Below are 57671 nucleotides of genomic sequence, written 5' to 3'. Positions count from 1 at the left end.
TAACTGAAAATAAATCACCAGGTACATAGGTCATACTTATCAATCGGCCATCGCACGGCATATGAATGCGATGGTAATCTTTTGGGCTCAGATATAAACAGGCAAAATGGCCGTCCATAAACTGATTAGCGAGTTCGGCCTTACCTGCAAGCAGGGCTAAGGTGGTGTAATCATGGCCCTTGGCTTGCAGGATTTGATTGTTACGAATCGGGCCAAATTGGCTAATTGCACCATCTACAGGGCAAATAAAATCTGCATTGGCAATTGGTCTAGCATTGCTCTTTAATGGACGTGTAAAAAATGCATTAAAGCTTTTGTAGCTATGGATGTCAGGATTTTCTGCTTCCTGCATGTTGACTTGATAACGCTTCACAAACCATTGAATGACTTTGGTCGTGAGTGCCCCCCATTGTTGATTGGCCAGGATGCCAGCAAGGATAGTGATGGCTTGCTTGGGAGCAATATATTGTAAAAGGATTGCGAGGTTCAATGCGTTCTTTCAAGGCTAATGTAGCGTTTTTGTTGATGTGTACAATGATTTGAATGTGATTATATCGTTTTTTACCGTAATCAATGCATGCGCTTTGGCTCTTCTGCTATTGCCAATGTCTCATTTTCGTCGCAAGTCCTTATTACGCATCACAGGCGCTTCAATGTTATCGCGTGTGTAGGACGGCGATCTGGCTTGTTAAGGACGATGGTTTGGGCTGTTTCGTCGCTACATTCCTCGCAAAAAAGCCGCTGGTCACTGTGAGTGAAGTTTGGCCCTCTAGCCTTTTTGTTGGGTTCAAAAAGAGTGGACAATGAAGACCTATAAAAAAAGCACAGTGCCGAAGCCTCTGTGCTTTTTAAACAACCAAACTCACTTATTAAATAGCCAAACTCATTTAGTTTTTTGACTTATCAATGATTTTGTTGGCGGCAATTGAAGGCATCATGGCGCGTAATTTTGCACCGGTGATTTCAATTGGGTGTGCAGCGTTATTGCGACGACGTGCAGTCATAGAAGGGTAGTTTGTTGCGCCTTCTGCGATAAACATTTTTGCATATTCGCCAGATTGAATGCGTTTTAATGCATTGCGCATGGCTTCACGTGATTGTTCGTTAATCACTTCAGGGCCAGTCACATATTCGCCATATTCTGCATTGTTTGAGATAGAGTAGTTCATGTCGGCAATGCCGCCTTCGAACATTAAATCAACGATGAGTTTTAATTCATGGAGACACTCAAAATAAGCCATTTCCGGTGCGTAGCCAGCTTCTACCAATGTTTCGAACCCCATTTTAACTAACTCAACAGCACCGCCACACAATACCGCTTGCTCACCGAATAAATCAGTTTCTGTTTCATCTTTAAAAGTGGTTTCGATAATGCCAGTGCGACCGCCGCCAACACCCATAGCGTATGAAAGTGCTAGCTCTTTTGCTTTACCAGATGCATCTTGGAAAACAGCAATTAAATCAGGAATGCCGCTACCGCGAACGAATTCTGATCGAACGGTATGACCAGGTGCTTTAGGCGCAATCATAATCACATCTAAATCGGCGCGTGGTACCACTTGGTTGTAATGGATGGCAAAACCGTGCGCAAATGCTAATGTGCCGCCTTGTTTAAGGTTAGGCGCAATAACACTTTCGTAAAGACCTTTTTGGAATTCATCGGGCGTTAAAATCATTACAACATCAGCAGCTTTAATTGCATCAGCTGTTTCAGCAACTTTTAAGCCTTCGTATTCTGCTTTTTTCCATGAAGTAGAACCTTTACGCAAACCAACAGTAACATCTACACCAGAGTCTTTAAGGTTTAACGCATGCGCATGACCTTGTGAACCATAACCAATAATGGCTACTTTTTTGCTTTTAATAATGCTGAGGTTAGCGTCTTTGTCGTAATAAACTTTCATTTCTTTTCCTTGTAATTGCGAATACTTATTTTGTTATATAGTGTTAATGCTACGGTGTATAACTTATAGCTTTAAAATTCTGTCACCACGTCCAATACCAGACGCGCCTGTGCGTACTGTCTCTAAAATTGCGCTTTTGTCTAAGCTTTCAATAAAGGCATCTAGCTTATGGCCAGAGCCAGTTAGTTCAATCGTGAAGCTGCCGTCTGTCACATCAATAATGCGGCCACGGAAAATGTCACACATGCGCTTCATTTCTTCTCGATGGGGATTGGATGCTTTGACTTTAATCAGCATCAGTTCACGTTCAATATGCTTGCCATCGTTTAAATCCAGCACTTTAACCACGTCAATTAATTTATTTAATTGCTTGATAATTTGTTCTATGATGGCATCGTTACCGCTGGTGACAATGGTCATGCGTGAAAGCGTAGCATCTTCTGTGGTGGCTACGGTGAGTGATTCAATGTTGTACCCACGCGCTGAGAATAGACCAGCAACGCGTGATAATGCACCAGGTTCGTTTTCCATTAAAATTGAAATGATATGCCGCATTATGAGTTCTTTCCTGTAATCATTTCAGACAAGCCTTTTCCATTAGGCACCATAGGGAAGACGTTTTCAGCTTGATCGGTAATAAAGTCCATAAACACCATGCGATCTTTTAATTTTGGGCTAAACGCTTCTTTTAATGCATCCTCGACATCCCCAGGATGGGTAACGCGCATGCCAACATGGCCATAAGCTTCCGCTAATTTTATAAAGTCAGGTAATGCATTCATATAAGATTCTGAATAGCGGTTCTCATAGAAAAACTCTTGCCATTGTCTGACCATGCCCATATAACGATTATTTAAGGTAATCACTTTGATGGGTAAGTTGTACTGCTTGCAGGTAGAAAGCTCTTGGATACACATTTGGATAGATGCTTCACCGGTTACACAGGCAACCTGTGCGTCTGGATACGCTAATTGCACGCCCATTGCATAGGGTAAACCAACGCCCATGGTGCCCAATCCACCTGAGTTAATCCAACGACGTGGCTTGTCAAAGGGGTAATATTGCGCTGCCCACATTTGATGTTGGCCAACGTCTGATGTGATAAAGGCATCCCCTTTGGTGACATCATATAAAGACTTGATGACCTGTTGCGGCTTGATCAGGTTGTCATCCAATGCAAAATCTGAATAGCGTTTGCTACGCCACTCTTCAATTTGTCGCTTCCAATCGGCAAGTGCGGCGGTGTTTTGTGCAGGCTTTTCTTCACTAATCAGCGCGTTTAAATCACTGAGTACAGATTTCACATCGCCCACAATTGGTACATCAATTTTGACACGTTTTGAGATGGATGATGGATCGATATCAATATGAATGATGGTGCGAGGGCGGCTTAAGAAATGCTCAGGATTGCCAATCACGCGGTCATCAAAGCGTGCGCCAACAGCAAGTAATACATCACATTCTTGCATCGCCATATTGGCTTCGTAAGTGCCGTGCATACCCAACATGCCCAAGGATTGCTTGTCGGTGGCAGGGTAGCCGCCTAAGCCCATTAATGTGCTGGTGGTTGGTAAGCCCATGGATTGAACAAATTGCGTTAATTCGGCTGATGCATTACCTAATACGACGCCGCCGCCAGTATAAATCATTGGGCGCTTGGCTTCCGCAATAAGCTTGAGTGCTTTTTTAATTTGGCCTGAATGCCCTTTGGTAATTGGGTTGTATGAACGCATTTCCACTTTTTGTGGGTATTCAAATCGATTTAAAGTAGCCGTGATGTCTTTAGGAATATCAACAAGCACAGGACCTGGGCGACCCGTTGATGCGACATGAAAGGCTTTCTTCATCACTGGGGCGATATCGTTAATATCTTTAATCAAAAAGTTATGTTTGACACAAGGGCGCGTGATGCCAACGGTGTCGCACTCTTGAAAAGCGTCCTCACCAATGGCATAAGTTGGTACCTGGCCGCTAATAACAACCATTGGCACAGAATCCATATAAGCAGTCGCAATGCCTGTGACAGCATTTGTTGCGCCAGGCCCTGATGTAACTAAGGCGACGCCTACTAAACCAGTGGATCTTGCATAGGCATCTGCTGCATGTAATGCGGCTTGCTCGTGGCGCACTAAGATATGTTCGAATTTATCTTGCTGATAAATAGCATCATAAATATTAAGTACTGCGCCTCCCGGATAGCCAAATACAAATTTGACGTTTTCCGCATGTAGACACTTAATCAGAATTTCTGCCCCAGTAAATTCAGGCGTCATTTGTGGTTGATTATCAGGCGTAGCTTGATTCATAAATTTTATCGGTTTAGCTTGTTTATACGAACCTTACACAATAACTGTTTGGACATATTTGGTCAAGATGTAGGCGCTTTAAAGCCCAATATTTGCTTTTAAATAAATGCCATTATGATTGATGAGCAGGTCCGAAATGTTACGAGCAAGATGGGTATTGTTTTGTGACAATAAGGATGGATAAGACTTTCACTTTAAGGAGGGTTAAAAATAACACTTTACTTTATTAATAAGAATCATTAGCATTAACAAATTAAGGAATGTAATGATAATGGAGTCTTTTGGCGATGAAGCTGCAATGTGTGGACAATTTGATCCAGATTTGCCAACAGCTAACCATGTGTTAACGGCGCTTGCTTGTGTTGCATCACAGTATGCATTAAATCCATCTTTACATTTGGCTAAGCTAGCGTTGCGTTTATCCACAAATTTATTGGCGCCAGAATATGGGTATGTCCGTTCTACTGAAGAGGTGGCCTATCGTTTAATTGCGCAATGGGAGTGTATTGTAGAAAAATATATGGCTATACATGCCAGTGTTATTCCACAGCACCAATTATTACAATAATAAACTTGAATGAGGAAAGTGAAATGTCGAGATTAACTGGGCCAAGAGTCAAAATAATGCGCGCATTGGGTGTTGATTTACCTGGGCTATCTCGCAAAACCATCGAAACTAGGCCTTTTCCACCTGGGCAACATGGCAATAAAGCTTCACGCAAAAGACTTTCTGATTATGGTGTTAAGTTAAATGAAAAGCAAAAAATACGATTTAATTATGGGTTAACAGAAACGCAAATGCGCCGCATGATTGTCGATGCGCGTAAAGGTAAAGCGCCTACGGGCGAACGATTAATAGAACTGTTAGAAAGACGCTTAGATAACGTTGTTTTTCGTGCTGGGTTTGCGCCTACAGTAATAGCAGCTAGGCAGTTGGTGAATCATGGCCACTTATTGCTCAATGGCCAAAAAGTCAATATTGCTTCTATTCGATTAAAAGTAGGAGATGAAGTCACCATTAAACCTAAAAGCAAGCAAATACCAGTTGTGGCTGAAGCATTAAAGCAACCTGCATTAGATAGACCAGAATGGTTGATTTGGGATGAGGGCGCACAAAAAATAACAGTAGCGCATTATCCGGGTGCGGATGATGCCCCATTTCCCGTCGATTTACAGTTGGTTGTAGAGTTTTACGCAAATCGTGTTTAACGCTAGCACTAGCTAGCTAAGAATTTAAGATGACCCCTAACACATCTTAAATGTTGTAAATGCATAGCAATGTGCATCTCCTTAGATCGTGAACGATCTTTTTGGTCGCAGTTGATGAAACTTGACGTAAGACGACCATTTTTTTGAAATAGAGAGAGTGAAGGTTGGAGCAGCAGGTTGAGCACCAATTTTTTATTAAAGTAACCAGTTGGGTTTATTCCTTGCAACAAAATTCAGCGTTGCCGATGCCAGCGTCATTGCACTGTTCTATCTAGCAACGTCTAATCCCCATCATCTGCAATGGCCTCAATTTGGCATGTGTTATCTGGAACAATCGGGGCTTTATCATGATCGTTTTGTGCTCAATCATGCAACTGAGTTAACTATTGGTAATACCTGTATGGTTAATGCGGATAATACGGTTATGATGTCAGTGGGTTTACAGTAATTAGACTAGCAAGCAATATAGAGAGTTAGCGTCAATATCCATTAAATTGCCAAATAGCATTGTCTGGCTATAGCTTTCAACCGATAAAAGACAATGATTGACGCTAAGATTGATTGGTCATTTATACGCGTTTGATTTGCCGCATGAGTCGATCAAATGATTGTTTTGAGTTTGACATGGCTAATTTTACATGCTGCGCATCGTTGAGCAAGTTGCACAGGCCTGTGAAAGAGGCTTCGTCTAGTCTAAGGCTCAATGAACCTATCATCAGTTCGTAGGTATTGTGCGTTTCGCAGTAAATAATGCGACTGATATTGTTGCCTGCTAAGGTTATGTTGCTGCATTGTTGGTGATTCATTGATTATCCTTTTCTATTGACGCGCTTGATGCTCGTATTCATTCATTATTCGAGTCCAATGTACACACATTCTGCGAGATACTGTGCAAATCAGCTCAGATTCGGCATATTCTGGTGTCATGAGTTTTTCGGCTAGCCGTAAAGCCAGTTTGGCAAAGTCTTGCGATGGTTTTTTGTTGTAGATAGTGGATACATAAAGTAAGGAAGCCATGACAGAAGCCGCATCTGGATGTTCGGGGTCATGCTCTTCGCTTAGCAGTGTCGTGCCGCTTGATGCATACGAATTGGTGAGGTTCATTTTTCCCTTTCTGTGGCTATGCCACACTTTCAATTTTGGTTTGCATGACGATTTTGGCGGCTGCTTTGCGCAGCATTTCATTCACCACAATAAAACTATTTGCTTCAAATTTAAGTGTAGTGCCGCCAACTTCAATTTCTACGGTATCTGAAGATTTGTGATACAACACTTTACAAGAGGTGTTGCTAGGCAACCGTGTTTGGCTAACGATATTAAGATGTTTCATATGCTACTCCAGAACAATGAAATTAACTAAATGATAATCATTCTCATTCAATGTGTCAAGCAACCATTGCAAAAATGATTGGTGTGTTAGCAGCTAGGCATAATGGACATATTCATCAAAAATGAATACTTAATATTAGTGGCGGTAATCCGCTCTTTAGTGATGCTTAATAGAGGGTATCTGATGAGAAAGCACGTCCATCAGAAATTGCGGTGAGTGGTATTGATGAGCCATTGCAGCATGTTACTCATCAAGATGTGGTGCAACTTTTAATACTTCTTCAATCGTGGTTAGTCCGGCAGCTACTTTTTCCAAACCATTGAGCATTAATGGTTGCATACCTTCCTGATAAGCCAGTTTTTTAATTTCTGCTAAATCGGTATGAGGTGTAATTTGTTTACGTAAGGTTGGTGTGATAGTCAGCATTTCATAGATACCGCTCCGTCCTTTATAGCCGGTATGACGGCATTCGAGACAGCCGACTGCTTTCATTGCAGTAGTCGGTTTAGTGGCTTTAAATGGATGGGTCACTGATGACCATTCAGCATCGGAAATTTCCGTTGGTGCTTTACATGCAGGGCACAAGGTGCGTACCAAGCGTTGGCCCATAATTCCTAAAACAGTAGAGTGAATGAGGTAAGAGGGCACGCCTAAGTCTAGTAGGCGGGTAATGGCAGATGGCGCATCATTGGTATGCAGTGTAGACAGGACTAAATGACCTGTTAAAGCAGCTTGAATTGCCATATCCGCCGTTTCACTATCACGAATCTCGCCTACCATAATAATATCTGGGTCTTGCCGCATTAAGGTGCGAATGCCTTGTGCAAAACTCAGCCCGATGTTGGTTGTTACTTGCATTTGGTTAAACGCAGGTTCAATCATCTCAATGGGGTCTTCTACTGTACTGACATTCACCTCCGAGGTAGCCAGATGTTTTAAGGTGGAATAGAGTGTTGTTGTTTTGCCAGAGCCTGTGGGGCCTGTTACCAAAATAATGCCATTAGGGTGTTTGGTCCAATCCTCCCACAGCGCAGCTTGTTTTTGAGAGAAACCTAATGTTACAAAATCTTGCAAAATGACCTCTGGCGTAAATACACGCATCACCAACTTCTCACCAAACGCAGTGGGCATTGTCGATAAGCGTAATTCAATTTCGTGGCCTTCAGTATTAATGGTTTTGATGCGACCATCTTGTGGACGGCGTTTTTCAACCATATCCATACGACCTAACAGCTTAATTCTGCTGGTGATGGCGTTCATGATATTAGCGGGTAACTGATACACTTGATGTAATACGCCATCAATTCTAAAGCGCATCACGCCGTTGGCTCTGCGAGGCTCTAGATGAATATCGCTGGCACGTTGTTCAAAAGCATATTTGAACAGCCAATCTACAATATTAACGACATGTTGTTCATTCGCATCTAAGTTTTTATCTTTGCCTAATTCAACTAATTGTTCAAAGTTTTGTACGCCAAGAATTTGTCCTGTTTTAGATAAGTTGGCTTTGTTGATAGAGGACGCTAAGTTATAGACTTCCGGTAGATAACGATTAATCTCAAGCGGATTAGCTACCACAAGTCGAATTTTCATACCCAAAATACGTTCTAGCTCTGGCATCCAATCCGCATGATAAGGATCTGCAGTAGCCACTACTGCCTTATCTCCTTGGATAGAAATTGGCATGATTTTTAAGCGCTGTGCATAAGCCTTAGACACCATCTGTGCAGCTGAGCTAAAGTCAAGTTTTAATGGATCGATATGATAAAATTCATGTCCAGATTCTGTTGCCAGCCATCTTGATAAAAAGTCAGCATTCATCGTTTTGCCGCTTATTGCATCTTGCCATTTTTGTTCTGCGACAATAATAATAGGGTGTAAATTCGAGCTATCTAATTTACGATCTTTGTAAAGCGTTTCAGCTTTTGCTTTACTTACTTTTCCAGCATTAACTAACATGCGAAGAAATTCGCCCAAGCCAAGCTGGTTTTTATTAACTGAAGCGTTCATTTTTGCCATAAGTGCGTGTGACCTAACTAAGCAGTGCAATCAATGTCGTCTAGCGCAATCCTATTGGATTCGCATCGACAAATCAATGGCTTGTATATTTTTTGTTAATGCCCCAATTGAAATACGATCGACTCCGGTTTCTGCAATTTGGTGCACATTATGCAGTGTGACATTGCCCGATGCTTCTAATAATGCTTTGCCTTGGTTGATATGAACGGCAGTACGCATATCCGCTAGGCTAAAGTTATCAAGTAACACGCTGCTTGCGCCCGCAGATAGTGCTTCATTGAGTTCGGTTAGGTTTTCCACTTCAATTTGGATACTTGCTTGCGTATTTAACGCAAACGCTTGTTTCAATGCTGCGGTGATACTACCTGCGGCAGCAATATGATTTTCTTTAATTAAAATGCCATCATAAAGACCAATCCGTTGATTAAACCCTCCGCCAACTGTCACCGCATATTTTTGTGCTAAGCGCAAACCAGGCACTGTTTTTCGGGTATCTAATATTTGTGCTTTCGTCCCTTGAACACGCGCTACATATTGGTTGGTTTGCGTGGCAATCGCCGATAATGTTTGTAGAAAGTTAAGCGCACAACGCTCCGCAGTCAATAAAGCACGTGCGTTGCCTCTTATTTCACATAAATGCTGATTGGGGCTGATTTGCTCACCTTCTTCAATCCACCAATGTATATGAATGTTTGCATCTATTTGGGTAAAACAGGCATTCACCCAGTCAATACCACAAATAATTGCTTTTTCACGGGCAATAATTGTTGCTTTGGTCTCGATTATGGGGACAAGAGATGCGGTTAAATCGCCTGTACCAATATCTTCAGTTAATGCACGTTGAACCAATTCAGTGACTAGCATACTAAATTGGTCGCTACCGCGAAGATAGTGTTTTGTCGTTAGAGATGCGTTCATATTTACATTATAATGCAGCTTATAAAAACTAGGTCCTTACTATATGAAACTGTTATACACACCGAATAGTCCCTATGCCCGTAAAGTGCGTATTGTTGCAATCGAAAAACATATTGAACTGACATTACAAACGGTCGTTCTGGGTGATCCAGATTCGCCGCTGACACAATATAATCCGCTAGGCAAAGTACCGACTATCGTGTTGGATGATGAGACGCCTTTATATGATTCGCGCGTGATTGTTGAATATCTTTCAGCTCGCACTCCTGTGAACCACTTGCTACCAAGCGAGCATAAACTAAAAATTGAAGTCTTACGTTGGGAGGCGCTGGCGGATGGTGTGTGCGATGCTGCTGTTGCCATTATGCTTGAACAGCGCAAGCCTGAAAATCAGCAGTCAGAATTGGTGTTAAAAAAACAGCTACTAAAAGTAGAAAATGGCTTGGCTGTTTTAAATACAGATTTAAGCAAAAAGAAATGGTGCGTTAATGAGACCTTTAGCTTAGCCGATATTGCAGTTGGCTGTTTATTGGGCTACATTGATTTACGTTTAACCGCATTAAATTGGCAAGACCAATACCCGAATTTAGCCAAACATTTTACCATTCTGAGTAAACGACCAAGCTTTAAGGATACAGAGCCAAGCCGTGATTAATGGCGTTGGTGCCTATTTTAAACGGCACTAGTAATAATACCGCCACCTAAACAGACATTGCTTTCATAAACAACGGCAGATTGCCCAGGCGTAATCGCCCATTGTTTTTGGCCAAATCGAATATCCACTTCTTCTGCATTAATCGCATCAATTTCACACGGCGCATCAGGCTGGCGATAACGGGTTTTGGCTGCATACACCCAGTTTGTTTTTGGCGCCTCACCGCTAATCCAATGCAACTGACCTGCTTTTAAACCATCGTTAAGCAATAACGGATGGTCATGCCCCTGTACCACAATGAGCTCATTGGCCGCCATGTCTTTTGCTGCAACAAACCAAGGTTCGCCATTGCTATCGCGGCTCCCACCAATTTTCAACCCTTGACGTTGACCTAATGTGTAATACATCAAGCCATCATGTTGACCGATTGTTTTGCCTTCAGGCGTTTTGATGTCACCTGGTTTTTTAGGCAAATAACGTTGTAAGAATTCTTGGAATGGGCGCTCGCCAATAAAGCAAATACCAGTTGAATCTTTTTTCTCGGCATTAGCTAATCCGATTTTACGTGCCATTTCACGTACTTCACGCTTTAAGTATTTTCCTAATGGAAATAATGTTTTGCTTAATTGTGCTTGGTTTAAACGGTGCAAAAAATAACTTTGGTCTTTACTGCCATCATCTGCTTTTAACAGTTGATAATGACCTGCTTTTAAAGGATTTTCACGTACTTGTGCATAATGCCCTGTTGCGATTAAATCTGCGCCTAGCGCCATGGCATGATCTAAAAAGGCCTTAAATTTTATTTCTGCATTACATAGAATATCAGGGTTAGGCGTGCGACCCGCTTCATATTCTGCCAAGAAGTTGGCAAATACACGGTCTTTGTATTCTTGACTAAAATTGACTGCTTCAATTTCAATATCCAGTTTGTCTGCAACGGCAACGGCATCTATCAAATCTTGCTTACTGGAACAATACTCATCATCGTCATCATCTTCCCAATTTTTCATGAATAGACCCGTGACTTCATAACCTTGTTGCTTTAATAACATCGCAGTGACTGATGAATCGACGCCGCCAGATAGTCCGACAATTACTTTTTTACTCATATTTGTTGCTCATCAATAAAATGTTTTATAAGTGGGTGATGGTTGCTAATGGATAGCGCTTGCCCGCAAGATAATCTTCAAAACAGGTCAGCACTTGATCACTACGCATTAAATGTTGCCGTTGCCGTATCTCCTCAATGCCCATCCATACGGCTCTAATAATCCCATCATCTAAGGCCTGCTCAGGATAATGGTTGCTGACTGAGCCAATAAAAGCAAAACGAAGATAGGTTGTCTTGTTGTGATTGTGCTTCCAATGATAAATGCCCAATAGCGCTTCTGGCATAAAATCATAAGCTGTTTCTTCTAGGGTTTCTCGTATCACCGCATCAATAATCGTTTCGCCATCTTCTAAATGGCCAGCAGGTTGATTAAAACGGTTGCCACGACTAGTCGACTCTTCTACTAGTAAAAACTGACCATTTTTTTCAACAATTGCAGCGACAGTTGTGTTTGGTTTCCAAATTTCTTTCTTCACATTACTTTTCTTAAAAGACACTTTTATCATTTTACGCTAAGCTGTCCACTACGGATAGCTAAGCGTCAATCCACTTTAAATAATGAATGTTTTGGTAAACTGAAGGTAGACAATATAAAGTAACGATATGACAGCAAAAAACAATAGACAAATGGTGATTTTGGCTTCGAGAAGCCCGCGCCGAATAGAATTACTCAAACAGGTTGGCATTGATTGTATTGTGTTGCCTGCTGATATCGATGAGTCGGTGAGACAAGGTGAGTTGCCGATTCAGTATGTAAAGCGTTTAGCCAAGGAGAAGGCACTGGCTACGGCAGCTAATATGAAAAAGGAGTACTCTCATCTGATCGTATTATCAGCAGATACGACAGTGAGTGTAGGAGATGAGATATTAGGTAAGCCAGAACATGACCAGGATGCACTAAGGATGCTAACGCTATTATCAGGTAAACAGCATGCGGTGCATACAGCGGTAGCTGCTTTTTATGGTGATAAAGTGCATGTCGTGTTGAATACGACAAAAGTTAGCATGGCGCGACTCACAGCAGAAACTATCAATACTTACATTGCGTCTGGAGAGCATCGAGATAAAGCGGGTAGCTACGGCATACAAGGCAAGGCGGCAGCTTGGATAGAAAGTATTGAAGGTAGCTATTCTGGTGTGATGGGATTGCCTTTATTCGAGACGGTCCAACTGATTAATAAAGTGGCTGCGGCATCATTGAAAACGATTAAAAATTAAAGAAGAGTAAAAAATTGGGACAAGAGATATTAATTAATGTGACGCCGCAAGAAACGCGCGTGGCTGTTTTAGAGCATGGCGTTGCTCAGGAATTGCATATAGAGCGTAGCTCTTCATTAGGTATTGTTGGCAATATTTACTTTGGAAAAGTGTGCCGCGTATTACCAGGTATGCAATCGGCTTTTGTGGAAATTGGTCTGCAGCGGGCTGCTTTTTTGCATGCGGCCGATATTAAAGAGTGTCAAAGTGATCAGGAAACGCAAGGAAGGCCAATTCAAGAAGTGTTACGTGAAGGCCAGCTTATTATTGTCCAAGTGATTAAAGAGCCGATTGGCACCAAGGGTGCGCGACTAACCACAGAGGTGAGTATTGCTGGGCGTTTTTTGGTGTTTCTGCCGCATCAGGCGCATATCGGTGTTTCTCAACGTATTGAAGATGAAGACGAACGAGAACTGCTGCGCAATCGTTTATTAGGATTGCTGCCAGAAGACAGAAAAGGTGGTTTTATCATTCGCACCATGTCTGAAAGTGCGACAGATGAAGAGTTATTGGCAGACGTGGCTTATCTTGAAAAAGTATGGTCAAAGATTCAAGAAGATAGCAAAGTGGCGACAGAACGCTCTTTGATTTTTTATGATTTAAGCCTGCCAAGACGTGTGCTTCGCGATATTGTGAATAAAGAGACTGTGAGCATTCGTGTCGATTCAAAGGAGACCTTCACTTTGATGAAAGAGTTTGCCGAGTTGTATGTTGTTAATGCAGTTAAACTGCTTAGCCATTATCAAGGTAAACGACCAATTTTTGACTTTTATAACATTGAAAAAGAGTTTGAGCTTGCTTTTCTACGCAAGGTCGGCCTGAAATCGGGAGGCTATTTGATTTTTGATCAAACAGAAGCCTTAACAACTGTTGATGTGAATACTGGCAGTTTTGTAAGCGGAAAAAGCTTATCGGATACCATTTTCAAAACCAATTTAGAGGCGGCTCAAGGCATTGCGCAACAATTACGATTGCGTAACTTAGGCGGTATTATCATCATTGATTTTATTGATATGGATGAAGATGAACAGCGTGCAAAAGTGCTCGAAGAGCTGAATCGTGCATTGAGTATTGATCGTGCCAGAACAAATGTGAATGGCTTTACTCAGCTCGGCTTAGTTGAAATGACGCGCAAACGGACACGTGAAAGTTTGGCACATTTGTTGTGTGAACCATGTGAAGTGTGTTCAGGTCGTGGAGAGTATAAAACAGCGCAAACGATTGCTTATGAGATTATGCGTGAGCTATTGCGTGAATCTAGGCAGTTTGAAGCAAACGAGTTTAAAGTGATTGCTTCGCCCAGTGTGATTAGTTTGCTACAAGATGAAGAGTCGCAAAGTTTGGCAAATTTATCTGACTTTATTGATACCCGCATTGTGCTGCAAGTGGATACTCAGTATCCACGTGAAGTTTTTGATGTGGTATGGAGCTAGCGCGGCATTTTGTAACACCGCTTAGCTTCTATTTAAAATGCAGCAGCTATATTTCTAGCCAGTGTATCGATGACGGATACATTCAGCATTTGCAGTAGGATAATGGCAATCATGGGTGAAAAATCGATGCCGCCCAAAAGTGGAACAAATTGCTGAATAGGTCTTAATATCGGACGTGTTAAATGATGTAACACTGGTGCAATAGGCGTGTGCGGATTGACCCAGCTTAAAATAACATGCAAGATGAGTGCGTAAAAGAAAATATCAAATAAGGTACTAACCACCCCCAACAAACTCAATCCCAACAATCCTGGCAAAATAGGCACATTTGCCACGGCAAAAGGAAATCCTCGTAATCCAAGTATTGCTAGATGCAACAGCAATTGGGTAATAAAGGCAAGTAATAGTGTAGATAAATCATTTTTCTTCCAGCTAGGAATAAAACGACGTGCGGGTTTAACTGCAAAGTCGGTTAATGCAATGACAATTTGACCAACTGGATTATAAAATGAGACCTTAAGTGCTTGCATAATAAAGCGCAGTAAAAACATTAAAGTAAGTAACCCTAGCAATGTGCTCAGTAAAAATTGGGTAGCGCTTTGTATCATGTGAGTTAACCTTCGTCTATTTGCATTGATATCATTATTTTAACGTGCATGGTCTTATTTATTAAATAGCGCGTTTGTATTGCCACTATCAACAGCCACTTTGCTAAGTTCATCGCCAAGGGATATGGCGCGGGCATAAGCACTGGTAGTAGCTTTTTTGATGGCTTCTTTTACTTCAGATTGTTCTAAACTGAGCAGTCCTTGTTCGGTAGTGCCACCTTTAGAGGTGACTTGTTCTCGTAACCTTGCTACTGACGTTTGGCTAGTTGCAGCAAGCAGGCTAGCTCCTTTAAAGGTGGCGATGCTCAGTTGTTTTGCTTCTGCCTCTGTTAAGTCAAGTGAATGCGCAGCAGCCGCTAACGCTTCTATCAAATAAAAAACATAAGCCGGACCACTACCTGAAATTGCCGTAACAGCATCTAGCTTTGTTTCATTATCAAACCATATTGTTTCTCCTGCTGCTTTTAATACTTGGTCTGCTGCGGCTATCTGTGCAATCGAAACAGTTGGGCTTGCATAGAGTCCTGTAATGCCAGCTTGGATTTGCGCTGGTGTATTGGGCATAGCGCGAACAATAGTTGGATAATGATTAAGCCATATACTTAAATCCGCTACTCTCACACCAGCTGCAATAGAGATAATTAACTGGGTTTTTAGCCAGGGCGATAGTGTTGCTGCTAAAGCAGCTAGCTGTTGTGGCTTAACAGCTAACACAACAGTGTCACAGACCGCAGTTTCTGCTAGTTCGCAAGTGGCTTTTACACCAAATTGCTGCTCTAGGTCGTCACGTTTTTGCTTATCTAATTCAACAACAGTGATGTCACACATAGAAAACTGTTTTGACTTAAGCCCAGCAATTAACGCTTGTGCCATATTGCCGCCACCAATAAATGCTAATTTCATATTCATTTACTCTTCATTGTTTTTCACAGATGTTCTAGCACCAAAAATGGCAGAACCGACACGTACCATAGTAGCACCTTCTTCAATCGCTACCATATAATCATCAGACATACCAATCGACAAGGTGTCAACCGCAAAGCCATGTTCTTGTAATGCTAAGAAAGCAGCTTTCACTAGTTGAAATTGCTCACGTTGTTTTGCAACATCATGCGTAGGCGCAGGGATTGCCATTACACCTCTCAGTGTTAAGTTTGGCAGATCGGTAATTGCCTTTGCTAGGGCGATCAATTCTTGTGTTTGAATACCGCTTTTGCTCGCCTCATTGCTGCTGTTAAGTTGAATGCAAACGTTAAGTGGCGGCAAAGTATCACCACGCGCATTGGATAAGCGCTGTGCAATTTTAAGACGGTCAACTGATTGTACCCAGCTAAAGTGTTGTGCGATTAGCTGTGTCTTGTTGCTTTGAATAGGACCAATAAAATGCCATTCTATATTGCAATCGGTGAGCAGATTTTGTTTGATCATCGCTTCCTGCAGGTAATTTTCACCGAAAGCCGCTTGCCCAGCGTGATAAGCCTCTTTTACTCGGTCGGCAGTTTGTGCTTTACTGACGGCGACTAAAAATACTGTGTCTTGTAGACTAGAATTGATTTTCGCGAGCAGAATATTTGCTTGAACAGCTTGCAAGGAGTCGGAAATTATGGTCATAATTCAATGATATTGAAGAATATACTTTATGTTGAATCTTAAGCGATAAATTATAACAGGAGTTGAAAGTGGATATTTCAGATTTACTGGCCTTTTCAGTCAAAAACAATGCTTCAGATTTGCACTTGTCGGCAGGCATTCCACCCATTATTCGGGTACACGGTGATATTCGTAAAATCAATGTTCCAGCTTTGGAGCATAGTGAAGTACATAATATGGTGTACGACATCATGAACGATGGTCAGCGTAAGCGCTATGAAGAAACAATGGAATGTGATTTTTCATTCGAAATTCCAAATCTAGCGCGTTTCCGTGTCAACGCTTTTAATCATGATCGTGGTGCTGGTGCTGTATTTCGAACCATTCCATCAAAAATTCTCACTTTAGAAGAGCTTAGGTGCCCGCCCATTTTTAAAAATATCGTCGATGTGCCCCGTGGCATTGTATTGGTGACAGGGCCCACTGGTTCAGGTAAGTCGACTACTTTAGCCGCAATGGTGGATTACATTAATGAAAATCAAATGGACCATATTTTAACCATTGAAGACCCAATTTAATTTGTTCATCAGTCGAAAAAGAGTCTTATTAACCAGCGTGAGGTTGGACCTCACACCTTATCTTTCCAAAATGCACTGCGCTCAGCCCTGCGTGAAGATCCAGATGTTATTTTGGTTGGTGAGTTGCGCGATCTTGAAACGATACGTCTGGCATTGACCGCAGCTGAAACGGGTCATTTGGTTTTTGGTACTTTACACACCAGTTCAGCCGCTAAAACGATTGATCGTATTGTTGATGTATTCCCGGCAGCAGAGAAAGAAATGGTGCGCTCTATGCTATCGGAATCGCTAAGAGCGGTGATTTCACAAACGCTTTGTAAAACCAAAGATGAAAAGGGTCGCGTTGCTGCACATGAAATTATGATTGGTACCCCAGCTATTCGTAATTTGATTCGTGAAAATAAAGTGGCGCAAATGTACTCTTCGATTCAAACAGGCCAAAATTTAGGGATGCAGACATTAGATCAAAGCTTACAAGAGCTCGTCAGAAGAAATGTGATTTCTGCGCAAGAGGCACGATCAAAAGCGGCTAATAAAGAATCTATTGTTGATTAAAAATGGAGTTATCGATGGAAAAAGGACAGGCAGAAGAGTTTGTATTTGATTTGCTCAGGTTGGCACTTGAACGCAATGCATCCGATATGTTTATTACAGCAGGCTTCCCACCAGCGCTTAAGATTGACGGCAAGCTAACGCCTATTCAATCAGAACGCTTAACTGCGCTCCAAGCGCGAGAAATATGCCGCTCAATTATGAAAGATAAGCAGGCTGCAGAGTTTGACCGAACGAATGAATGTAATTTTGCTATCAGCATTCCCGACGTAACGCGGTTTCGTGTCAACGCGTTTATTCAACGTGGTTCTGTTGGCCTGGTATTTAGGCCTATTACCTCTAAAATTCCAACCATAGACGAACTAGAGTTGCCCAGCGTGCTAAAAAAGATTGCTATGAGTAAGCGTGGCTTGGTGATTTTTGTGGGTGGTACTGGCTCGGGTAAATCAACATCGCTCGCGGCAATGGTTGGTCATCGCAACCAGCACGACCATGGCCATATTATTACCATTGAAGACCCAGTTGAATTTATGCATACGCATAAAAACTGCCTAGTGACACAACGAGAGGTGGGTGTGGATACAGATAGTTGGGAAATTGCATTGAAAAACACATTGCGACAAGCGCCCGATGTGATTCTCATTGGTGAGATTAGGGATAGAGAGACGATGGATTATGCCATTGCTTTCTCGGAAACTGGACATTTGTGTATGTCAACATTACATGCGAACAGTACTAACCAAGCCATCGATCGTATTATTAACTTTTTTCCTGAGGAGCGAAGAGCACAATTGCTGATGGATTTATCTTTAAATCTACGTGCTTTTGTTTCGCAGCGCTTATTACCAAAAAGCGATGGAACTGGGCGTGTGGCTGCAATTGAGATTATGATTAACTCACCTTTGATCTCAGATTTAATCTTTAAAGTGGATTTACATGCAATTAAAGCAGTGATTGCACGTTCTCAAGAATTGGGTATGCAAACCTTTGATCAAGCCTTGTTTGATTTACATGAAGCAGGAAAAGTAACCTATGAAGATGCATTACGAAATGCAGACTCTGCAAATGATTTGCGATTGCGCTTTAAATTAGAAAGTAAACTTGCCAAAGATAAAGACGTATTTTCTAAATTAGATCATCTTGGTGTGCTTTAATCTTGATGTACTGTAATCTTGGCATGCTGTAATCATGGTTTACTGGAATCTTGGTCTACTGTAAAAGTGTCAAAGTAAAAAGCCGATATCAATCGGCTTTTTTACAACCATATAGGACTATTTTCTATATCATCAAAACGCAATTATTTGACCTTGCCACCAGATAACGTATTTTGCAGTTTTTTGAGTGTTTCCCATTGATTACTGCCAGCCAGTTTAGCTTGTTTGGCCCAAGTGCCAGGGTTGGCAATACGATAGCGCGGCCCACCTTTATCTAAAATGGCACGCATTTGTGGTACTGTGGCATCAGCAACTTGCGCAAAAGTATTCAGTCCGTTATCTTTAAAAAGTGCGCTAATTTTAGGACCAATACCCTCAATGACTGTTAAGTCATCAGCATGTTTAATGGAAATGCCCGCAGCCTTGGCTGCTGCTAAATCAATCACAACTGTTGCGGTTGACTTTGGTTTTGCGGTAGTGGATTTTGGTGTAATTTTTTTGGGCGCTATCGTTTGCTTGGTGTTCTCTTTAGGGGTGTTCGCAGTGTTAACCGACGTGTCTGCAGCCTTTTCTATTGCTTGTGTTGTTTGTTGATTGTTTTTACAACAACGTTTAGATAGCCAATAATATAGCAACCAACCAATCAATGCAGCGACGATTAACCATAAAACAGTACATCCGAAAGATCCCATGATTGTCTCCTAATGGATAAAATGACTTTTTGATATGCGCTTAATTGAACAATACACGCAATACTAAACAATCACTATTACTCTCTTTTCATCAAGCGTCAAGTGTGAGTGTTGTATCAAGGCGACAACTCTGGCCGCTATTGCACGTTGCTTTGATAAGTGCTTTGATAAGTCACTTCCCCATTCAGTAAGGTATACATCACTTTTCCAGTAAGCTCCATATTGATAAAGGGGGTGTTTTTGCCCTGGCTCATGAGCATATTTGGGGTGACCTGCCACGCAGCCTCAGGATCGAAGATAGCGATATCCGCATGCGCACCAACACTAAGATTCCCACTTTGAATCCCTAATATTGCGGCTGGTTCACTTGTTATTTTAGCAACGGCTTTTGACAGAGGTGCTTTACTATTGGCTGACCACTTTAAGGTTAAAGGTAATAGTAATTCTAAGCCTGTTGCGCCAGCCTCAGCCAATGCAAAAGGCAGTAATTTTGCGTCTTCATCAACAGGCGCGTGGTCTGAACAAATGGCATCAATAGTGCCATCTACAACACCCAAACACAGTGCATCTTTATCACGCTGAGTACGTAGTGGTGGTTTTAAATGGGCATTGGTGTTGAAGTAACCAATATCATGCTCAGTAAGGTGTAAATGATGAATACTGACGTCAGCAGTAATAGACACGCCATTCTTTTTGGCAGCTCTTATCAGCGCAACACCTTCTGCCGTTGAAATTCGGCAAAAATGGATTTTTGCTTTCGTTTCTTGTGCAATCCGCAAGACAGCGGCTACTCGTAATGCTTCCGCTGCGCTGGGTATTCCCTTTAAACCAAGTCGCCCAGCAACCTCGCCATCATGCGCAACGCCGTCTTTGGCGAGGAAAGGTTCTTCGGGACGTAAAAATACCGTATAACCAAAAGTGGCAGCATACTCTAAAGCGCGCCAAAGAATCTGCGTGTCAACGATTGGGTGGTCTGCTTGTGTAAATCCAGCACAGCCCGCTTCGGTCAGTTCGCACATTTCTGTTAATGTCTTGCCTTCTAATTTTTGTGTCAATGCGCCAAGTGGGTAGATGCGTGCTAAATTGTAGCGCCATGCACGAAGTTTGAGCATTTCAACTAATCCCGGCTCATCAAGCACAGGGTCGGTATCAGGCGGGCAAGATAGGCTAGTTACGCCACCAGCGGCTGCAGCGCGTAATTCACTTGCTAACGTTGCTTTGTACTCATCGCCAGGTTCACGTAATCGTGCGCAGAGATCAACAAAGCCTGGCGCGACAATTAAGCCGCTGGCATCAATGGTTTGATTGACAGAAAATGTGGGTGGCGCTTTACCTATACCAACAATTTGTCCCGCAGCAATATAAAGGTCTTGTTTGGCATCAATGTTATTTTTAGGGTCTATGATACGACCATTTTTGATTAATATGTTCATGCTGAACCCCCTGCAAGAATTGCCATTACAGCCATTCGGATGGCGATGCCGTAGGTGACCTGCGGCAAAATGACTGCCTGGTTGCCATCGGCAACACGCGAATCAATTTCTACCCCTCTGTTCATAGGGCCCGGGTGCATGACGATAGCATCTGGTTTTGCAAACGCAAGTTTTTCTGGCGTTAAGCCAAATGTCTTAAAAAACTCCTGTGAGCTTGGCAACATCGCACCACTCATCCGCTCGTTTTGCAAGCGCAACATCATCACAACATCAACATCTTTCAGTCCAGCTTTCATATCATGAAAAACATGCACACCCATTTTTTCGACTTCATTCGGGATTAAGGTTTTAGGTGCTATTACACGTATTTCTGGAACGCCTAATGTTGTCAGTGCGTGTATTTCGCTACGTGCTACCCGAGAATGTAGTACATCACCCACAATCGCAATGCGCAAATTATGCATATCAGGCTTGTATTTGCGAATGGTAAAAACGTCAAGCAGGCCTTGTGTTGGATGCGAATGTCGTCCATCACCTGCATTAACAACGCTGATATTATCTGGCACATGTTGTGCAATTAAATGTGCCGCCCCACTTTGATTGTGACGCACGACAAACATATCAGTGTGCATGGCAATCAGGTTATTGATGGTATCTAGAATGGCCTCGCCTTTTGATTGTGATGAAGTGTTCACATTTAGATTAATCACATCGGCCGATAGTCGTTTAGCCGCAATTTCAAAAGTGGTGCGTGTGCGAGTGCTATTTTCAAAGAAGATATTACAAACAGTCTTACCACGTAGTAGAGGGACTTTTTTAACATCACGCTCAGCAACACTCACAAATGATTCTGCGGTATCTAAAATTTGCAGTAATACCTTTTTGGGCAAACCCTCTATGCTTAGCAAGTGCTTGAGTTTGCCATCATTGGTTAGTTGCGGGTTATACATGGTCAGCATCCTGATTTATTTCTAAAACAAGGTTAAGTTTGCCTTGCGTTGTTTGTGAAAGCTGAAAGCGTTGATCAGATGAAATCGGAATATGCGCACCAACAATTTGTGGTTGGATAGGTAGCTCGGCGCCACCGCGGTTAATCAATACGGCTAGCGTAACACTGGCTGGACGGCCAAAATCAAATAGTTCATTAATAGCGGCCCTAGTGGTGCGGCCAGTATAAAAAATATCATCAATCAAAATGATATGTTTGCCTTGAACATCAAATGGTATATTGGCCGCTTGAGATTGCGTTTTTAAGCCACGCTTCGCAAAGTCATCTCGGTATAATGCGGCATCTAGTGTGCCGTTTGGTACTGCATGGTTTAATTCAGCAAGTATTCTTTCCATTAACCAAACACCGCCACTATGGATGCCCACAATAGCAGTTTCAGGCTGTATCATCGCGATAATTTTTGAGGTAATGTCGCTTAGTAATGTTTCTGGATTGGGTAGTTGCATTGCTTATGTTTTTTGTACATTATCGAAGTAAGATTGTAATATGACTTTTGCTGCCACAGCATCAATTATTGTTTTTTGTTCACGGACGTCAACGCCTGCCTCGGACAACTGCTGCGAGGCCTCGGCAGAGCTTAAGCGTTCGTCTATCATCATCACAGGTAAATTAAAGCGACCTTCCAGCCGCTGTGCAAATTTTTTCGCTAACTGCGTTAATTGGTGATCTGTACCATCTAGATAGGTTGGCAAGCCAACGATTAGCAAACTGGGCTGCCACTCATCAATGAGTTTTTTAATCTCGTTAAAGCGTATTTCATTCGTCTCTGAGCAGATAGTGCTATGTGCGTGTGCAGTTTTTAACATCGTTTCACCCACGGCAACGCCAATGCGCTTTTCACCAAAATCAAATGCGAGCACAGTTCCAGTCACATCTGGATAACTACGATCCAGTATCGGCAAGTGACTTTGATTAAGCATTAGGCATGCCCCGCAATATCGGAGAGATTACTTAAGTTGAGACCCATTATGCCCATGCCCAAATGAAAGCGATTCGCTGGCGGCTCATCAAAGATAATGTTGTGAATGGTTTGTTGCTCTGACGCTTCAAGGCTTAACCATGCATTGAGGCCCATTTCTTGTTCTAATTGTCCGGCAGACCAACCAGCGTAGCCCAGCGCAATCATCATTTTTTCAGGTGCGTCGTTGTTGGCGGCTGCTTCTAAAATATCTTTTGAAGTGGTCAACGACAATGATTCGTTAATCGTAATGGTGGCATCATACTCTTGATGAGGGGTATGCAACACAAAACCACGTTCTTGCTGAACCGGGCCCCCTTCGTAAATAGGATGCTTAAGCAATGGCCCTGGTTTGGCGCTTAATTGAATTTGTGCAAATAAGTCGGCTACCGTGTGATGGGAAGGACGGTTAATCACGATGCCCATTGCGCCATCTTCGTTATGCGTGCAAATGTAGGTAATTGTTTGAGAAAAACGCGGGTCAGTCATGCTAGGCATTGCAATGAGAAACTGACCTGTAAGATTTAAATTTTTCAATTCAATTAGTTTAACACATTTTGAATAAAACAAAACTGAATAAACCAAGCTCAATCATGAAGTTAACAGTTTAAATGCTTACTCATCCGATTCCAGATAACCGGTAATTTCTAAACCAAAGCCATCCATGCTAGGCATTTTACGCGGGGTTGCCATGAGCTTCATTTTTTTAACACCTAAATCTAATAAAATTTGCGAGCCGATTCCATAGGTTCTTAACTCTTGATTATAGCGAGTAGGTTTGTCAGCGTTCTGAATGCGAGTAATTAAATCGGTGTCTGACTCACTATGATAAAGCAACACCATCACACCGCAGGCTGAATGAGCAATGGTTTGCATGGCTTTTAGTGTGTTCCAACTGTGTGATGTACTGGTGCTATCTAGCAAGTCAAATACAGATAATGGCTCATGCACGCGCACCAATGTTTCTTTTTCCGCACTTGGCTGACCGTTGACAATGGCTAAATGCGTTTCTTTGGAAATTTTATCGCGATAAGCAACCAGATGCATTGTGCCATAAGGTGTGCTGATGTCACGTTCTACAGCGCGTTCGATTAAGGTTTCATGTTCACTTCGGTAGTGAATTAAATCAGCAATCGTACCAATCTTAATTTCATGCTGAGCAGCAATCTCAACCAAATCTGGCAAGCGTGCCATTTCACCATCATCTTTTAAAATTTCACAGATTACGCTATAAGGGGCTAAACCAGCTAAGGCGGCCAAATCTGAACCAGCTTCAGTGTGACCTGCTCGTACCAAAACACCGCCATTCATTGCCTTAAGCGGAAAGACATGGCCGGGACTGACAATGCTTTTTGCATTCGCATGTTTGCCAACTGCCGCTTGAATAGTTTTGGCTCGATCGGCAGCTGAAATGCCAGTCGTCACGCCTTCGGCTGCTTCAATTGAAACCGTAAAGTTTGTGCCCAGGCGCGTACCATTGTTGTCGACCATAGGTGGTAAATTTAATTGCTCACATCGGGCTTCATCTAAGGTTAAACAAATTAATCCACGACCATGCTTTGCCATAAAATTGATATTGGATGCCGTCGCAAACTCTGCCGCAATCACAAAATCACCTTCATTTTCACGATTTTCATCATCAACTAGAATGACCATTTTTCCTGCGCTAATATCGGCAATAATTTCTGAAATAGGACTAATTTTTCTGTGTGGCATTTAATTGCTTTCGGTTTCCCACTGCTGCATTCTTTCAACGTAGCGCGCAATTTGGTCAATTTCTAGATTGACTTGGCTACCAATATTGAGTGCGCCGAGCGTGGTTTTGGCTAGAGTATGTGGAATGATGTTAATCGTAAACACATCTTTTTCAATCGTATTGATGGTTAAGCTCACTCCATTAACGCAAATTGAGCCTTTACGTGCGATATACTTTGAGATGGCATGTGGTGCGTTGATTGCCAATAACCAACAATCATTGACTGCCTCAAATCTAACCACTTCACCAACACCATCAACGTGGCCACTCACTAAGTGACCACCAAGCCTGTCGCTAAGCCGCATGGCTTTTTCTAAATTAGCTGGCCCCTTTTTATTGAGGCCGATGGTTACGCTCAGCGTTTCTTTTGAGACGTCTGCTACAAAATGTGTTTGACTAACATGGGTGACGGTTAAGCACACGCCATTAACGGCAATGCTATCCCCTAATTTGACATCGCTTAAGTCAAGTTGATGGGCTTCAATACTGATTTGAATATCGCCATTTGAATATGTGGTTGGTTGTATTTCACCAACCGCTTGAATAATTCCAGTAAACATCCTGCCATTTTACCGTTCTCATTCTATTTTATCCATGCATTAAAAGCCGTCAGCCTTAATTTTTTTTAAAACGCTTGAAATCTTCAAGCCATATGCTGTTAAGATTTCGCAATGTCATTTTTTCGACCACTTTTTTCAACAGTAAGTCTGCCATATGAATGGTTTATTGGTTTTCGTTATACGCGCGCCAAACGTAAAAATCATTTTATTTCTTTCATCTCTTTGACCAGTATGATTGGCATTGCTTTAGGTGTTGCTGCACTCATTATTGTGTTGTCGGTAATGAATGGTTTTCAAGCGGAATTACGCAATCGCATCCTTGGCGTGGCCTCACATATTGAGATTACCGAAAATTCCAATAAACTGAGTCGCTGGCAGTCGTTAGCCAAGCAAGTAGCAGCACAACCCAATGTACAAGCAAGTGCGCCTTATATCATGGCACAAGGTATGTTGAGTTATGGGCAAGCAGTACAAGGAGCCTTAATACGCGGTGTATTGCCCGAGCAGGAAGATAACGTCGCAGATTTAGGTAAAAGTATGCAAGTTGGACAGCTGTCAGACTTGGTGCCAGGTGAGTTTAATATTATCTTGGGCGCCGATTTAGCTTACAACTTGGGGGTGAGTGTCGGTGATAAAGTAGTGCTAATGGCGCCGCAAGGGCAGTTTACACCGACTGGCGTCATTCCGCGCCTGAAGCAATTTAATGTTGTGGGATTGTTCCAAATTGGGATGTATGAGTATGACGCGGGTTTGGCGTTGATTGACATTCAAGATGCTGCCAAGCTTTATCGTATGGGCGATCAGATTTCAGGTTTGCGCTTAAAAATTAACGATTTATTTGATGCGCCTGCGATGGCGATAGAGCTAAACAGACACTTATTGCCACTAGGATCGTATTACATCACTGACTGGACGCGGCAACATGCAAACTTTTTTAAAGCGATACAATTAGAAAAGCGAGTCATGTTTATTATTCTGACGTTAATTGTTGCCGTAGCTGCGTTTAATATTGTCTCTACTTTGGTCATGGCTGTAACCGATAAGCGTGCTGACATTGCAATTATGCGCACGTTAGGCGCCAGTCCAGCCAGCATTATGCAAATTTTTATTATTCAAGGTGCGCTGATTGGTGTTATCGGCACGTTTTTTGGTGCTATCTTAGGTATTGCGATTGCATTGCATATTGATACGATTATTCCGTTTATAGAAAACTTGTTTCAAGTACAGTTTTTAGCAAAAGATGTGTATTACATTAGCGAGCTACCTTCAAAATTAGAATGGCGTGACACTGTGACCATTATCATGACTTCTGTAGTATTAAGTTTCATTGCCACACTGTACCCTAGTTATAAAGCATCCAAGATTAACCCAGCAGAGGCTTTGCGTTATGAATAGCATTGTTTCCTGTCAAGGGCTTAAAAAAACATATGCAGGACTAGATGTCGCTGTATTAAATGGTATTGATTTAACCCTTAACAAAGGTGAGCAAATTGCTATTGTTGGTGCTTCTGGTTCTGGAAAAAGCACTTTGTTGCATCTGCTGGGCGGCTTGGATAGACCAACGGCTGGTGAGGTGGCGTTGCTTGGTAATCCGTTACATACCCTATCTGAGGCAAGAAAAGGTCAAATCCGTAATGACTCTTTAGGATTTGTCTACCAGTTTCATCACTTATTACCCGAGTTTACGGCAATAGAAAATGTCGCGTTACCTTTACTGATAGGGCGCATGCCGCGCAAGCAAGCTTTGTTACAGGCGCAGCAACTATTAGCAAAAGTCGGGTTATCGCATCGTTTAGAGCATATGCCAGGTGAACTATCAGGCGGAGAGCGTCAACGCGCAGCCTTAGCACGGGCTTTAGTGACAGAGCCTGCTTGTATATTAGCGGATGAGCCGACAGGCAATTTAGATAGAGTCACGGCAAACCAAGTATTTGATTTGTTGATTGAAATTAATGCGGTATTGAATACAAGTTTAATTGTGGTTACCCATGATTTATCATTGGCAAGTAAAATGCAACGGCAATATCGATTAGAAGATGGTTATTTACAACCATTGATTTAACGCTTCTTAGTCAGTTTTTGTAGCAAACGCATTAAGATTGAGCGCTGGTCAGCTCTTTTATGACGCGACTCAATATTTAAGAAGCAATAATTAAAAAGCAATAATAAGAACGAATAATAAGAACAAAAAATAACGATGCTCATATTCATTGTTGCAGCTTTTGTGGCTGGTGTTTGGTTATTGCAGCAGCAACCAAGTTTGCCTGCAATGTCTTGGGTTCTGGTTCCAGCCTGTCTGCTTATCGTCATTGCATATAAGTTTGAAAGTCAGCAATGGCATATCAAACGCATACTGATTGTGTTGACAGTAGCTTGGCTTGGCTTTTTTTACGCGGCTGGCTTTGCCACGCTCAGATTAAGTGACGCCTTGCCAAGGTCGTGGGAGCAGCAAGATATTGAGATAATTGGGGTGGTTGCTTCCCTATCAGAGGTCACTCATCGCGGTGAGCAGTTTCGTTTTGACGTCGAGCAGGTCATTACGCCTAACGCACAAGTCCCCAAACACATAGCGCTGACTGATTACCAACGTCACCTTTGGCATCAATTGGCAGAGGAGGCCGATCAATTACCTTTATTAACACCTTCAATATTTAGTGCGGGGCAACGGTGGCGATTAACCGTGAGATTGAAACGTCCGCACACCACTTATAACCCGCATGGCTTTGATTTTGAAGCATGGGCACTCGCTCAACATATTCGCGCTATGGGTTATATACGCAATCAGAATAGACGAGAGAAATTAGCCGATTTTGTATGGCGACCACACTATATGATTGAATACTGCCGTGAAAAAATCGGCAATCGCATCACCCAATCATTAACACATCAACCCTATGCAGGTGTCATTCGCGCCTTGGTGATTGGCGACCATAGCCAGATTCATGCACAAGATTGGCAGGTGTTTTTGCGCACTGGTGTTAATCATTTGATGAGCATTTCTGGATTGCACATCAGCATGTTGGCAGGTTTAGCATTTGGTCTTAAGTTCTTTATCTGGCGACGATTTCCTTATTTAGCAGTGAGATTGCCAACCAAAAAAGCAGCTACTATTGCTGGCGTATTAGCCGCCTTAAGCTATGCTTGTTTGGCTGGTCTATCTGTCCCAACCCAGCGAGCGTTATATATGTTAGCCACTTTTGCCCTTGCACTTTTGCTAAGCAAGCGGGTATCAATAGCACGTATATTGACGATTGCATTGCTGGTAGTGGTATTGCTAGATCCTTGGGCGGTTATTGCACCAGGTTTTTGGTTATCTTTTTGTGCTGTTGCTGTGATTGCTTATGCCACTGTTAATCGCTTGCAATTAAGGCATTGGCTTATTGAAGCGGCTAATACCCAATGGTCAGTCACACTGGGGCTATTGCCACTCCTCATCCTGATGTTTGGACAAGCATCCATGGTTTCGCCGCTTGCTAATGCATTCGCCATTCCGGCCATTAGTTTATTGATTGTACCATTATCAATTGTTGGTGCTTTATTACCGTTCGATTTTATATTACAAGCTGCTCAATGGATACTTGCAGTTTGTATGCAAGCGCTAGTTTGGTTAGCGAGCTTTCCATTTTCAACATGGCAACAAGCATCTGCGCCAATATGGGCCATTGGCTTGGCAATTATTGGTGCATTATGGTTATTGCTACCGCGTGGCTTTCCTCAGCGATGGTTAGGTTTAATATTGATGACACCCATGATATTTGTTGCACCAGACAAACTGTTTGAGGGGCAAATGCAAGTCACTGTATTAGATGTTGGGCAAGGATTATCGGTTGTCATCAAAACCGCAACCCACACCATGGTTTATGAAACAGGTGACCGATATAGTGCAGATAACGATGCAGGTAACAAAGTGATTATCCCCTATCTACGTAGCCAAGGGATTAACCAACTCGATGCATTAGTCATTAGTCACGATGATAAAGATCACAGTGGAGGTGCTGCATCAGTATTGGCGCAAATACCAACTAAATGGCTAGCTAGTTCCTACACACTGCCAAGAATAACAAACACGATGCCAACACAATATACATGCCATAGCGGGCAGAAATGGGTATGGGATAATGTGATGTTTGAAATGATACACCCTATGTTAGACGCGGATGAAGCGCTTACCCTTTCAGACAATAACAGCAGTTGTGTGATGAAGGTTACTAGTCGCTATGGCTCAGTATTACTCACCGGCGATATTGAAAAAGAAGCGGAAGCGATTTTGCTACAAAATTACAAAAATAAGCTAAAAAGTGATGTCATCATCGCGCCACACCACGGCAGTAAAACATCTTCAACAAGCACTTTTATTAAAGCAGTTGGCGCTGAGTATGTTGTTTTTACCGTTGGGTATTTAAATCGGTTTAAACACCCAAAGTCTGATGTGGTTGATCGATATCGAAACAAAGCAGTAACAAGCTATCGATCAGATTATCATGGTGCAATCGTGTTTGATTTTAAAGAGGTAGGCAATTTACAAGTCAATGCCTGGCGATTCAGTCATAGAAAGTATTGGCATGATCAATATTTATGAAGTCTAAACTTGCCCAACGGTACGCATCTAAGCTAAAGTAACGAAAGTTTGTTTTGATGGATTTAATTAAGGAGCTACCACTGTGTGGGAAATTATTATAGCCGCAGGTTGGCCAATTTGGCCGTTGATTTTTGCTTCAATTATTGCACTGGCGATTATTGTTGAGCGTTTTTGGGCGCTACGTAGTGAAATTGTCGCGCCAAGCAATTTACTGCCAGAAGTGAAAAAATGGATGGGACAAGGCGTTATAAATAAAGATAGTCTAGCCAAATTAGAAAGTCACTCACTATTAGGTAAGATATTTGCTAGTGCCCTAGCAAATGAAAAAAATTCAAGAGAAATCACAAAAGAGTCAATAGAAGAAACAGGCCGCGCAGTGGCTCACCAATTAGAAAAATATCTATCAACACTGGGTACAATTGCAACGGTAGCACCGTTGCTCGGTTTGTTGGGTACCGTGATTGGTATGGTGGAACTGTTTGGTGCTTTTACCAACTCTGGACATGATGTCGCACAGTTTGCTCGTGGTATTTCAGTTGCTTTGTACAATACGGCCGCTGGTATTGTTGTGGCGGTACCAGCGATGATTACTTACCGTTTTTTCCGCTCAAAAGTAGATGCATTGTTGTTGGATATGGAACAACAGGCAATCAAATTAGTTGAGATTCTGCACGGCGAACGCTAAGCCGATTAGATTAGTTTAAAGGAATGTGCCAATGAATTTTCAACGTGGAAAAGCAAGCGAAGAACTTGAAATTAACTTTATTCCGTTAATTGATGTGTTGCTAGTCATTATTATCTTTCTGATTGTGAATGCTACTTTTTCACGTACCAGTGAGCTGCAAATTAATTTGCCAACAGCGGAGGCGAGTGCACCACAAGATAAACCATTGATTATTACCGTGGATATTGATGCGACTGGCAAATACATGATTGACTCAAAAGAGTCCGGAGACACCGTGGAAGCGATTGCTAGCGGCTTGCAATCGGCGGTTGGTGATGGTAAAGACCCAACAATTGTGATTAATGCGGATGCTAAATCGACTCATCAATCTGTGGTGAATGTGATGGAGGCGGCGCGTATTGCAAACTACACCCACATCACTTTTGCAACACGATCAGGACCTAGCGATTAATTACTGTCATTCTTTTGTTCAGTTTCCACAAGCTTAATTATGTCGAAACGCTCGCGTAACAAAAACGCATCACCTCAAATCCACAATACTAAAGCGCTGTTTTTACGCATATTTTCTTATGCTTGGCGCTATAAGTATGTTTTTGCTATCACGATGATAGCGACCGCCGTTTTGTCGTTTAGCAATACTGCTTTTTTGGCGATGATCAAAAAAGTGACTGACGAAGGCTTTATGCGCCAGTCAGCAGAGCAAGTGTTTATTCTCCCCCTCATGTTATTCGGATTAATGGCAGTGCGTGGCATTGCTGGTTTTGTTTCTATGTACAGCATGCGCTGGATAGCACGGCACGTGGTCGAAACGTTAAGGAGACAAGCGTTTAGTCGGTTGATGCACATGCCTGTCAGTTTTTTTGATATGCAATCGACTGGCATTATGGTGTCTAAATTAACCTATGATGCAGAAAGGCTGTCTAGTGTAGCAACGCGGACAGCAATGAACGTGTTAAGGGATATTTTGACTGTGGTAGGCTTGGTTGGCTATATGCTTTATCTTGATTGGCGCCTCACCTTGATTTTTGCCATCGTTGCACCGCTTATGGTGCTTTATCTACGAAAAACCACGCCAAAACTACGCGCAAATGCAAAAAAAGTGCAGCTGGCTGTTGGCGAAATGACCAAGGTGTCTGAAGAGTCGATTTCTGGTCAGCGCATTGTTAAAATTTTTGGTGCGCAAGATTATGAAGACCAGCGCTTCTCAAAAGTAGTGATTGCCAACCGCGATTTAGAATTGCGTTCAGCGCGTATTGCAGGGCTCAATAGTTTTGTGATTGAGGTATTAGCGGCGTTAGCGCTTGCATTGGTGGTTTACTACGCATTGGGCCGTTTTACGGTAGGGGAGTTTGCAGCTTTTATTGGCGCACTATTGATGCTTATTTCACCCATCAAACATATTACAGCGGCTAATGAAGACTTTCAAATTGGTTTAGCAGCAGCGCAAAGTGTGTTTGATGTGATTGATGCACCAGTTGAAGTAGATGAAGGTCAACATCAGTTGCAACCTGTTAATAATGGCAGTATTGAATTTAAAAACGTGAGTTTGCGCTATGAAAATGCAAAGCGATTAGCGTTAGATGATTTAAGTTTTACCGTTAAACAAGGTGAAAAAGTGGCGTTGGTTGGTCGATCTGGTGGTGGTAAAACATCGCTAGTCAATTTATTGCCGCGTTTCTATGAGTTGCAACAAGGGCTTATTCTGCTAGATGGCATTGATATTCGCGCATTGTCGTTAAAAGATTTACGTGCCCAATTTTCGCTGGTGAGTCAGGATATTATTTTATTTAATGACACGATTTTTAATAACATCGCCTACGGTGTATTAAGAGACACCAGTGAAGCAGAAGTGATTGAAGCCGCAAAAGCAGCTAACGCATGGGATTTTATCCAGCAGCTACCTAATGGCTTGCAGAATGAAATTGGCGATAGAGGTGTGCGCCTTTCAGGTGGCCAACGTCAAAGGATAGCCATTGCGCGTGCCATCTTAAAAAATGCGCCAATTCTCTTATTAGATGAAGCAACATCTGCATTGGACACTGAATCAGAGCAACACGTACAAGCGGCTTTAGATGTTTTAATGCAAAACCGAACCAGCTTAGTCATTGCACATCGATTGAGCACCATAGAAAATGCCGATAGAATTTTAGTGATGGATAAAGGCAAAATTGTAGAGTTTGGTACACACAAAGCTTTATTAAAAGCGCAAGGCTATTACACCAAGTTATACCAAAAAGAGTTTAGTGAGTAAGTGGCTGATTCGACATGCAAGATTTTATCTTACGCGCTTGGCACCATAAAAATTTTTTTTTCTATTTGGTTTTAATCCCCATTTCTTACTTGTTTTCTGCCATTGTTGCGTTGCGACATTGGGCATACAAAGTGGGTCTATTGCCATCAATACGCTTACCAGTGCCGGTGATTATCGTTGGCAATATTAATATGGGCGGTAGTGGTAAAACGCCAGTGGTGATATGGCTGGTGCAACAATTAATTAAACAAGGCTATACACCTGGGGTGATTAGTCGCGGTTATGGGGGCAATCAGCTACAACCAACAGCGGTCAATCAAGCCAGCTTAGCTCACCAAGTGGGTGATGAACCGTTGCTCATTGCAAGACGTGCCAATTGTCCTGTTTGGATTGGTAAAAATAGAGTGGCTGCAGGGCAAGCGTTGCTTGAAGCGCATCCAGCATGCGATGTCATCATTAGCGATGATGGTCTACAACATTATCATCTACAGCGCACAATAGAAATTGCAGTGGTCGATGATGAAAGTATAGGCCATCAATATATCTTGCCGGCTGGCCCTTTGCGCGAACCGCAGCAACGGCTCAATCAAGTTGACGCAGTGATTAATCACAGCCAACAGCCGATTCAACATGCCTATCAAATGCAATTATGCGGTCAAACATTTTATAATCTGGCTGATACAACCAAAACAGTGACAGCCGACTTTTTTAGCAACAAACAATTAAAAGCCATCGCTGGCATTGGTAAGCCAGCACGTTTTTTTAATACCCTAAGTGATTTAGGTTTAACGGTAGAAGGCTTAAGCTTTGACGATCACCATCAGTTTAGCCAGCAAGATTTGGCGGCCATTCACTGTGAAGCACTGCTAATGACGGAAAAAGACGCCGTCAAATGTCAGTCTTTTGCACAATCACATTACTGGGTGTTGCCAATAGAAGCTAAAATAGACAAGACGTTGTTACCGATGCTGTTAGCAAAATTAAAAACAGCGTCACACTAAGCATACAAGAAAGAGGTGCCCATTATGGATGCAAAATTATTGGCAATATTAGTCTGTCCCGTTACTAAAGGACCATTAATCTACAAAAAAGCGCAGAATGAATTAATCTCCAAATCGGCACGATTGGCGTATCCAGTGCGCGATGGAATACCCGTTTTGCTAGAAGAAGAAGCACGTAAACTAGGACCGGATGAGAAAGTAGAATAGTGTCTTTTAAAGTTGTTATTCCAGCCCGCTACGCCAGCACGCGCCTACCAGGTAAGCCACTATTAGATATTGGTGGCAAGCCCATGGTAATAAGAGTGGCAGAACAAGCCAGCAAAAGCGGAGCAACCAGTGTCATCATCGCCACCGATTTTGAAAAAATATTAGAAGTCGCGCAAGCGCACAATATAGAAGCGGTATTAACCCGTGTCGATCATCTTTCTGGCACAGATAGGATTGCTGAAGTCGCGCAAACCCTCCATTGGCATGACGACGATATTGTGGTGAATGTGCAGGGTGATGAACCATTAATTGATCCGCAGCTCATCCAACAAGTCGCATTAACGCTCGCTCACAGCAAAGATGCCGTGATGGCAACTGCCTGTCATGCCATCCATGATGAAGCCGCAATGCTCAATCCCAATATTGTTAAAGTCGTGTTAGATACCAACGGTAATGCGTTATATTTTAGCCGCTCACCCATCCCCTATCCGCGAGACGATGTGCATAAACAGCAGATAAAAGCCCATCGACACATTGGCATTTATGCCTACCGTGTGGGTTTCCTAAAACAATATGCGCATTTAGAAGCGACAGCACTAGAACAGATAGAAAGTCTAGAGCAATTAAGAGTGCTCTATCACGGCTATAAAATAGCCGTCAGCACCACCAGCAACGCGCCTGCCAATGGTGTTGATACCCAAGCAGATTTAGATGCTGTGCGCCTTATTTTTTCGAGTTAATTGGATAATATACTTTATAAACAGCAACGCTAAAACTTATACGCGTTGCTATCAGATTGATTCGTGTTTTATTTGACAATTAAACCGCTTCGTCGCCTGTTTCACTAGTTCTAATACGTAAAGCTTGCTCTACGCTAGTTACAAAAATCTTACCATCGCCAATTTTGCCGGTATGGGCGGCTTTTACAATGGCATCGATTGCAGATTCTAAAATATTGTCGGCAACAACCAACTCTAGTTTTACTTTAGGTAAGAAGTCGATGGTATATTCCGCACCACGGTATAGCTCTGTATGACCTTTTTGGCGACCAAAGCCTTTGACTTCGGTAACAGTTAATCCGTTGATGCCAATTTCAGATAGTGCTTCACGCACTTCTTCTAGCTTAAATGGCTTAATGATGGCCTCGATTTTTTTCATTTACCTCTCCTGAATACTGGATTAAATTGTACTACTAATTAAAGTTTAATTTACAAGTAATTGGATATCTTCTATCTTTACCAAATCCACGTTGCGTAATTCTCACGCCAATGGGTGCTTGACGGCGTTTATATTCATTTTTATCAATCAATTTTATTACACATTTAACATCCGCTTCGCGGTAACCAAGCTTGATAATATCGTCAGGGCTTAAGTCGTCTTCCACATAAGCTTGCATAATAGCGTCGAGTATTTCGTAAGATGGTAAGCTGTCTTGGTCAGTTTGATTGTCCCGCAATTCCGCACTGGGTGGTCGCGTGATAATACGTTCTGGAATAATGGTTGAAAGGCTATTGCGATAGTTCGCCAATCGATAAACCAAGGTTTTAGGCACATCTTTTAACAATGCAAAGCCACCTGCCATATCACCATATAATGTGGTGTATCCAACCGCTGTTTCGGATTTATTGCCAGTGGTGAGTACAATACTGCCATACTTATTGGATAGCGCCATCAACAGCATGCCACGAATGCGGGCTTGCAAATTTTCTTCAGTGGCATCTTCTTCTCTGCCCTTAAACTCTGCTGAAAGTGCTTGTTTAAAGCTTTCAAATAAAGATTTTATTGGGATTAAACTGTAATCGACATCCACCAGTTTCGCCATTGCTATTGCATCATCTACACTGATGCTGGCAGTATATTGCGATGACATCATCAATACTTTCACCCGATCTTTTCCTAAGGCATCGACTGCAATAGCTAAAGTAAGTGCTGAATCAATACCGCCTGACAGGCCAAGCACAACACTGGGGAATCCATTTTTATTCACATAGTCGGCTAATCCAAGCTTTAGGGCGTTGTAGACCATCGCTTCTAAGCTTAAGGCTGGGATGATCGGACGCGCGACGGGTTGCTTATCTGCGATGACAACATAATCAAGCGTCTCTACAAATGCAGGTAGTTGATGCGTTACTTTACCTTGTGCATTCAAAACAAAAGAAGCACCATCAAATACCAGTTCATCTTGACCGCCAACAAGGTTGGCATAAATCAGTGGCAATCCAGTTTCTTTAACACGCTCGATTAATACTTGATAGCGTGTTTCTAGTTTATCCATATGATAGGGCGAGGCATTGAGTGAGAGTAGAAATTCTGCACCAGCATCTTTTGCCTTTTTTGCAGGTGCAGGCTCCCAGCCATCGGCACAAATCAGAATGCCAAATTTGATGCCGGCCAGCTCAAATACCAATGATTTGGTATCTGGTTCAAAGTAACGATCTTCATCAAATACGCTATAATTGGGCAATATTTGCTTATGATAAGTGGCCTTGATTTTGCCATCTTGAAGTAGGCTGGCGGCATTGAATAGTTGCTTATTTTCATTATGCGGGTGGCCCACCAGCACGGTGATATCTGGGGTAGACTTTGCTATACGATTAATCGCTTTCTGATTAGCAATCATAAAGTCCTGCCGGAATAATAAATCTTCTGGTGGATAGCCACATAATCCAAGTTCTGGCGTAATGATTAAATCCGCACCTTGTTGTTTGGCTTGTTTTGATAACGCGATAATTTTATTTGCATTACCAGTCATATCTCCAACAATCGCGTTGAATTGTGCGATAGCGATTTTCATGAATTAATAGGTTCCACCAGCGTTTTTAATCAGATTAACAATCGCTGGGTTTCCCTGCTTAAGCGCATACACATAAGCAGTAAGTCCATATTTATTACGTGCTTTTAAACTCACTTTATTGTCTAACAGCATTTGGACTAGTGCGAGTGAATTGCTATCTATGGCTAATGCTAGCATGGGCGTGCTTTGCGCATCTTTATGATTAACATCGGCACCATTGTTGATAAGCACGCTAGCCGCATCAACGGCTGATTGGTTAATGGCCCAAGCCAGCGCAGTCCATTCTGATTGGTCTTCTAGCTTAATATTGGCGCCACTTTTTAACAGATATTGTACGATTTCGGTGTTGTTTTTGCGTGCCGCATACATTAAGGCAGAGACGCCAAAAGCGTCTTGCATATCAATATTTGCACCTTGCTCTATCAGGGTAGCAACCGTTGCTAAGTCGGCAGCATTGGTTGCATACATCAGCACGGTTTTACCATCGTCATTTTTTTCATTTGGATCTACGCCATGGCTAATCAACAGCGCTAACGCCGCACTGTTGCCTGAAGTGGCGGCCATACTAAAAGCTGTCCAGCCGCTCTCATCCCGTATGGTTAAGTCAGCACCATTGGCTAATAACACTTTCATGGTTGTTATATGATCTTTTTTTGCAGCAAACATTAAGGGCGTCCAGCCATCAGTATCTTGCGCATTCAAATTGGCGCCTTTATTGATCAATAATTGGGCGATAATCGGCTGATCTTTCCTGGATGCATACATGAGCGCAGTAATATTGTCTTTGTCGGCCGTGTTTGGGCTCATGCCGCTAGCTAATAAGCTATTAACCGTCGCTATATCGCCACTGGCTGAGGCGGTTAATAAATAGGGTATGTCTTCAGCGAAAGCTGAGTGGCTCAATAAGCCAAAGCATAATAAGATGGTAAATGCGTATTTTTTCAATGCTTATCTTTCTTTAAGCTGCATGGCTTGAATAACCGCCTCACCGAGACCGGCTGGAGAATTTGCAACCACTGCACCTGCCCGCTCAAGAGCAATAATTTTGTCTTCAGCACGACCAGACCCACCGGAAATAATAGCGCCTGCATGGCCCATGCGTTTCCCTTTTGGTGCGGTTAAGCCTGCGATATAAGCCGCAACAGGTTTGGTAATATAATGTTTAATATAATCTGCGGCGGCTTCTTCATCACTGCCACCAATCTCACCAACCATAATAATGGCCTCAGTTTCAGGATCAGCTTCAAATAAAGCCAAGCACTCAATAAAATTGAGTCCTTTTACGGGATCGCCACCAATGCCAACACAGGTGGTTTGACCTAGACCCAATGCAGTAGTTTGTTGCACGGCTTCATAGGTTAATGTGCCAGAGCGAGAAACAACACCCACCTTCCCCTTTAGATGAATGCTGCCCGGCATGATGCCAATTTTGCATTCATCTGGTGTAATAATGCCTGGACAATTAGGGCCGATTAATTGAGTTCCATTAGCATCTAATGCCGCTCTTACCTTAATCATGTCTAGCACAGGGATGCCTTCGGTGATGCAAACGACTAACTCAATGCCTGCATCACTGGCTTCTAAAATAGAGTCTGCTGCAAAGGGTGGTGGTACGTATATGACGCTGGCATTGGCTTGTGTCTCACGAACGGCTTCACGTACTGTGTTGAATACCGGTAAGCCAAGGTGGCTTTGACCACCTTTACGTGGCGTGATGCCACCAACCATATTAGTGCCATAAGCAATCGCTTGCTCAGAATGAAATGTACCTTGCTTGCCCGTAAAGCCTTGGCACAACACTCTGGTGTTTTTATTGACCAAAATACTCATGCGACCGCCTTCACGGCTTGCACTGCCGCATCTGTTAAATTTTCAGCTGAGATAATATTCAAACCACTTTCTCGTAACATTTGTTTACCTAATTCCACATTTGTACCTTCTAACCGCACAATAACTGGAATGTTCATTTCTACTTCTTTTACCGCGGTGATAATACCAGTTGCAATAATATCGCAACGCATAATGCCACCAAAAATATTGACTAAAATCGCTTTCACATGCTGATCAGCTAAAATAATTTTAAACGCTTTGGTGACCGTTTCTGCTGTGGCACCGCCACCCACATCTAAAAAGTTTGCTGGCATGCCGCCATGTAGTTTGATTAAATCCATGGTGGCCATTGCAAGACCAGCGCCGTTTACCATGCAGCCAATATTGCCATTGAGTGCAATATAATTAAGGCCAGAATGATGGGCTTCGGCTTCTTTTGCATCATCTTGCGACCAATCACGCAAGCCAGCTAAGGTTTTTTGACGGTATAAAGCGTTGTCATCCACAGTCATTTTGCAGTCGAGTGCAACAAGGTGTCCGTCCGTTGTTACCACGAGTGGATTAATTTCGAGTAATGCTAAGTCATTTTCAATAAATAATTTGTATAAGCCTTTTGCTAGTTTGGTAAATTCATTAATCTGATCGCCTGATAACGCTAATGCAAATGCAAGATTACGTGCTTGAAAGTCAACCAAACCATTTAATGGATCACACACTTCTTGCAGTATTTTTTCGGGTTGATTGGCGGCAATTTCTTCGATATCCATGCCGCCTGCAGAAGAAGCAACCATGACGACACGGTCCAACGCGCGATCTACCAACATAGATAAGTAAAGTTCACGTGCAATTGGTAGTGTTTGTTCAACCAGTACCCGATGAACAGCTTGACCATCTGGTGCGTTTTGATAGGTAATCAAGTTTTTGCCTAGTAGGGCTCCTGCAGTTGCTTGCGCTTCTTGTGCCGATGTCACCAATTTAACGCCACCAGCTTTGCCACGACCTCCCGCATGCACTTGTGCTTTAACGACCCAAGCATTACCTGCGATTTCTTTTGTTGCGGCCGCCGCGGCTTCTTCTGATTGCACTGTTTCACCAATGGGTGTCGCGATGCCATATTGTTGCAGTAGTTGCTTTGATTGATATTCGTGTAAATTCATGATGGGTGCAATTTTTTGATTGTTTATACTAATCTGTATTTTCTCGCAAAAGTGCGTTTGAGGCTAGTGAAAAGCATCTAAACAAAAAGCCATAGTATGTAAACTATGGCTTTGGTGTGGCTTTTGATTAAGGAGACTTTTACAAATCTTGCTCCCAAGCGTTGCCATAATGGGTATCACCATTTTTATATAAAAACATTTGGAACATACTGGTGAACCACATATAGGCTGAAGCAAGGCTATAACCAATACCGCCAATAATCGTAAACCAAGCAAAATGTGGGCTAAGTTTGGTCAGCCACCAAGACAACACGTCAACAATCAAAAAAGCAAAAGGAATGATAATGACAATTAATTTTCTACGTGTTGGAATATTCACAGCGAAACTAAAAATAAACGCCATAAAAAAGAAAATAAAACTGATACCAAATAAATGTATGTGTGAAACACGCGTTAAACCGCTAATGCTTGCCCCCTGATCGGTAGCAGCAACATCTTGTACTTCTTGATAGTTGGTGAAGTTGGGTATGCCAGGAATTTGGCTATGACACATGGTACAGTGTTTTGCAAAAACGGCTTTATAGTGGGTTTCCCACTGTGCTTCAGGCGCTCCACTTTCTGCCCATTTAATAATATCTTGACGTACTTCTATCGGTGCTTTGTCTTGCATGGATCCATTTAATTTAGTCGCTAAAGTGCTACCAGAGCGGTCGCCATAATAGCTGTAGACAATGTCATTGATCGATAATCCTAATTTGCCATCTGCCATACCGTGCGTTAGCATAATTTGTAAGCCTGCCATGCAAAGGCCAATGCCAATAACCAGTAAATAACCCGCAAATAGCGCTTTAATTGGCGCAGGCATATTGGGTAGATTTAACCAAGTCATATTGGATGGTGTGTGCTTCATCTTTCTGCCTTATGTAAAATAGTAAGAAATAATAGCATTCATTCAGATAATCAACCAAACAAATAAGGGATGAAAAGCACCTTAGTTTATGCCGACAAAGCATGCATTGCGCAAGCTGTTATAATTGTTTTTTATTTTTAATTAGCAGATTATTTCATGCGTTTAGTCGTTCAAGGTCGCGCAATCAGCGTGGCCCATCTTACCCATATTCATCGTTTAATTGGCGGCAATACACAGTTTATGCAAATTGGTGAATTTGCTTACTATCTACCCATACATACATCAGAGATTGATGCGGTTAAATCGTTTTGTGTTGAGCAGCAGATTGATTGTGCTATGGTGCCAAATAACCAAGTATTAAGCAGGTTTGGACTATGTGTCATGGATATGGATTCAACTTTAATAGCCATTGAATGTATTGATGAAATTGCCGATATGATGGGTATCAAGCCACAAATAGCTGAGATTACCGAAGCAGCGATGCGCGGCGAATTAGATTTTGCCGAAAGCTTAAAAAAACGCGTAGCCTTACTCAAAGGATTGGATGAAAGTGCTTTGCAACGTGTGATTGATGAGCGTTTTAAGCTTAACCCTGGCGTATTAGATTGGATAAAAGCTTGCAAAGCACATCACATCAAAACCATGGTTGTTTCTGGTGGTTTTACTTTCTTTGCCAACCACTTAAAAAAATTACTTGGGTTGGATTATGCCGTGTCTAACGTCTTAGAAATTGTTGGTGGTAAGCTGACGGGAAAGATTGTTGGCGATATTGTGGATGCCCAACGTAAAGCGCATGAGTTAGTTAAGCTGCGCGATCAATTAGGCTTAACAGCATCCCAAACGATAGCAATTGGTGACGGTGCGAATGACTTGAAAATGATGGCTGTAGCAGGTGTGGGTATTGCTTACCATGCTAAGCCAGTAGTACAAGAGCAAGCGACATACGCAATTAATTATGTTGGGTTGGAAGGTGTTGCTTCATTACTAACAGGTTAAAGCGTTTGAGCAACGCCTGGCTACAATCAAATATGCCAGCACATTTTAAACCGTTTCACCATTTAAGTAGGCAAGCTCTATCTCGGTAAAGCCAGCTTTACGTCTAGCTTCCATATTAAATGGCGGGCGCAATGTTGGTGCTTTATATTGTTGGCATAGGTGTTCAAAAGTAGTAATTGGGTCTAGGTCACGTTGTTGACATAAGTAGTTAAACCAGTAATTGCCAATGGCGACATGGCCAATTTCATCTCGCAAAATAATATCCAAAATATTCGCGGCTTGTATATCGCCTGCTTGGGCGATTTTGTTACGAATAGCTGGGGTAGCATCTAAACCCCGTGCTTCCAAAGTGCGTGGCACGAGTGCCATCCGTGCTAATACGTCCTCTTGTGTGCGCTCTACCATTTCCCATAGCGCGTTATGACCGGAAAAATCTCCATATGCATAACCTAGTGTGTTGAGATGGCAGTTTAACAGTGAAAAGTGATGCGCCTCTTCTGCAGCTACCTTTAACCAATCGCAATAGTATTGTGTGGGCATATTGGCAAAGCGCCATACTGCATCTAAGGCTAAATTAATGGCATTAAACTCAATATGGCACAGTGCATGAATAAGGGCAGCACGGCCTTCTTGTGAACGCATGGAGCGTTTTTTTACAGAAAGAGGATGTACTAATTCTGGTTTATTTGGGCGTCCAGGAATAGGCCTGTTGTTAGCGACTTCGTTACTGGTTTTCCACCCAGTATCCAGCGAAACTTGATTGTTCGTGAATGCTTTTTGCAGGTCAAATACGCCATTTACTTTACGCTGTGGATTATCGGACATCAGCCAATTAAGGGCGCACTGACGCAGCTCCACCGCATCTAATAAACAGCTATTCACCAGAAGAAACCAACAGGTAGGCCATGCTTGCCGCTTGATTAGTCACGAGCGGCAATGATAATTGATCACTAACAACAGTAGAAGCCGATAATGCCCTATGCAATGCGCTTTTTATACCGATTGTTGTGATGAGTAACAAGTCAATTGTCATTCATGATGCCTTTTAATAATAAAATCTATTTGTAGGTATATTGTCTAAATTATTACAAATTTGATTGGTATTAATTGGTGTCTTCTCTTTTAAAGCTGATAGGAATGCTACATCGGTTTTTAGCGCTTCGATGATGTGATCAATCGCCTTACTATAGACTTTTTTACTATACAAATCGGGATTGATATTCACAGGACCAACGACCCGCGCTTCTTTCGTGATACTGGTAATCACTTGCTCCTGCGCACCATAAACACTGGCTGTTAATTTTGCATAATAAATAGCAGATTGTGGATTGTAAAATAGATGTGGTTGAAGCAACATGACTAGGTTGGCATCTTTGGCTGCGTCGGTACGACATTCACTAACATTGCTAAAAAGTGATGTTAACGAAGACATTGCTACTGCTTCAACTAAAGGTCCTTGCATTTGCCAAATGGTTACATAGGGAAAAAACAAAATAGTTGGGTGTTTGTAATGAACGCCTGCAATATGCACAGCAAGCTGTTTGTCTGAAGGTACTTGCGCATGCGCTGATAGGCTTAAGGACATTGAGGCTAATAGCCACATGCTTAATTTAACGATTAGTTTTAACATTTTTTTCCTCTACAATCTTATTCGCTTCATTTGGTTGATAAGTAATACGATAAATGTAGCGAGTTCTATCATCACTAACATAAAGTGCACCATCGGGTCCAACAACGACATCAACTGGGCGCCCCCACGCTTTATTTTCACGCAGCCAACCTGTAACAAAATCGGTTGCTTTAACGGGCTGACCATCTTTAAACTGAAGTCTCACCAATTTGTAGCCACTTAATTGTTGACGGTTCCATGACCCATGTAATGCGACAATCGCATCTTGATTAAATTCCTCGGGAAACTGACTTTTATCTAAAAAAGTAATACCAATCGGCGTGGAGTGCGAAGTGAGCATAAGCGCAGGTGGGGTTGCCAGTTGACAAAATTGGTCTGGCCCCGGGAAATTAGGGTCGATAGTCATACTACCATTTATATTGCCCCAGCAGTGTGGCCAGCCATAGTGTTTCCCGCGTTGAATGTGATTGATGTGTTCTGGCGGCAACTGATCATTGACTGGACCACCTTTTTTGTCTGAGCGCATATCGGCACCATTATTGGTTGCAAACATAGCTTGGGTGATTGGATGCCAAGCAAAACCTTGCGCATTTCTTAATCCGCTTGCCCAAATGGGCGGAAGCTGGCTATGTCGACCAGTCATGGATAATGCCCCAGCAGGCTTGCCATCGATGGTATAGCGCAAGATTGTTGCACGCGTTGGCTCAGATTCATTACACACATTGCAACTTGACCCAACATTGATATATAAATGATTATCTGGACCTAACTTAATTGTTTTGACGCTATGACCGCCAGTTGCTAAAGGGCCAATAAAAGGAGCAGGGTCAGACCATGCATCATGTTGTCTGGTCATTTTAACAATGCCATCTTGATTTGCTACCAGTAAATCATCATTAATAAATGCTAAGCCATTAGGTGCGTTTAAATTAGAAGAAATGACGATAGGCGCTTCTGCAATACCATCGTGGTTGGTATCGGCGAGCATGAGGACTGTATTATTTTTATAAGAAGAAACAAACAAATTACCATCAGGTGAGAATGCCATCATACGCGGGGCAATATCAAGTTTGGCATAGATATTAATCTTAAATCCTTCGGGTACTGATAGTGCTGAGATATCAGGTGCTTCGCTAGCACAGGTCAACGAAGGTAAAAGACTACACATCGCCAATCCCAAGTAATTATTCAGTTTGTATAAAAACATGTTCAGCATTATGTACGCATTTTACGTTAGTACATCAGACCAAATATTGGTTGCCCATGCATTAGCGTATTGACCCTCTTGTTCAGAAGGTGCTAATGATACACCACCGCCATTTGCGGGTACCATGATTTTTTTGCCTGGGCTGTAGCGATAAACATCGGCAACGTGAATGGCACGTTTGTTGTCGACAAAACTGTAACAAGTATTGGCAAAGACAGGTTCTGGATCTGGTCTTCTACCCTGCATCAGTTCGACAATAGCGCTAGCGCAGACGCGGGCTTGTGAGGTTGCCATATGGGCTGATTTAGGTAGGCCTGAGGCCACACTATCGCCAATGACATGTATGTTGGGCGACCGTTTAGATTCATAACTTAAAAAGTCAACTTCACACCATGGGTAATCTGGCTCTAATAAATCGGCTAATTGGGCAGGTTTGCCTGCACGTTGTGGAGGAATAATATTAAGCACATCCGCTTTGATGCTTTCAAAATCGGTAGTCACCGTTTTTGTTGCTAGATCGACATGCGTAATAGGATTATCAGGTCTGTAATCAATGATGTCTTTGTAGTCGCTCTGCCATACTGCCGAGAATAAGCCCTTTTTGGATACGATATCTGGATTCGCATCTAACACAATCACTTTGCTTTTAGACTTATAGGTTTTAAAGTAATGTGCCACTTGGGATGCGCGTTCATATGGCCCTGGCGGGCAACGGAAGGGCAATTTAGGGACATTTAACACAAACACGCCACCATTTGGCATTGCTTCAATTTGTTTGCGTAAATTGACAGTTTGCCAACCGGCTTTCCATGCGTGCGGCACTTGTTGTTGTGCAGCAGAATCTTGTAAATTAGGCAAATCATCATAAATAAAATCAATGCCCGGCGCCATAATGAGTCGGTCATAGCTTATTTCGCCGCGTTGCATTTTAACTTTTTGATCGGCAGTATGAATGCCAATCACTTCATCATGCACCCAGTTAATGCCATAGTTTTTTTTGACAATAGCATAGCTAAACGTTAAATCATTGATACTTTTCCCGCCACCAAGTACTAGATTGCTCATTGGACATGAAACAAATTGTGTATGCTTTTCAATCACGGTCACTGCAATTCTGCCGCCACTCCAAAGTCGAATATATTTAGCTGCTGTTGTACCAGCAAAGCCGCCGCCAATAACCACTACATGACCAATAACAGGTTGCATATTGCCATTGAGCATACAACTTGGCGAGAGTAAACTAGTTAGGCTCAGCCCAGCAAGCTTAATAAAATGTCGTCGATTCAATGGTAGTTGATTGGATTTACTCATCTCTGTGCTTTAAAATTTCTGATGATACTGCTGCATTTGCAGAACGTCTTTGTACGGAAAAGTAATTTGCGAGCGCGTCAATTTCATCGATTGTTAGCCCCCGTGCATGGTGGTGCATGACTGTACTATCACGATCACCAGTTCTAAATGCTAGCATTTGCTTGACAAAATAAGTTGGATCTAAGCCTGCCAGCACAGGGGTAATACTCAAACTGTTGCCTAGTGTGCCGTGGCAAGCTGCGCATGACGCTGCTAGCGTACGGGTATGAATCTGTTTTTGCGATATGGAAATATCTGATTCTGCACTATGTGCAGGAGATAAAGCCAAAGTGGTTATTGCCAGTGTAGCTAATGTAGATGCAACGAGCGATTGACAATAAATGATGGTGTTTTGATGATGTCCGAGATTAAAGAAAATTGATCTGACAAAGGCATGTGGTGAGGTGAGTATTGTTACTTTGGGTAGCATGGTGTTTCAACCCTTTTTTGAGCAATTACGATTAAAACACCATTCTAAAACATAAAGTTGCGATTAGTTTGTGCCCGAAGTCACATGGCTAATTAACAGTATTCGCCTTTACATCCATCATCTTTAACGCCAAGCGCCATCAGATGATCCATCATTTTTTGATCGCCTTCATCACGAAAAAATTGAATTAAAGATAAATCGTTTCTTAGTTTAATATTGATGTCAGCTCCACTTTTTGCCAACAGCGTTGTCATGTCAGTAAAACGATTAAAAGCGGCCAAATGGAATGCGCTATGTTGGGCATTTGGTTGGATATAGTTTAGGTCTGCACCTTGAGCAATCAGAAATTCAACGACTTTTATTTGATTAGTGTTAGCTGCCATTTGTAATGGACTCCAGCCGAATATTTTGTCATTGACAACCTTTGGGTCGGCTTTAACAAACTTTTGTACAGTTTGTAGTTCACCTTTTATCAACGCCTCTCTCCAGATAGCTTCATCATCGTCCGTCATGGCTGAAGCGTTAAAAGATAAGCATAAAGCCATTGCTAGTAAAGCTGTTTTAATCCATTGCATATTGTCATTCTCCAAAACTAATTAATTTTTATAAAATATTATTTTACTAGTTGGTTTATTAACTAAACCCCACTAGCCAACAAAACGCCTTGCATTACGGAACATCCGCATCCAAGGCCCATCTTCTTGCCATTCATCAGGATGCCATGAATGCTGTGCTGCTCTAAACACACGTTCTGGGTGAGGCATCATAATACTAAAGCGCCCATCGGTGGTGGTAAATCCCGTTAAACCTTGAGGCGAACCATTAGGATTAAACGGATATACTTCAGTTGGCGATGACGCTCCATTAATAAAGCGCATTGTTGCCAATTGACTATCTAACATCATTTTGACAGCATTTGCATCAAGAAATTCCGTAAATCCTTCTCCATGTGCGACGGCAATTGGTAGTCGACTGCCTGCCATGCCATTTAAAAAGATAGATGGTGAAGGCAAAACTTCCACCATCACAAAGCGTGCTTCAAACTGTTCTGATTTGTTACGCACAAAATGCGGCCAATGGTCAGCGCCTGGAATAATGCTGTGCAAGTTGCTCATCATTTGACAGCCATTACAAACCCCAAGTGCAAACGAATCATTGCGATTAAAAAAGGCGCTAAATTCGTCACGCGCCCGGGTATTAAATAAAATCGACTTTGCCCAACCCTCGCCAGCACCCAGTACGTCACCATACGAGAAGCCACCACAAGCGACTAATCCACTAAAGTTTTTAAATGAGACTTTGCCAGCAATAATATCACTCATGTGGACATCAACACTGGTAAAGCCTGCTCGATCAAAAGCAGCGGCCATTTCGGTTTGACCATTGACGCCTTGTTCACGCAACACGGCTATATTTGGACGAGCGCCTTTATTGATATAAGGGGCAGCAATATTTTCATTTAAGTCAAAAGTGAGGTGGGGCTGTATACCGACATCCGTATTATCTAGAATGCGGTCGTACTCTTGTTGTGCACAGATTGGATTATCACGTAAGCTTTGCATGTGAAAGCTTGTTTCTGACCACATACGATGCAAGTTAATCCGTGTGTCGTTAAACGTAATGTCACCTTTTTTAATGGACACTTGAGAATGCGTGATTACGTTAGCAATCCAATGTGCGCAATGACCAAGTGCGTTATTAAGCTGTGTCAGAATCGCTTCAGTATCATTTTTACGCACTTGAATGACAGCGCCAAGCTCTTCATTAAATAATGCGCTAGCAGCATCACCTTCTAATGCACTGATATCTGCTAGCAATCCACAATGGCCAGCAAATGCCATTTCACATAGCGTGGTGAACAAACCGCCATCGCTACGATCGTGGTAAGCCAGTATTTTTCCATCATGATTCAGAGATTGTATTTGGCTAAAAAAAGCTTTCAATTGACTAGGGTTGTCAACATCAGGTGCGACATTACCTGTCTGACCGTAAACTTGCGCCAATGCGGAGCCGCCCATGCGGTTTTTGCTATTACCAAGGTCAATTAAAATTAAAGTGGTTTCGCCTAAGTCTGTTCTTAGTTGAGGGGTTAGCGTTTTGCGCGCATCGCTGGTGTTGGCAAAAGCAGTTACGACCAGAGAAATGGGTGAAGTCACTGCTTTTTTATCAGTGGCCTCTTCCCATATTGTTTTCATGCTCATGGAATCTTTACCAACCGGAATGCTGATACCAAGTGCAGGACACAGATCCATACCAACGGCTTTAACGGTATTAAATAAAGCGGCATCCTCGCCTTCGTGGCCTGCAGGCGCCATCCAATTGGCAGATAATTTTAAATTGCCAATATCACTAATCAGACTGGCGGCAATATTAGTAATTGCTTCGCCAATGGCCATCCGTCCAGAGGCTGGCGCATCAATCAAAGCTAATGGAGCGCGTTCGCCGATAGCAAACGCTTCACCTGCGTTGGTTTCAAATCCTGCTAATGTAACGGCAACATCCGATACGGGAATTTGCCATGGACCAACCATTTGGTCACGAGCAATCAGGCCCGTAACGCTGCGGTCGCCAATTGTAATGAGAAAGGTTTTATCAGCAACGCCTGGCAAATGTAAGACGCGTTCAGCCGCTTCTTTTAAATCAATATTAGAGGTGTCAAATGGCGCTAATTGTTTACGAATGCTTTTAACATCACGTGTCATTTTAGGTGGCTTGCCTAACAGCACAGACAAATCCATATCAACAGGTTTGTTGGCAAAGTGACGATCTTCGACGGTTAAATGACGTGCTTCTGTCGCTACGCCAACTACCGCAAACGGACAGCGCTCACGGGCACACAATGATTCAAATAATGGCAAGTCTTGTTGCGCAACAGCCAATACATAACGTTCTTGTGCTTCATTGCTCCACAGTTCACGTGGGCTCATGCCAGGCTCTTCATTATGTACATCACGAAGCTGGAATATTGCGCCAACTTCAGCATCATTTGCTAATTCAGGAAACGCATTTGAAATACCGCCCGCACCAACATCATGAATGCTGATAATTGGATTGTTGTCACCCATTTGCCAACAACGATCAATCACTTCTTGCGCACGGCGTTGTAGTTCAGGATTGCCACGTTGCACCGAATCAAAATCTAAATGTTCAGTATTCGCTCCTGTGTCCATGCTGGAAGCGGCGCCACCACCTAACCCAATTAACATGGCTGGTCCGCCGAGTTGTATTAATGCGGCACCTGCTGGGATGTTGTCTTTCAATGAATGGCTAGCCGAAATATTACCCACACCACCTGCTAGCATAATCGGTTTGTGATAGCCACGCACTTCTGGGTTACCTTGACTATCGGGTACTTCTAGCTCAAATGTACGGAAATACCCTGCAATATTAGGGCGGCCAAATTCATTATTGTAAGCAGCGCCACCTAATGGACCGTCTAACATAATTTGTAGCGGACTGGCAATGCGGCTTGGTTTGCCATAGGCTTTTTCCCATGGTTGTGGCAAGTTTGGCAAATTAAGATTCGATACGGAAAAGCCAGTTAATCCTGCTTTTGGTTTAGAGCCGATGCCTGTTGCACCTTCATCGCGAATTTCGCCGCCAGCGCCTGTTGCTGCGCCTGCAAAAGGCGAGATAGCAGTAGGGTGGTTATGCGTTTCTACTTTCATCAAGTAGTGCATATTATCTTCAATAAATTGATAACGATGATCTTGGGCAGGGTAAAAGCGTTTGGTTTTTTGACCTGCTACGATAGATGAGTTATCAGAATAAGCGACGATTGTGTGCCCTGGGTTGAGCTTGTGGGTATTGCGTATCATGCCAAATAGCGAAATATCTTGTTGCACGCCATCAATGATCCAGTCGGCATTAAAGATTTTATGGCGACAATGCTCAGAATTGGCTTGTGCAAACATCATCAGCTCTACATCGGTTGGGTTGCGTTGCATCTTCATGAAGTTTTCAAGCAGATAATCAACCTCATCTGGAGAAAGTGCTAAACCCATTTCATTATTAGCAGTGTCAAGTGCCAGTTTGCCGCCTTGCAAAATATCAACCGTGCTCAGTGGTTTGGGATCGGCATGGTGATAGAGTTTTTCTGCATCATCGATTGAATACAACACAGTTTCTGTCATGCGGTCATGCGTCGCTGCAATCAATGCAGCTTTTTCTTGCGCATTTAATGGTTTGCCATTTTGTGTGGTGACATAATAAGCGACGCCACGTTCTAAACGTAATATGCGCGTTAAGCCACAATTGTTGGCAATATCGGTTGCACGCGATGCCCAAGGTGAAATCGTACCAATACGTGGAACGGTTAAAAACAACTCTCCAGTTGGCGATTCGATATTACCGCTTGGGCCATAACTTAGAATTTGCGTTAATGTAGCTTTCTCACCTGTATTTAATGCATGTTCACTGAATGCAAAATAGACTAATTCAGCGTAAATATGCTGAATGCTAGGCGCATTGACTTTCAGTGCATCATACAATTTATCGAGACGAAATGGTGAAAGGGCTGGGCTGCCGCGTAGGCTTAAAAAGTGCGTTTGATTTGACATGGAAGGCGTTGGAATTTAATTAAATTTCAATCCTTTATTTTAGCAGAAAGCGGCTAATAGCCCATCAAAAAAATTACTTTAACATTAAGCACGACACGCTCATACGCAACCCTCAATGACGATAGTTAGTCGGAGAGGGCTAAAAATTAGAAAAGTAAGTTAAATACAAGTTGAGTTGTTGTCTACTGTAGTCAAAGCATCAAGCATGAATGATTGTTTGATGGCTCACTCAATGCGTTTGTTGCTTTATAGCCCCAGCATTCTTGCGCCTTGATAAAATATAAAGCTAATTACCCAAGCAAGCGACAATGACCAAACGATGGATAGCCACATAAAGCCACTACTTTTTGATTCACTTTTAAGGGTGGCGATGGTTGAAAGGCAAGGCGTATAGATTAAGCTAAATAGCATAAAACTCATCCCTTGTACCCAATCAAGATTTTGGGCCATTTGACTCATGAGTGCATCGCCTTGCAAGCCATAAATAACAGCCAGTGAGCCCACCACAATTTCTTTCGCAACAAAGCCAAAAATAAGTGCAATTGCGAGTTGAGTATCAATGCCGATTGGATTCAATAGGGGGGCAAAAAAAGTACCAATTTGGCCCGCATAAGTTTGTGTGCTAGCAGCGGGGACGTTACTTGGGAAGTTGGTTAACAACCAGACCATTACCACACCAAAAATAATGAATTTTGACGCACGAATTAGAAAGTGTTTCACTTCATGCCAACCTCTCGCCCAAATTTGAAGGGCTGTAGGAAAGCGATAAGGCGGAAGTTCTAAAATAAAAGGTTCGTGACTCGCGAAGCGGCCTTTAAAGATAAGTGCAGTAACAAAAATAGTGATTAAACTCATCATGTAGAGCGAGAACATAACCCATGCAGCTTGGTTAGGTTTAAACAGTACAGCGATCATAAAAATAAATACTTGTAAGCGAGCGGAGCACAAAGAAAGTGGAATAGTGAGCATGGTGAGCAAGCGCATACCCCTTGAGCGCATCACGCGCGTACCCATTAGCGCGGGCACGTTACAGCCAAAGCCCATTAGCACCATCACAAAACCACGACCATCCAAGCCAAGTTTTGCCATAAAGGCATCCATCAAAAAAGCAGCACGAGAAAGATAACCGCTGTCTTCTACCATGCTCATCACTAAGAAAAATAAAATAATAATCGGTACAAAAGCAGCGACAGTGCTAACGCCATTGTAGATACCGTCAAGCAATAAACCGTTTAACCAAACTGGCGCTGTAGATAGTAGCGGTTCAAATAGAGATGTTCGTGTCTGATCAAATAACCAAGCCATTGCATCCTGCATTGGTGCCCCAACCGTAAAAATAAACTGGAATAATAAGAAAATAGCAGCAAAGAAAATAGGTAAGCCCAGCCACGGATGTAATAACACTTTATCAATACGATCAGTGGTTTCGTTATTAAGCGTTGTTGGAATTTGCACCGTATCATGAATGATAGCTTGCATCTCTAATTCAATTTGATTGTCATCTTCCAAGCGCTTTGCAATATCTTGAGCGCTGGCTTTCTGACTGTTTTTAGCAATCACTTCTGCCATTTTTTGTAATAGCGCAGGGATGCCTTCACCGTATTTGGCGCTTAGCTGCAAGGTGGGTATATTAATCTGAGTCGACATTGCTTCAACATTAATCGTAATCCCCGCACGCTTGGCTTCATCTTGCATATTGAGCAATAAAATAGCAGGAATACCAAGGTTGCGAATTTGCAAGGCGAGCGAAAGCTGTCGATCAATTTGGGTGGCATTGAGAACGATACAGACTAAATCAACTTCATTTTGACTCAAAAAATGTCGGACAACTTGCTCGTCATCTGAGAACCCATGCAAATCATAAAGGCCAGGCAAATCAATGAGTTCAGCAATATGACCGCCAGCTAGAATTTTAGCGCTCATTAAATCGACTGTAATGCCAGGCCAATTACCTACTCTTGCGGATGCACCTGAAAGGCGATTAAATAATGTGGATTTGCCTGTATTTGGCATGCCTAGCAAGGCGATTGTTTTCATTATCTATGTTGTCTTAGTTGGGTATTGTGTTGAATATTATCATGCATCGTCATTGGTATCAGTCGGCATTTAATGGGCGGTTTTTATGATTTGACCTCACTAATGTTAATTAGCTATCTGTATTAAATTGGCTTCTGACTCTCTCAATATAATATCCGTTGAACCAATCCTGACATGCAAAGGACCATTAAAGTTAGCCTTACGCATTACTTGAATACGCTTTCCTACATGAAACCCCAAAGCAAATAAACGTTGCCTTAATGGTTGATCTGCATTGGCAGTATGAATGCCAGTTATGGTAGCAGAATCACCAGCACTTAAGTTGTACAACTGGTTCATGATTGGTTTTTGGTTAATAAGAATAATTCTTATTATGGCTAAATAATCAAATAATGTCTATTGTTACGCCCATAAAAAAGCCTGCCGCAGCAAGCTTTTTTAGCACCAAATGGTGCGGACTAATTTTCTGGCACCACTATTTTGGCTTTGTCTTTTAAGCCCAACATCAGTTGCTGAAGTTTGCGTTGTTGCAATGTGCGTTTTAAGCTTTCCTTTGCTTTATCATATTCTGGTATTTGGGTTGCGCGGCTGTCATTTAATTTGATGATATGCCAACCAAATTGTGTTTGTACTGGCGCTGCAGTAGTTGCGCCCTTTTTAAGTCCTACTATTGCATCCCCGAATGGTTTTACCATGCCTGCTGGTGAAAACCAGCCTAGATCGCCGCCACTTTCTTTTGAACCGGTGTCAAGCGACTTTTCTTTTGCTAATTTTGTAAAGTCACTGCCTTTGTTTAATTGCGCAATTAAGTCCTTTGCTTCTGCTTCAGTTTTAACTAAGATGTGTTGCGCTTTGTATTCTTTATCGCCGATTTCTTTTTTATATTGCTCATAAGCTGCTTTGATGTCGGCATCTGATACTGGGTTTTTATCCATATAGTCAGCTAAAAATGCATTAACAACTAACTTTCTCTCACCTATTTCTGCTGCAATTTTAATATCTGCTTTTTTATGAAAGCCTTTTTTAACTGCCTCTTGGTATGCCAATTCTGAACCAATCAGTTCATTAAGCACGGCATTTTTTAACCCATCACCTTTTTGACCGCGCGCACCGGCATCTTTCATAATGAAATCAACCCACGATTGTTTAATGGGCTTGCCATTAACCGTTGCAGCATCTGCTGCATGGGCGATAGAAGTAAGCGAAAAAGCAGTCAAGGCTACTGTCGCGATTAATAATTTGTTCATTTTCATGCGCTTCCTTAATTGTTAAGAGTGATTGTTACTACTGTATGGGGTCAGTTGGTAAAATTGCAATGATGCTTATAGCATGAATTTGTTGCGGAATTAAGTCATCAAGTGCTTGGTAAATTAAACGATGTCGCATTATCGGTGTTTTTTGTACAAAATGCGAGCTAGCGATTTTAAGAGTAAAGTGACCGCCGCCATTATTGCCTGCGTGTCCTGCATGTGCAGCACTGTTGTCTTCAATTTCTAAGCTTGTTGGATTGAAAACAGCGAGCCTGTCTCTGATTGTATCAACGATATTCATGGTGTTGTCGCTTTCAATATTAGGGTAGTGTTTTGCGAAAAGGTTGCACAGATACACGATTGTATACACCAGCTAGAACATAAGGGTCTTCGTTTGCCCAATTTTTAGCAGCGCTCAAGCTATCAAATTCTGCTACGATCAAACTACCAGAAAAGCCTGCCGGTCCTGGGTCATTGCTGTCAATGGCTGGAAATGGCCCGGCTAATAGTAATTTACCAGCGTCTTTTAATGCAGCCAACCTTGTTAAATGTGCTGGCCTTGCTTCTATACGTTTTTCAAGACTGTTTGGGATATCTTCTGCAATGATGGCGTACCACATCGTTTTCTCTTTGCTTTATTCTGTAGGTTCTATTAAATAGCTTTTGAGTGCCAATGTTTGTGCAATCATAAAAATAAACATCATGGATGTCACGCCAAACAGTTTAAAGTTTACCCAAGTATTTTCACTGTAATGTTTGAAAACATATATGTTAACAAATCCAAGCACAATTAAAAATAGTATCCATAGCCAATTTAATTTTTGCCAAACATGGGCTGGTGGATTAAGCATTTTACCCATCATTTGTTGGATTAAATTTTTCTTAAAAAATAAATTGGAAATGAAGAGCGTGCCGGCAAGTAGCCAATATAAAACGGTTGGTTTCCACATGATATAGGTTTTATCATGCAGTAGCAGTGTGACGCCGCCAAGAAGAGAAATGACAACACCATTAATCATGAGCATTTTCTCCACTTTGCCATGACGTAGTTTGCTGTAAATAATCATTGCAATAGTCGCAATAATAGCAATAGCTGTTGCGATAAAAATATCGTATAGCTTAAAGCCGATAAAAAACAAGATGACAGGAAATAAATCAAAAAATACTTTCATGCTGACTTTCGTATTGTCTATGTATAAGAACCCTATTTTTGGGCAGTTTTTAAATAGCTTGGCTAGTAACGATAGGAATAAGCACCAGGATGACGTAAAATGCAACGATTACGTAATGCACAAGCTTTAATGCCAACCACTATCGATTTACATTGCCATTCTAACATTTCTGACGGATTATACTCACCAGAAGAGCTTGTTGCGTACGCACATTTGCAAGGTATTAAGGTATTGGCATTGACCGATCATGACGATATGGGCGGTTTAAAGAGGGCGCGTAAAGCAGCTGAAGCGCTTGGTATGCAATTTATCAATGGCGTTGAAATCTCCGTTACATGGAAAAATCGCACTTTACATATAGTGGGATTAAAAGTCGACCCAGAATACGCACCATTAAAAACAGCGTTAGATGCGGTAAAACATGGCCGATTAGCGCGCGCAAAGCGCATGGCACAAGGCTTGGAGCAAGCTGGTATTGCTGGTTGTTTTGAAGGCGCCCAAGCCATTGCGGGTAATAGTATTTTAACGCGTAGTCATTTAGCGCGGTTTTTGGTTGAAGCCGGTCATGTCAAAGATGTCAAAACAGTTTTTAAAAAATACTTGGTCAAAGGTAAACCAGGATTTGTTGAACACGAGTGGATGAGCTTGGAGACGGCGGTTACTTTAATTAAAGACAGTGGAGGCGTTGCTGTGATTGCACATCCGGGACGCTATGATTTAGGTAGAACCAATATGCCTTTATTGATGCATCAGTTTAGAACCTGTGGTGGAGAAGCCATTGAGGTAGTAACCGGCAGCCATACGCCGCCACAATATACACAGTTTGCAAAAATTGCGCATCAATTCAGTTTAAAAGCCTCCATCGGTTCCGATTTTCATGGCCCTGGCATCTCTTATATACCAATGGGACAGATTGCTGATTTGCCAACAAATTGTGTTCCGGTTTGGCAAGATTGGGAAGAAGCCAAATGTTTGCATGGATGAGTCTATAATTTATTATGGCGCAATATTTTGTTATTCATGCCGAGAATCCTCAAGCAAGACTCATCAAACACACGGTAGAAATCTTGCGTGGCGGTGGGGTGATTGCTTATCCGACTGATTCAAGTTATGCATTTGGTTGTGTCTTGGGCAATAAAGAAGCACAAGATCGTATTCGTCAGATTCGACAAGTCGGTGATAAACAACTGTTTACCTTGGTGTGTAGTGATTTGAGTGAGCTTGCCAATTATGCCAAAGTGGACAATATACAATTTCGCTTATTAAAAGCCAATACGCCGGGCGCTTATACCTTTATTCTCAATGCAACTAGAGAGGTGCCTAAACGTTTGCAACATCCTAAGCGAAGTGCAGTTGGTATCCGTGTGCCCAATCATCAGGTAGTGCAAGCGATTTTAGATGAATTAGGTGAGCCTATGTTAAGTATGACGCTACAGATTGCTGAAGAAGAGCCCATGAATGTTGCATGGGAAATTCGTGACAAACTAGAGCATCAATTAGATTTGGTTATCGATTCTGATATTCATCATATTGGCTTTACTACCGTCATTGATTTGACACAAGAGATGCCACAATTGATTCGACAAGGCGTGGCCGATGCTTCGCCATTTGGACTATAAATAGAAATAATGACATGATGGAACTGACCTTAATACAAAAAATTACTGTCTCGGCAATCCCTATTATTTTTGCTATTACTGTGCATGAAGCAGCGCACGGCTACGTAGCAAAATACTTTGGTGATTTGACCGCTGAAAAAATGGGCCGTATTACGCTTAACCCCATTAAGCATATCGATATGATTGGCACGATTATTTTGCCTGCACTCACTTTGATGTTAGGGGGTATTTTATTTGGCTGGGCCAAGCCTGTGCCCGTTAATTTTGCCAATTTAAATAACCCCAAAAAAGACATGTTATGGGTAGCAGCAGCTGGCCCAGCTTCTAACTTTATCATGGCGATTGTTTGGGTGTTGGTGCTCAAATATGCGAATAGCGCGCCAGAAAGTGCTGCGTTCTTTTTATTGGAAATGAGTAAAGTGGGCATCATGATCAACTTGGTGTTGATGGTACTTAACTTACTGCCATTACCACCATTGGATGGTGGGCGCATAGCGGTCAGTTTGCTGCCGATGAATATAGCGGTTAAGTTCTCACAATTAGAGCGTTATGGCTTCGTTATTTTAATCGTCTTATTGTTTACAGGCATACTCGGTAAGATTATTTCACCAATCATTGGTTTTTTTGGGCAATTGATTTTAAGTCTCTTCGCTTAATAATTATTTGTATAATAATGTTATCTTTAAATATTTATCAACTTTAGGTTAACTCATGGCGGTTGAACGCGTTTTATCGGGCATGCGCCCTACAGGTAGTTTACATCTTGGACATTACAATGGCGTGCTGAAAAATTGGCTGCGCTTACAACACGAGCACGAGTGCTTTTTCTTTGTTGCTGATTGGCACGCGTTGACCACCCATTATGATACGCCAGAGATTATTGAAGAAAGTGTATGGGAAATGGTGATTGATTGGCTTGCCGCAGGGGTTGATCCTGCTAGCGCAACCGTTTTTATCCAATCAAAAGTGCCTGAA

The 57671-nt window shown here is 42.3% G+C and carries 63 protein-coding genes and 1 pseudogene (2 of these 64 only partly in view); 22 read left to right on the top strand and 42 right to left on the bottom strand.

The window, feature by feature from the left end; translation table 11 throughout:
* The 4 genes from psd to ilvB all read right to left on the bottom strand — a co-directional run.
* Positions 1-490 carry the 5' portion of a phosphatidylserine decarboxylase gene (psd, locus tag KFB94_02325; GenBank protein QVL45967.1) on the bottom strand. Its footprint begins 359 nt before the window's first position, so the window shows 490 of its 849 coding nt (coding positions 1-490); it begins with the start codon at positions 488-490; its stop codon lies beyond the left edge, outside the window.
* A 397-nt stretch (positions 491-887) separates the two neighbouring features.
* Positions 888-1904 (bottom strand): ketol-acid reductoisomerase, encoded by a 1017-nt coding sequence (gene ilvC / locus KFB94_02320; protein ID QVL45966.1) that lies wholly within the window; start codon positions 1902-1904, stop codon positions 888-890.
* A gap of 63 nt (positions 1905-1967) precedes the next feature.
* Positions 1968-2459: an acetolactate synthase small subunit gene (gene ilvN, locus KFB94_02315; protein ID QVL45965.1), complete on the bottom strand. Its 492-nt coding sequence runs from the start codon at positions 2457-2459 to the stop codon at positions 1968-1970.
* Positions 2459-4177 (bottom strand): biosynthetic-type acetolactate synthase large subunit, encoded by a 1719-nt coding sequence (gene ilvB / locus KFB94_02310; GenBank protein ID QVL46538.1) that lies wholly within the window; start codon positions 4175-4177, stop codon positions 2459-2461. The genes ilvN and ilvB overlap by 1 nt, the downstream gene beginning before the upstream one ends.
* 304 nt (positions 4178-4481) lie before the next feature.
* Here ilvB and KFB94_02305 point away from each other — a divergent pair, with 304 nt between their 5' ends.
* The 3 genes from KFB94_02305 to KFB94_02295 all read left to right on the top strand — a co-directional run bounded on the left by KFB94_02305 (position 4482) and on the right by KFB94_02295 (position 5867).
* A complete protein-coding gene (locus KFB94_02305; protein QVL46537.1) occupies positions 4482-4778 on the top strand; it encodes a hypothetical protein in 297 nt (98 codons plus the stop codon).
* 23 nt (positions 4779-4801) lie between these two features.
* Positions 4802-5419 carry a 30S ribosomal protein S4 gene (gene rpsD / locus KFB94_02300; GenBank protein QVL45964.1) on the top strand — a complete coding sequence of 206 codons (618 nt, stop codon included), beginning with the start codon at positions 4802-4804 and terminating at the stop codon, positions 5417-5419.
* 208 nt (positions 5420-5627) lie between these two features.
* Positions 5628-5867: a hypothetical protein gene (locus tag KFB94_02295; GenBank protein QVL45963.1), complete on the top strand. Its 240-nt coding sequence runs from the start codon at positions 5628-5630 to the stop codon at positions 5865-5867.
* Between the two features lie 121 nt (positions 5868-5988).
* Here the strand turns inward: KFB94_02295 and KFB94_02290 are convergent, their stop codons facing one another.
* The 5 genes from KFB94_02290 to KFB94_02270 form a co-directional block, all read right to left on the bottom strand.
* Positions 5989-6225, bottom strand: coding sequence for a hypothetical protein (locus KFB94_02290; GenBank protein QVL45962.1), 237 nt, complete (start codon positions 6223-6225; stop codon positions 5989-5991).
* Positions 6226-6238: 13 nt separating this feature from the next.
* Positions 6239-6523 (bottom strand): hypothetical protein, encoded by a 285-nt coding sequence (locus KFB94_02285; protein QVL45961.1) that lies wholly within the window; start codon positions 6521-6523, stop codon positions 6239-6241.
* A 16-nt stretch (positions 6524-6539) separates the two neighbouring features.
* On the bottom strand, positions 6540-6749 hold the full coding sequence (locus KFB94_02280) for a hypothetical protein (protein ID QVL45960.1): 210 nt from the start codon (positions 6747-6749) through the stop codon (positions 6540-6542).
* Positions 6750-6992: 243 nt separating this feature from the next.
* Positions 6993-8768, bottom strand: a complete 1776-nt coding sequence (locus tag KFB94_02275) for a type II/IV secretion system protein (protein QVL45959.1) — start codon at positions 8766-8768, stop codon at positions 6993-6995.
* A gap of 51 nt (positions 8769-8819) precedes the next feature.
* Positions 8820-9686 (bottom strand): carboxylating nicotinate-nucleotide diphosphorylase, encoded by an 867-nt coding sequence (locus KFB94_02270; GenBank protein QVL45958.1) that lies wholly within the window; start codon positions 9684-9686, stop codon positions 8820-8822.
* A gap of 43 nt (positions 9687-9729) precedes the next feature.
* On the opposite strand from KFB94_02270, the gene KFB94_02265 reads away from it, so the two are divergent.
* The gene (locus KFB94_02265) at positions 9730-10341 is read left to right on the top strand and encodes a glutathione S-transferase N-terminal domain-containing protein (protein QVL45957.1); all 612 of its coding nucleotides are present in this window, start codon (positions 9730-9732) and stop codon (positions 10339-10341) included.
* Between the two features lie 17 nt (positions 10342-10358).
* On the opposite strand, the gene mnmA is transcribed toward KFB94_02265, so the two are convergent.
* Both mnmA and KFB94_02255 read right to left on the bottom strand, forming a co-directional pair.
* Positions 10359-11450: a tRNA 2-thiouridine(34) synthase MnmA gene (mnmA, locus tag KFB94_02260; protein ID QVL45956.1), complete on the bottom strand. Its 1092-nt coding sequence runs from the start codon at positions 11448-11450 to the stop codon at positions 10359-10361.
* A 25-nt stretch (positions 11451-11475) separates the two neighbouring features.
* Positions 11476-11958, bottom strand: a complete 483-nt coding sequence (locus tag KFB94_02255) for an NUDIX hydrolase (protein QVL45955.1) — start codon at positions 11956-11958, stop codon at positions 11476-11478.
* A gap of 97 nt (positions 11959-12055) precedes the next feature.
* Between KFB94_02255 and maf the strand changes: the two genes are divergently transcribed.
* Positions 12056-12670, top strand: a complete 615-nt coding sequence (gene maf, locus KFB94_02250) for a septum formation inhibitor Maf (GenBank protein ID QVL45954.1) — start codon at positions 12056-12058, stop codon at positions 12668-12670.
* Between the two features lie 14 nt (positions 12671-12684).
* Positions 12685-14142, top strand: coding sequence for a ribonuclease G (gene rng, locus KFB94_02245; protein QVL45953.1), 1458 nt, complete (start codon positions 12685-12687; stop codon positions 14140-14142).
* 32 nt (positions 14143-14174) lie between these two features.
* On the opposite strand, the gene KFB94_02240 is transcribed toward rng, so the two are convergent.
* The 3 genes from KFB94_02240 to KFB94_02230 are packed head-to-tail and all read right to left on the bottom strand — an operon-like array spanning position 14175 to position 16361.
* A complete protein-coding gene (locus tag KFB94_02240) occupies positions 14175-14750 on the bottom strand; it encodes a YggT family protein (protein ID QVL45952.1) in 576 nt (191 codons plus the stop codon).
* A gap of 54 nt (positions 14751-14804) precedes the next feature.
* On the bottom strand, positions 14805-15653 hold the full coding sequence (locus KFB94_02235; GenBank protein ID QVL46536.1) for a pyrroline-5-carboxylate reductase: 849 nt from the start codon (positions 15651-15653) through the stop codon (positions 14805-14807).
* A gap of 6 nt (positions 15654-15659) precedes the next feature.
* Positions 15660-16361, bottom strand: coding sequence for a YggS family pyridoxal phosphate-dependent enzyme (locus tag KFB94_02230; GenBank protein QVL45951.1), 702 nt, complete (start codon positions 16359-16361; stop codon positions 15660-15662).
* 68 nt (positions 16362-16429) lie between these two features.
* On the opposite strand from KFB94_02230, the pseudogene KFB94_02225 reads away from it, so the two are divergent.
* A pseudogene (locus tag KFB94_02225) lies at positions 16430-17473 on the top strand (type IV pilus twitching motility protein PilT).
* A gap of 14 nt (positions 17474-17487) precedes the next feature.
* The gene (locus KFB94_02220) at positions 17488-18624 is read left to right on the top strand and encodes a PilT/PilU family type 4a pilus ATPase (protein ID QVL45950.1); all 1137 of its coding nucleotides are present in this window, start codon (positions 17488-17490) and stop codon (positions 18622-18624) included.
* Between the two features lie 143 nt (positions 18625-18767).
* Here the strand turns inward: KFB94_02220 and KFB94_02215 are convergent, their stop codons facing one another.
* From KFB94_02215 to KFB94_02180, 8 genes are all read right to left on the bottom strand, one after another.
* On the bottom strand, positions 18768-19316 hold the full coding sequence (locus KFB94_02215) for a hypothetical protein (GenBank protein QVL45949.1): 549 nt from the start codon (positions 19314-19316) through the stop codon (positions 18768-18770).
* A gap of 137 nt (positions 19317-19453) precedes the next feature.
* Entirely contained in the window at positions 19454-20749 is a 1296-nt protein-coding gene (locus KFB94_02210) for a dihydroorotase (GenBank protein ID QVL45948.1), read from the bottom strand.
* Positions 20746-21699 carry an aspartate carbamoyltransferase catalytic subunit gene (locus KFB94_02205; protein ID QVL45947.1) on the bottom strand — a complete coding sequence of 318 codons (954 nt, stop codon included), beginning with the start codon at positions 21697-21699 and terminating at the stop codon, positions 20746-20748. Before KFB94_02205 ends, KFB94_02210 begins: the two co-directional genes overlap by 4 nt.
* Positions 21692-22204 carry a bifunctional pyr operon transcriptional regulator/uracil phosphoribosyltransferase PyrR gene (pyrR, locus tag KFB94_02200; GenBank protein ID QVL45946.1) on the bottom strand — a complete coding sequence of 171 codons (513 nt, stop codon included), beginning with the start codon at positions 22202-22204 and terminating at the stop codon, positions 21692-21694. The genes KFB94_02205 and pyrR overlap by 8 nt, the downstream gene beginning before the upstream one ends.
* 3 nt (positions 22205-22207) lie before the next feature.
* The gene (gene ruvX / locus KFB94_02195) at positions 22208-22678 is read right to left on the bottom strand and encodes a Holliday junction resolvase RuvX (GenBank protein QVL45945.1); all 471 of its coding nucleotides are present in this window, start codon (positions 22676-22678) and stop codon (positions 22208-22210) included.
* Positions 22678-23253 carry a YqgE/AlgH family protein gene (locus KFB94_02190; GenBank protein QVL45944.1) on the bottom strand — a complete coding sequence of 192 codons (576 nt, stop codon included), beginning with the start codon at positions 23251-23253 and terminating at the stop codon, positions 22678-22680. Before KFB94_02190 ends, ruvX begins: the two co-directional genes overlap by 1 nt.
* 78 nt (positions 23254-23331) lie before the next feature.
* On the bottom strand, positions 23332-24432 hold the full coding sequence (gene ribB / locus KFB94_02185; protein ID QVL45943.1) for a 3,4-dihydroxy-2-butanone-4-phosphate synthase: 1101 nt from the start codon (positions 24430-24432) through the stop codon (positions 23332-23334).
* Entirely contained in the window at positions 24433-25032 is a 600-nt protein-coding gene (locus KFB94_02180) for a riboflavin synthase (protein ID QVL45942.1), read from the bottom strand.
* A gap of 111 nt (positions 25033-25143) precedes the next feature.
* Here KFB94_02180 and KFB94_02175 point away from each other — a divergent pair, with 111 nt between their 5' ends.
* From KFB94_02175 to kdsB, 9 genes are all read left to right on the top strand, one after another.
* Positions 25144-26427 (top strand): lipoprotein-releasing ABC transporter permease subunit, encoded by a 1284-nt coding sequence (locus tag KFB94_02175; protein QVL45941.1) that lies wholly within the window; start codon positions 25144-25146, stop codon positions 26425-26427.
* On the top strand, positions 26420-27094 hold the full coding sequence (gene lolD, locus KFB94_02170; GenBank protein ID QVL45940.1) for a lipoprotein-releasing ABC transporter ATP-binding protein LolD: 675 nt from the start codon (positions 26420-26422) through the stop codon (positions 27092-27094). Before KFB94_02175 ends, lolD begins: the two co-directional genes overlap by 8 nt.
* A gap of 135 nt (positions 27095-27229) precedes the next feature.
* Positions 27230-29611 (top strand): DNA internalization-related competence protein ComEC/Rec2, encoded by a 2382-nt coding sequence (locus tag KFB94_02165; GenBank protein QVL45939.1) that lies wholly within the window; start codon positions 27230-27232, stop codon positions 29609-29611.
* An 82-nt stretch (positions 29612-29693) separates the two neighbouring features.
* Positions 29694-30296, top strand: a complete 603-nt coding sequence (locus KFB94_02160) for a MotA/TolQ/ExbB proton channel family protein (protein ID QVL45938.1) — start codon at positions 29694-29696, stop codon at positions 30294-30296.
* 31 nt (positions 30297-30327) lie between these two features.
* A complete protein-coding gene (locus KFB94_02155; GenBank protein ID QVL45937.1) occupies positions 30328-30747 on the top strand; it encodes a biopolymer transporter ExbD in 420 nt (139 codons plus the stop codon).
* 39 nt (positions 30748-30786) lie between these two features.
* A complete protein-coding gene (gene msbA, locus KFB94_02150; protein QVL45936.1) occupies positions 30787-32547 on the top strand; it encodes a lipid A export permease/ATP-binding protein MsbA in 1761 nt (586 codons plus the stop codon).
* 14 nt (positions 32548-32561) lie between these two features.
* Entirely contained in the window at positions 32562-33548 is a 987-nt protein-coding gene (locus KFB94_02145; GenBank protein QVL45935.1) for a tetraacyldisaccharide 4'-kinase, read from the top strand.
* A 24-nt stretch (positions 33549-33572) separates the two neighbouring features.
* Positions 33573-33755, top strand: coding sequence for a Trm112 family protein (locus KFB94_02140; protein ID QVL45934.1), 183 nt, complete (start codon positions 33573-33575; stop codon positions 33753-33755).
* On the top strand, positions 33755-34495 hold the full coding sequence (kdsB, locus tag KFB94_02135; protein ID QVL45933.1) for a 3-deoxy-manno-octulosonate cytidylyltransferase: 741 nt from the start codon (positions 33755-33757) through the stop codon (positions 34493-34495). The genes KFB94_02140 and kdsB overlap by 1 nt, the downstream gene beginning before the upstream one ends.
* A 79-nt stretch (positions 34496-34574) precedes the next feature.
* Here kdsB and KFB94_02130 read toward each other — a convergent pair whose 3' ends face one another.
* The 6 genes from KFB94_02130 to KFB94_02105 all read right to left on the bottom strand — a co-directional run bounded on the left by KFB94_02130 (position 34575) and on the right by KFB94_02105 (position 40425).
* The gene (locus KFB94_02130) at positions 34575-34913 is read right to left on the bottom strand and encodes a P-II family nitrogen regulator (GenBank protein ID QVL45932.1); all 339 of its coding nucleotides are present in this window, start codon (positions 34911-34913) and stop codon (positions 34575-34577) included.
* A 34-nt stretch (positions 34914-34947) separates the two neighbouring features.
* On the bottom strand, positions 34948-36549 hold the full coding sequence (locus KFB94_02125; GenBank protein QVL45931.1) for an NAD+ synthase: 1602 nt from the start codon (positions 36547-36549) through the stop codon (positions 34948-34950).
* A gap of 3 nt (positions 36550-36552) precedes the next feature.
* On the bottom strand, positions 36553-37494 hold the full coding sequence (locus KFB94_02120) for an ankyrin repeat domain-containing protein (GenBank protein QVL45930.1): 942 nt from the start codon (positions 37492-37494) through the stop codon (positions 36553-36555).
* 3 nt (positions 37495-37497) lie between these two features.
* The gene (gene sucD, locus KFB94_02115) at positions 37498-38379 is read right to left on the bottom strand and encodes a succinate--CoA ligase subunit alpha (protein ID QVL45929.1); all 882 of its coding nucleotides are present in this window, start codon (positions 38377-38379) and stop codon (positions 37498-37500) included.
* Entirely contained in the window at positions 38376-39536 is a 1161-nt protein-coding gene (gene sucC, locus KFB94_02110) for an ADP-forming succinate--CoA ligase subunit beta (GenBank protein QVL45928.1), read from the bottom strand. Before sucC ends, sucD begins: the two co-directional genes overlap by 4 nt.
* A 139-nt stretch (positions 39537-39675) precedes the next feature.
* Positions 39676-40425 carry an elongation factor-1 alpha gene (locus KFB94_02105; GenBank protein QVL46535.1) on the bottom strand — a complete coding sequence of 250 codons (750 nt, stop codon included), beginning with the start codon at positions 40423-40425 and terminating at the stop codon, positions 39676-39678.
* A gap of 177 nt (positions 40426-40602) precedes the next feature.
* Between KFB94_02105 and serB the strand changes: the two genes are divergently transcribed.
* Positions 40603-41442: a phosphoserine phosphatase SerB gene (gene serB / locus KFB94_02100; GenBank protein ID QVL45927.1), complete on the top strand. Its 840-nt coding sequence runs from the start codon at positions 40603-40605 to the stop codon at positions 41440-41442.
* A 45-nt stretch (positions 41443-41487) separates the two neighbouring features.
* Here the strand turns inward: serB and KFB94_02095 are convergent, their stop codons facing one another.
* The 14 genes from KFB94_02095 to KFB94_02030 all read right to left on the bottom strand — a co-directional run bounded on the left by KFB94_02095 (position 41488) and on the right by KFB94_02030 (position 55077).
* The gene (locus KFB94_02095; GenBank protein QVL46534.1) at positions 41488-42267 is read right to left on the bottom strand and encodes a ferritin-like domain-containing protein; all 780 of its coding nucleotides are present in this window, start codon (positions 42265-42267) and stop codon (positions 41488-41490) included.
* 49 nt (positions 42268-42316) lie between these two features.
* The gene (locus KFB94_02090) at positions 42317-42475 is read right to left on the bottom strand and encodes a hypothetical protein (protein QVL45926.1); all 159 of its coding nucleotides are present in this window, start codon (positions 42473-42475) and stop codon (positions 42317-42319) included.
* A 12-nt stretch (positions 42476-42487) separates the two neighbouring features.
* Positions 42488-43072 (bottom strand): hypothetical protein, encoded by a 585-nt coding sequence (locus tag KFB94_02085; GenBank protein QVL45925.1) that lies wholly within the window; start codon positions 43070-43072, stop codon positions 42488-42490.
* The gene (locus KFB94_02080) at positions 43053-44288 is read right to left on the bottom strand and encodes a PQQ-dependent sugar dehydrogenase (protein ID QVL45924.1); all 1236 of its coding nucleotides are present in this window, start codon (positions 44286-44288) and stop codon (positions 43053-43055) included. Before KFB94_02080 ends, KFB94_02085 begins: the two co-directional genes overlap by 20 nt.
* Positions 44289-44300: 12 nt before the next feature.
* Positions 44301-45590: an FAD-dependent oxidoreductase gene (locus KFB94_02075; protein ID QVL45923.1), complete on the bottom strand. Its 1290-nt coding sequence runs from the start codon at positions 45588-45590 to the stop codon at positions 44301-44303.
* Complete coding sequence (locus tag KFB94_02070) at positions 45583-45918, bottom strand: hypothetical protein (protein ID QVL46533.1); 336 nt, start codon at positions 45916-45918, stop codon at positions 45583-45585. The genes KFB94_02075 and KFB94_02070 overlap by 8 nt, the downstream gene beginning before the upstream one ends.
* 233 nt (positions 45919-46151) lie before the next feature.
* Positions 46152-46634, bottom strand: coding sequence for an ankyrin repeat domain-containing protein (locus KFB94_02065; GenBank protein ID QVL45922.1), 483 nt, complete (start codon positions 46632-46634; stop codon positions 46152-46154).
* A 72-nt stretch (positions 46635-46706) separates the two neighbouring features.
* Positions 46707-50618, bottom strand: a complete 3912-nt coding sequence (purL, locus tag KFB94_02060) for a phosphoribosylformylglycinamidine synthase (protein QVL45921.1) — start codon at positions 50616-50618, stop codon at positions 46707-46709.
* A gap of 246 nt (positions 50619-50864) precedes the next feature.
* Positions 50865-52655, bottom strand: coding sequence for a ferrous iron transport protein B (gene feoB, locus KFB94_02055; GenBank protein QVL45920.1), 1791 nt, complete (start codon positions 52653-52655; stop codon positions 50865-50867).
* A gap of 105 nt (positions 52656-52760) precedes the next feature.
* Positions 52761-52994, bottom strand: a complete 234-nt coding sequence (locus KFB94_02050; GenBank protein QVL45919.1) for a ferrous iron transport protein A — start codon at positions 52992-52994, stop codon at positions 52761-52763.
* A gap of 119 nt (positions 52995-53113) precedes the next feature.
* A complete protein-coding gene (locus KFB94_02045; GenBank protein ID QVL45918.1) occupies positions 53114-53908 on the bottom strand; it encodes a peptidylprolyl isomerase in 795 nt (264 codons plus the stop codon).
* A 31-nt stretch (positions 53909-53939) separates the two neighbouring features.
* Positions 53940-54206, bottom strand: a complete 267-nt coding sequence (locus KFB94_02040) for a BolA family transcriptional regulator (GenBank protein ID QVL45917.1) — start codon at positions 54204-54206, stop codon at positions 53940-53942.
* Between the two features lie 19 nt (positions 54207-54225).
* On the bottom strand, positions 54226-54525 hold the full coding sequence (locus tag KFB94_02035) for a YciI family protein (protein QVL45916.1): 300 nt from the start codon (positions 54523-54525) through the stop codon (positions 54226-54228).
* 15 nt (positions 54526-54540) lie between these two features.
* A complete protein-coding gene (locus tag KFB94_02030) occupies positions 54541-55077 on the bottom strand; it encodes a septation protein A (GenBank protein QVL45915.1) in 537 nt (178 codons plus the stop codon).
* A gap of 129 nt (positions 55078-55206) precedes the next feature.
* On the opposite strand from KFB94_02030, the gene KFB94_02025 reads away from it, so the two are divergent.
* The 4 genes in view from KFB94_02025 to KFB94_02010 are tightly spaced (at most 55 nt apart) and all read left to right on the top strand, a layout consistent with a single transcriptional unit that may run on beyond the window.
* Entirely contained in the window at positions 55207-56061 is an 855-nt protein-coding gene (locus KFB94_02025; protein QVL46532.1) for a PHP domain-containing protein, read from the top strand.
* A 14-nt stretch (positions 56062-56075) separates the two neighbouring features.
* The gene (locus KFB94_02020; protein ID QVL45914.1) at positions 56076-56696 is read left to right on the top strand and encodes a threonylcarbamoyl-AMP synthase; all 621 of its coding nucleotides are present in this window, start codon (positions 56076-56078) and stop codon (positions 56694-56696) included.
* 17 nt (positions 56697-56713) lie between these two features.
* Entirely contained in the window at positions 56714-57352 is a 639-nt protein-coding gene (locus KFB94_02015) for a site-2 protease family protein (protein ID QVL46531.1), read from the top strand.
* Between the two features lie 55 nt (positions 57353-57407).
* On the top strand, positions 57408-57671 hold the 5' end (the start) of the coding sequence (locus KFB94_02010) for a tryptophan--tRNA ligase (GenBank protein ID QVL45913.1). It continues 939 nt past the right edge of the window; only the first 264 of its 1203 coding nucleotides appear in the window; it begins with the start codon at positions 57408-57410; the stop codon falls past the right edge of the window.

The organism is Methylophilaceae bacterium, from assembly GCA_018398995.1.
Taxonomy (GTDB): Bacteria; Pseudomonadota; Gammaproteobacteria; order Burkholderiales; family Methylophilaceae.
Note: the sequence above shows the minus strand (reverse complement) of the source record. Positions and strands in the feature narration are given on the sequence as shown.

Coding starts and splice junctions, on each gene's coding strand:
- KFB94_02045 (QVL45918.1), bottom strand. CDS start 53,908: ATGAAAATGAACAAATTATTAATCGCGACAGTAGCCTTGACTGCTTTT.
- sucD (QVL45929.1), bottom strand. CDS start 38,379: ATGAGTATTTTGGTCAATAAAAACACCAGAGTGTTGTGCCAAGGCTTT.
- maf (QVL45954.1), top strand. CDS start 12,056: ATGACAGCAAAAAACAATAGACAAATGGTGATTTTGGCTTCGAGAAGC.
- KFB94_02085 (QVL45925.1), bottom strand. CDS start 43,072: ATGTTAAAACTAATCGTTAAATTAAGCATGTGGCTATTAGCCTCAATG.
- KFB94_02090 (QVL45926.1), bottom strand. CDS start 42,475: ATGACAATTGACTTGTTACTCATCACAACAATCGGTATAAAAAGCGCA.
- KFB94_02130 (QVL45932.1), bottom strand. CDS start 34,913: ATGAAAAAAATCGAGGCCATCATTAAGCCATTTAAGCTAGAAGAAGTG.
- purL (QVL45921.1), bottom strand. CDS start 50,618: ATGTCAAATCAAACGCACTTTTTAAGCCTACGCGGCAGCCCAGCCCTT.
- KFB94_02095 (QVL46534.1), bottom strand. CDS start 42,267: ATGTCCGATAATCCACAGCGTAAAGTAAATGGCGTATTTGACCTGCAA.
- KFB94_02215 (QVL45949.1), bottom strand. CDS start 19,316: ATGGGATCTTTCGGATGTACTGTTTTATGGTTAATCGTCGCTGCATTG.
- KFB94_02205 (QVL45947.1), bottom strand. CDS start 21,699: ATGTATAACCCGCAACTAACCAATGATGGCAAACTCAAGCACTTGCTA.
- KFB94_02105 (QVL46535.1), bottom strand. CDS start 40,425: ATGACTTGGTTAAATCTACCCAATATGCCTGCGCCAATTAAAGCGCTA.
- KFB94_02285 (QVL45961.1), bottom strand. CDS start 6,523: ATGAACCTCACCAATTCGTATGCATCAAGCGGCACGACACTGCTAAGC.
- KFB94_02305 (QVL46537.1), top strand. CDS start 4,482: ATGGAGTCTTTTGGCGATGAAGCTGCAATGTGTGGACAATTTGATCCA.
- KFB94_02145 (QVL45935.1), top strand. CDS start 32,562: ATGCAAGATTTTATCTTACGCGCTTGGCACCATAAAAATTTTTTTTTC.
- serB (QVL45927.1), top strand. CDS start 40,603: ATGCGTTTAGTCGTTCAAGGTCGCGCAATCAGCGTGGCCCATCTTACC.
- KFB94_02235 (QVL46536.1), bottom strand. CDS start 15,653: ATGAAATTAGCATTTATTGGTGGCGGCAATATGGCACAAGCGTTAATT.
- KFB94_02020 (QVL45914.1), top strand. CDS start 56,076: ATGGCGCAATATTTTGTTATTCATGCCGAGAATCCTCAAGCAAGACTC.
- KFB94_02025 (QVL46532.1), top strand. CDS start 55,207: ATGCCAACCACTATCGATTTACATTGCCATTCTAACATTTCTGACGGA.
- KFB94_02270 (QVL45958.1), bottom strand. CDS start 9,686: ATGAACGCATCTCTAACGACAAAACACTATCTTCGCGGTAGCGACCAA.
- ruvX (QVL45945.1), bottom strand. CDS start 22,678: ATGCTTAATCAAAGTCACTTGCCGATACTGGATCGTAGTTATCCAGAT.
- msbA (QVL45936.1), top strand. CDS start 30,787: ATGTCGAAACGCTCGCGTAACAAAAACGCATCACCTCAAATCCACAAT.
- KFB94_02240 (QVL45952.1), bottom strand. CDS start 14,750: ATGATACAAAGCGCTACCCAATTTTTACTGAGCACATTGCTAGGGTTA.
- KFB94_02040 (QVL45917.1), bottom strand. CDS start 54,206: ATGAATATCGTTGATACAATCAGAGACAGGCTCGCTGTTTTCAATCCA.
- feoB (QVL45920.1), bottom strand. CDS start 52,655: ATGAAAACAATCGCCTTGCTAGGCATGCCAAATACAGGCAAATCCACA.
- ilvB (QVL46538.1), bottom strand. CDS start 4,177: ATGACGCCTGAATTTACTGGGGCAGAAATTCTGATTAAGTGTCTACAT.
- KFB94_02075 (QVL45923.1), bottom strand. CDS start 45,590: ATGAGTAAATCCAATCAACTACCATTGAATCGACGACATTTTATTAAG.
- KFB94_02180 (QVL45942.1), bottom strand. CDS start 25,032: ATGTTTACTGGAATTATTCAAGCGGTTGGTGAAATACAACCAACCACA.
- KFB94_02140 (QVL45934.1), top strand. CDS start 33,573: ATGGATGCAAAATTATTGGCAATATTAGTCTGTCCCGTTACTAAAGGA.
- KFB94_02255 (QVL45955.1), bottom strand. CDS start 11,958: ATGATAAAAGTGTCTTTTAAGAAAAGTAATGTGAAGAAAGAAATTTGG.
- KFB94_02080 (QVL45924.1), bottom strand. CDS start 44,288: ATGCTGAACATGTTTTTATACAAACTGAATAATTACTTGGGATTGGCG.
- KFB94_02065 (QVL45922.1), bottom strand. CDS start 46,634: ATGCAATGGATTAAAACAGCTTTACTAGCAATGGCTTTATGCTTATCT.
- sucC (QVL45928.1), bottom strand. CDS start 39,536: ATGAATTTACACGAATATCAATCAAAGCAACTACTGCAACAATATGGC.
- ribB (QVL45943.1), bottom strand. CDS start 24,432: ATGCCACACAGAAAAATTAGTCCTATTTCAGAAATTATTGCCGATATT.
- ilvC (QVL45966.1), bottom strand. CDS start 1,904: ATGAAAGTTTATTACGACAAAGACGCTAACCTCAGCATTATTAAAAGC.
- KFB94_02165 (QVL45939.1), top strand. CDS start 27,230: ATGCTCATATTCATTGTTGCAGCTTTTGTGGCTGGTGTTTGGTTATTG.
- pyrR (QVL45946.1), bottom strand. CDS start 22,204: ATGCAACTACCCAATCCAGAAACATTACTAAGCGACATTACCTCAAAA.
- KFB94_02035 (QVL45916.1), bottom strand. CDS start 54,525: ATGTGGTACGCCATCATTGCAGAAGATATCCCAAACAGTCTTGAAAAA.
- KFB94_02265 (QVL45957.1), top strand. CDS start 9,730: ATGAAACTGTTATACACACCGAATAGTCCCTATGCCCGTAAAGTGCGT.
- KFB94_02050 (QVL45919.1), bottom strand. CDS start 52,994: ATGAACCAGTTGTACAACTTAAGTGCTGGTGATTCTGCTACCATAACT.
- KFB94_02220 (QVL45950.1), top strand. CDS start 17,488: ATGGAAAAAGGACAGGCAGAAGAGTTTGTATTTGATTTGCTCAGGTTG.
- KFB94_02230 (QVL45951.1), bottom strand. CDS start 16,361: ATGACCATAATTTCCGACTCCTTGCAAGCTGTTCAAGCAAATATTCTG.
- ilvN (QVL45965.1), bottom strand. CDS start 2,459: ATGCGGCATATCATTTCAATTTTAATGGAAAACGAACCTGGTGCATTA.
- KFB94_02175 (QVL45941.1), top strand. CDS start 25,144: ATGTCATTTTTTCGACCACTTTTTTCAACAGTAAGTCTGCCATATGAA.
- KFB94_02280 (QVL45960.1), bottom strand. CDS start 6,749: ATGAAACATCTTAATATCGTTAGCCAAACACGGTTGCCTAGCAACACC.
- KFB94_02275 (QVL45959.1), bottom strand. CDS start 8,768: ATGGCAAAAATGAACGCTTCAGTTAATAAAAACCAGCTTGGCTTGGGC.
- KFB94_02155 (QVL45937.1), top strand. CDS start 30,328: ATGAATTTTCAACGTGGAAAAGCAAGCGAAGAACTTGAAATTAACTTT.
- KFB94_02290 (QVL45962.1), bottom strand. CDS start 6,225: ATGAATCACCAACAATGCAGCAACATAACCTTAGCAGGCAACAATATC.
- KFB94_02015 (QVL46531.1), top strand. CDS start 56,714: ATGGAACTGACCTTAATACAAAAAATTACTGTCTCGGCAATCCCTATT.
- lolD (QVL45940.1), top strand. CDS start 26,420: ATGAATAGCATTGTTTCCTGTCAAGGGCTTAAAAAAACATATGCAGGA.
- KFB94_02030 (QVL45915.1), bottom strand. CDS start 55,077: ATGAAAGTATTTTTTGATTTATTTCCTGTCATCTTGTTTTTTATCGGC.
- KFB94_02125 (QVL45931.1), bottom strand. CDS start 36,549: ATGAAAATCGCTATCGCACAATTCAACGCGATTGTTGGAGATATGACT.
- rpsD (QVL45964.1), top strand. CDS start 4,802: ATGTCGAGATTAACTGGGCCAAGAGTCAAAATAATGCGCGCATTGGGT.
- KFB94_02210 (QVL45948.1), bottom strand. CDS start 20,749: ATGAACATATTAATCAAAAATGGTCGTATCATAGACCCTAAAAATAAC.
- mnmA (QVL45956.1), bottom strand. CDS start 11,450: ATGAGTAAAAAAGTAATTGTCGGACTATCTGGCGGCGTCGATTCATCA.